This is a genomic window from Synechococcus sp. BIOS-E4-1, assembly GCF_014279995.1.
GTDB lineage: Bacteria > Cyanobacteriota > Cyanobacteriia > PCC-6307 > Cyanobiaceae > Synechococcus_C.
Genome location: NZ_CP047935.1, coordinates 286,641 through 344,311, shown reverse-complemented (window position 1 = coordinate 344,311; position 57,671 = coordinate 286,641). Strand labels below are relative to the sequence as shown.

The 57,671-nt window shown below is 51.7% G+C and carries 50 protein-coding genes and 1 pseudogene (2 of these 51 cut by a window edge); 12 read left to right on the top strand and 39 right to left on the bottom strand.

Going from position 1 to position 57,671, the window contains the following annotated elements; all coding sequences use genetic code 11:
- Positions 1 to 1,127 carry the 3' portion of a putative cobaltochelatase gene (locus tag SynBIOSE41_RS01440; protein WP_186539370.1) on the top strand. Its footprint begins 1,048 nt before the window's first position, so 1,127 of the gene's 2,175 nt are visible here — the last part of the coding sequence; its start codon lies beyond the left edge, outside the window; its stop codon occupies positions 1,125 to 1,127.
- 10 nt (positions 1,128 to 1,137) lie between these two features.
- Here the strand turns inward: SynBIOSE41_RS01440 and SynBIOSE41_RS01435 are convergent, their stop codons facing one another.
- Complete coding sequence (locus SynBIOSE41_RS01435) at positions 1,138 to 2,067, bottom strand: MlaD family protein (protein WP_186539369.1); 930 nt, start codon at positions 2,065 to 2,067, stop codon at positions 1,138 to 1,140.
- Positions 2,068 to 2,070: 3 nt separating this feature from the next.
- Positions 2,071 to 2,814, bottom strand: coding sequence for an ABC transporter ATP-binding protein (locus SynBIOSE41_RS01430; RefSeq protein ID WP_067326495.1), 744 nt, complete (start codon positions 2,812 to 2,814; stop codon positions 2,071 to 2,073).
- A 237-nt stretch (positions 2,815 to 3,051) separates the two neighbouring features.
- Here SynBIOSE41_RS01430 and yvcK point away from each other — a divergent pair, with 237 nt between their 5' ends.
- Complete coding sequence (yvcK, locus tag SynBIOSE41_RS01425) at positions 3,052 to 4,413, top strand: gluconeogenesis factor YvcK family protein (RefSeq protein WP_186540667.1); 1,362 nt, start codon at positions 3,052 to 3,054, stop codon at positions 4,411 to 4,413.
- 51 nt (positions 4,414 to 4,464) lie between these two features.
- Here yvcK and SynBIOSE41_RS01420 read toward each other — a convergent pair whose 3' ends face one another.
- The 3 genes from SynBIOSE41_RS01420 to SynBIOSE41_RS01410 are packed head-to-tail and all read right to left on the bottom strand — an operon-like array spanning position 4,465 to position 6,240.
- Positions 4,465 to 5,067 carry an NAD(P)H-quinone oxidoreductase subunit J gene (locus SynBIOSE41_RS01420; protein ID WP_186539368.1) on the bottom strand — a complete coding sequence of 201 codons (603 nt, stop codon included), beginning with the start codon at positions 5,065 to 5,067 and terminating at the stop codon, positions 4,465 to 4,467.
- Positions 5,064 to 5,873 (bottom strand): NADH-quinone oxidoreductase subunit NuoB, encoded by an 810-nt coding sequence (gene nuoB / locus SynBIOSE41_RS01415; protein WP_186539367.1) that lies wholly within the window; start codon positions 5,871 to 5,873, stop codon positions 5,064 to 5,066. The genes SynBIOSE41_RS01420 and nuoB overlap by 4 nt, the downstream gene beginning before the upstream one ends.
- Before the next feature lie 4 nt (positions 5,874 to 5,877).
- Positions 5,878 to 6,240, bottom strand: a complete 363-nt coding sequence (locus SynBIOSE41_RS01410) for an NAD(P)H-quinone oxidoreductase subunit 3 (protein WP_066905075.1) — start codon at positions 6,238 to 6,240, stop codon at positions 5,878 to 5,880.
- 194 nt (positions 6,241 to 6,434) lie between these two features.
- On the opposite strand from SynBIOSE41_RS01410, the gene SynBIOSE41_RS01405 reads away from it, so the two are divergent.
- The 6 genes from SynBIOSE41_RS01405 (at position 6,435) to SynBIOSE41_RS01380 (ending at position 8,758) form a co-directional block, all read left to right on the top strand.
- Positions 6,435 to 6,809, top strand: a complete 375-nt coding sequence (locus SynBIOSE41_RS01405; protein ID WP_255476016.1) for a rubredoxin — start codon at positions 6,435 to 6,437, stop codon at positions 6,807 to 6,809.
- Between the two features lie 78 nt (positions 6,810 to 6,887).
- Complete coding sequence (locus tag SynBIOSE41_RS01400; protein WP_186539366.1) at positions 6,888 to 7,898, top strand: photosynthesis system II assembly factor Ycf48; 1,011 nt, start codon at positions 6,888 to 6,890, stop codon at positions 7,896 to 7,898.
- A gap of 106 nt (positions 7,899 to 8,004) precedes the next feature.
- Positions 8,005 to 8,256: a cytochrome b559 subunit alpha gene (gene psbE / locus SynBIOSE41_RS01395; protein WP_066904822.1), complete on the top strand. Its 252-nt coding sequence runs from the start codon at positions 8,005 to 8,007 to the stop codon at positions 8,254 to 8,256.
- Between the two features lie 9 nt (positions 8,257 to 8,265).
- Positions 8,266 to 8,403, top strand: coding sequence for a cytochrome b559 subunit beta (gene psbF, locus SynBIOSE41_RS01390; protein WP_067326446.1), 138 nt, complete (start codon positions 8,266 to 8,268; stop codon positions 8,401 to 8,403).
- Between the two features lie 20 nt (positions 8,404 to 8,423).
- Positions 8,424 to 8,543 carry a photosystem II reaction center protein L gene (locus tag SynBIOSE41_RS01385; RefSeq protein WP_066904825.1) on the top strand — a complete coding sequence of 40 codons (120 nt, stop codon included), beginning with the start codon at positions 8,424 to 8,426 and terminating at the stop codon, positions 8,541 to 8,543.
- Positions 8,544 to 8,554: 11 nt separating this feature from the next.
- Positions 8,555 to 8,758: a photosystem II reaction center protein J gene (locus tag SynBIOSE41_RS01380; protein ID WP_066904826.1), complete on the top strand. Its 204-nt coding sequence runs from the start codon at positions 8,555 to 8,557 to the stop codon at positions 8,756 to 8,758.
- A 123-nt stretch (positions 8,759 to 8,881) separates the two neighbouring features.
- Here SynBIOSE41_RS01380 and SynBIOSE41_RS01375 read toward each other — a convergent pair whose 3' ends face one another.
- The 30 genes and pseudogenes from SynBIOSE41_RS01375 to hisS all read right to left on the bottom strand — a co-directional run bounded on the left by SynBIOSE41_RS01375 (position 8,882) and on the right by hisS (position 45,686).
- Positions 8,882 to 9,649: a YdcF family protein gene (locus SynBIOSE41_RS01375; protein ID WP_186539365.1), complete on the bottom strand. Its 768-nt coding sequence runs from the start codon at positions 9,647 to 9,649 to the stop codon at positions 8,882 to 8,884.
- 30 nt (positions 9,650 to 9,679) lie between these two features.
- Positions 9,680 to 10,454 (bottom strand): annotated as a pseudogene (locus SynBIOSE41_RS01370) (NAD-dependent epimerase/dehydratase family protein).
- A complete protein-coding gene (locus SynBIOSE41_RS01365) occupies positions 10,451 to 11,893 on the bottom strand; it encodes a nucleotide sugar dehydrogenase (RefSeq protein ID WP_186539364.1) in 1,443 nt (480 codons plus the stop codon). Before SynBIOSE41_RS01365 ends, SynBIOSE41_RS01370 begins: the two are co-directional and overlap by 4 nt.
- A 267-nt stretch (positions 11,894 to 12,160) precedes the next feature.
- Positions 12,161 to 14,002: a nucleoside-diphosphate sugar epimerase/dehydratase gene (locus tag SynBIOSE41_RS01360; protein ID WP_186540663.1), complete on the bottom strand. Its 1,842-nt coding sequence runs from the start codon at positions 14,000 to 14,002 to the stop codon at positions 12,161 to 12,163.
- A gap of 39 nt (positions 14,003 to 14,041) precedes the next feature.
- Entirely contained in the window at positions 14,042 to 15,208 is a 1,167-nt protein-coding gene (locus SynBIOSE41_RS01355; RefSeq protein WP_186539363.1) for a DegT/DnrJ/EryC1/StrS aminotransferase family protein, read from the bottom strand.
- A 120-nt stretch (positions 15,209 to 15,328) separates the two neighbouring features.
- Positions 15,329 to 16,159: a formyltransferase family protein gene (locus SynBIOSE41_RS01350; protein ID WP_222930567.1), complete on the bottom strand. Its 831-nt coding sequence runs from the start codon at positions 16,157 to 16,159 to the stop codon at positions 15,329 to 15,331.
- The gene (locus SynBIOSE41_RS01345) at positions 16,110 to 16,748 is read right to left on the bottom strand and encodes a sugar transferase (RefSeq protein ID WP_304623147.1); all 639 of its coding nucleotides are present in this window, start codon (positions 16,746 to 16,748) and stop codon (positions 16,110 to 16,112) included. Before SynBIOSE41_RS01345 ends, SynBIOSE41_RS01350 begins: the two co-directional genes overlap by 50 nt.
- A gap of 494 nt (positions 16,749 to 17,242) precedes the next feature.
- Positions 17,243 to 18,430 carry a hypothetical protein gene (locus SynBIOSE41_RS01340; RefSeq protein ID WP_186539362.1) on the bottom strand — a complete coding sequence of 396 codons (1,188 nt, stop codon included), beginning with the start codon at positions 18,428 to 18,430 and terminating at the stop codon, positions 17,243 to 17,245.
- 365 nt (positions 18,431 to 18,795) lie between these two features.
- The gene (locus tag SynBIOSE41_RS01335) at positions 18,796 to 19,917 is read right to left on the bottom strand and encodes a glycosyltransferase family 4 protein (protein ID WP_186539361.1); all 1,122 of its coding nucleotides are present in this window, start codon (positions 19,915 to 19,917) and stop codon (positions 18,796 to 18,798) included.
- A 17-nt stretch (positions 19,918 to 19,934) separates the two neighbouring features.
- The gene (gene asnB / locus SynBIOSE41_RS01330; RefSeq protein ID WP_186539360.1) at positions 19,935 to 21,890 is read right to left on the bottom strand and encodes an asparagine synthase (glutamine-hydrolyzing); all 1,956 of its coding nucleotides are present in this window, start codon (positions 21,888 to 21,890) and stop codon (positions 19,935 to 19,937) included.
- Positions 21,875 to 23,023 (bottom strand): glycosyltransferase, encoded by a 1,149-nt coding sequence (locus SynBIOSE41_RS01325; protein ID WP_186539359.1) that lies wholly within the window; start codon positions 23,021 to 23,023, stop codon positions 21,875 to 21,877. Before SynBIOSE41_RS01325 ends, asnB (SynBIOSE41_RS01330) begins: the two co-directional genes overlap by 16 nt.
- A gap of 206 nt (positions 23,024 to 23,229) precedes the next feature.
- Positions 23,230 to 24,369, bottom strand: coding sequence for a glycosyltransferase (locus tag SynBIOSE41_RS01320; RefSeq protein ID WP_186539358.1), 1,140 nt, complete (start codon positions 24,367 to 24,369; stop codon positions 23,230 to 23,232).
- 360 nt (positions 24,370 to 24,729) lie between these two features.
- Positions 24,730 to 25,938 (bottom strand): glycosyltransferase, encoded by a 1,209-nt coding sequence (locus SynBIOSE41_RS01315; RefSeq protein ID WP_186539357.1) that lies wholly within the window; start codon positions 25,936 to 25,938, stop codon positions 24,730 to 24,732.
- Between the two features lie 11 nt (positions 25,939 to 25,949).
- Positions 25,950 to 26,750 carry a class I SAM-dependent methyltransferase gene (locus SynBIOSE41_RS01310; RefSeq protein WP_186539356.1) on the bottom strand — a complete coding sequence of 267 codons (801 nt, stop codon included), beginning with the start codon at positions 26,748 to 26,750 and terminating at the stop codon, positions 25,950 to 25,952.
- Between the two features lie 501 nt (positions 26,751 to 27,251).
- Positions 27,252 to 27,974 (bottom strand): hypothetical protein, encoded by a 723-nt coding sequence (locus SynBIOSE41_RS01305; RefSeq protein ID WP_186539355.1) that lies wholly within the window; start codon positions 27,972 to 27,974, stop codon positions 27,252 to 27,254.
- Positions 27,967 to 28,869, bottom strand: coding sequence for a hypothetical protein (locus SynBIOSE41_RS01300; RefSeq protein WP_222930566.1), 903 nt, complete (start codon positions 28,867 to 28,869; stop codon positions 27,967 to 27,969). The genes SynBIOSE41_RS01305 and SynBIOSE41_RS01300 overlap by 8 nt, the downstream gene beginning before the upstream one ends.
- A gap of 195 nt (positions 28,870 to 29,064) precedes the next feature.
- Positions 29,065 to 29,697 (bottom strand): class I SAM-dependent methyltransferase, encoded by a 633-nt coding sequence (locus SynBIOSE41_RS01295; protein WP_186539353.1) that lies wholly within the window; start codon positions 29,695 to 29,697, stop codon positions 29,065 to 29,067.
- Positions 29,697 to 30,359: an acetyltransferase gene (locus SynBIOSE41_RS01290; protein WP_186539352.1), complete on the bottom strand. Its 663-nt coding sequence runs from the start codon at positions 30,357 to 30,359 to the stop codon at positions 29,697 to 29,699. The genes SynBIOSE41_RS01295 and SynBIOSE41_RS01290 overlap by 1 nt, the downstream gene beginning before the upstream one ends.
- A 1-nt stretch (position 30,360) precedes the next feature.
- Positions 30,361 to 31,401 carry a GNAT family N-acetyltransferase gene (locus SynBIOSE41_RS01285; RefSeq protein WP_186539351.1) on the bottom strand — a complete coding sequence of 347 codons (1,041 nt, stop codon included), beginning with the start codon at positions 31,399 to 31,401 and terminating at the stop codon, positions 30,361 to 30,363.
- A complete protein-coding gene (asnB, locus tag SynBIOSE41_RS01280; protein ID WP_186539350.1) occupies positions 31,401 to 33,269 on the bottom strand; it encodes an asparagine synthase (glutamine-hydrolyzing) in 1,869 nt (622 codons plus the stop codon). The genes SynBIOSE41_RS01285 and asnB (SynBIOSE41_RS01280) overlap by 1 nt, the downstream gene beginning before the upstream one ends.
- On the bottom strand, positions 33,269 to 34,456 hold the full coding sequence (locus SynBIOSE41_RS01275) for a DegT/DnrJ/EryC1/StrS aminotransferase family protein (RefSeq protein WP_186539349.1): 1,188 nt from the start codon (positions 34,454 to 34,456) through the stop codon (positions 33,269 to 33,271). The genes asnB (SynBIOSE41_RS01280) and SynBIOSE41_RS01275 overlap by 1 nt, the downstream gene beginning before the upstream one ends.
- A 14-nt stretch (positions 34,457 to 34,470) precedes the next feature.
- Complete coding sequence (locus SynBIOSE41_RS01270) at positions 34,471 to 35,472, bottom strand: NAD-dependent epimerase/dehydratase family protein (protein ID WP_186539348.1); 1,002 nt, start codon at positions 35,470 to 35,472, stop codon at positions 34,471 to 34,473.
- Positions 35,473 to 35,476: 4 nt separating this feature from the next.
- Positions 35,477 to 36,703: an L-2-hydroxyglutarate oxidase gene (lhgO, locus tag SynBIOSE41_RS01265; protein ID WP_186539347.1), complete on the bottom strand. Its 1,227-nt coding sequence runs from the start codon at positions 36,701 to 36,703 to the stop codon at positions 35,477 to 35,479.
- On the bottom strand, positions 36,696 to 38,495 hold the full coding sequence (locus SynBIOSE41_RS01260; RefSeq protein WP_186539346.1) for an ABC transporter ATP-binding protein: 1,800 nt from the start codon (positions 38,493 to 38,495) through the stop codon (positions 36,696 to 36,698). Before SynBIOSE41_RS01260 ends, lhgO begins: the two co-directional genes overlap by 8 nt.
- 30 nt (positions 38,496 to 38,525) lie before the next feature.
- The gene (locus SynBIOSE41_RS01255) at positions 38,526 to 39,638 is read right to left on the bottom strand and encodes a Gfo/Idh/MocA family protein (protein ID WP_186539345.1); all 1,113 of its coding nucleotides are present in this window, start codon (positions 39,636 to 39,638) and stop codon (positions 38,526 to 38,528) included.
- A gap of 5 nt (positions 39,639 to 39,643) precedes the next feature.
- Positions 39,644 to 40,792, bottom strand: a complete 1,149-nt coding sequence (locus tag SynBIOSE41_RS01250; protein WP_186539344.1) for a DegT/DnrJ/EryC1/StrS aminotransferase family protein — start codon at positions 40,790 to 40,792, stop codon at positions 39,644 to 39,646.
- Positions 40,792 to 41,400: an acyltransferase gene (locus SynBIOSE41_RS01245; protein WP_186539343.1), complete on the bottom strand. Its 609-nt coding sequence runs from the start codon at positions 41,398 to 41,400 to the stop codon at positions 40,792 to 40,794. The genes SynBIOSE41_RS01250 and SynBIOSE41_RS01245 overlap by 1 nt, the downstream gene beginning before the upstream one ends.
- A 63-nt stretch (positions 41,401 to 41,463) precedes the next feature.
- Complete coding sequence (locus SynBIOSE41_RS01240) at positions 41,464 to 42,801, bottom strand: nucleotide sugar dehydrogenase (protein ID WP_186539342.1); 1,338 nt, start codon at positions 42,799 to 42,801, stop codon at positions 41,464 to 41,466.
- 53 nt (positions 42,802 to 42,854) lie between these two features.
- Entirely contained in the window at positions 42,855 to 43,877 is a 1,023-nt protein-coding gene (locus SynBIOSE41_RS01235; protein ID WP_186539341.1) for an NAD-dependent epimerase, read from the bottom strand.
- A gap of 513 nt (positions 43,878 to 44,390) precedes the next feature.
- Positions 44,391 to 45,686 carry a histidine--tRNA ligase gene (gene hisS, locus SynBIOSE41_RS01230; protein ID WP_186539340.1) on the bottom strand — a complete coding sequence of 432 codons (1,296 nt, stop codon included), beginning with the start codon at positions 45,684 to 45,686 and terminating at the stop codon, positions 44,391 to 44,393.
- A 136-nt stretch (positions 45,687 to 45,822) separates the two neighbouring features.
- On the opposite strand from hisS, the gene SynBIOSE41_RS01225 reads away from it, so the two are divergent.
- The 3 genes from SynBIOSE41_RS01225 to SynBIOSE41_RS01215 all read left to right on the top strand — a co-directional run bounded on the left by SynBIOSE41_RS01225 (position 45,823) and on the right by SynBIOSE41_RS01215 (position 50,716).
- Positions 45,823 to 47,031, top strand: coding sequence for a polysaccharide biosynthesis/export family protein (locus SynBIOSE41_RS01225; protein ID WP_255475893.1), 1,209 nt, complete (start codon positions 45,823 to 45,825; stop codon positions 47,029 to 47,031).
- Positions 47,028 to 48,752: a Wzz/FepE/Etk N-terminal domain-containing protein gene (locus SynBIOSE41_RS01220; RefSeq protein WP_186539339.1), complete on the top strand. Its 1,725-nt coding sequence runs from the start codon at positions 47,028 to 47,030 to the stop codon at positions 48,750 to 48,752. Before SynBIOSE41_RS01225 ends, SynBIOSE41_RS01220 begins: the two co-directional genes overlap by 4 nt.
- Before the next feature lie 257 nt (positions 48,753 to 49,009).
- Positions 49,010 to 50,716 carry a hypothetical protein gene (locus tag SynBIOSE41_RS01215; protein ID WP_186539338.1) on the top strand — a complete coding sequence of 569 codons (1,707 nt, stop codon included), beginning with the start codon at positions 49,010 to 49,012 and terminating at the stop codon, positions 50,714 to 50,716.
- On the opposite strand, the gene SynBIOSE41_RS01210 is transcribed toward SynBIOSE41_RS01215, so the two are convergent.
- Positions 50,703 to 52,145, bottom strand: coding sequence for a cytochrome P450 (locus SynBIOSE41_RS01210; protein WP_186539337.1), 1,443 nt, complete (start codon positions 52,143 to 52,145; stop codon positions 50,703 to 50,705). The genes SynBIOSE41_RS01215 and SynBIOSE41_RS01210 overlap by 14 nt on opposite strands.
- The gene (locus SynBIOSE41_RS01205; RefSeq protein WP_186539336.1) at positions 52,145 to 53,257 is read right to left on the bottom strand and encodes a hypothetical protein; all 1,113 of its coding nucleotides are present in this window, start codon (positions 53,255 to 53,257) and stop codon (positions 52,145 to 52,147) included. The genes SynBIOSE41_RS01210 and SynBIOSE41_RS01205 overlap by 1 nt, the downstream gene beginning before the upstream one ends.
- Between SynBIOSE41_RS01205 and SynBIOSE41_RS01200 the strand changes: the two genes are divergently transcribed.
- Positions 53,256 to 53,813 (top strand): SRPBCC family protein, encoded by a 558-nt coding sequence (locus SynBIOSE41_RS01200; protein ID WP_186539335.1) that lies wholly within the window; start codon positions 53,256 to 53,258, stop codon positions 53,811 to 53,813. The two genes, SynBIOSE41_RS01205 and SynBIOSE41_RS01200, sit on opposite strands and share 2 nt — an antisense overlap.
- On the opposite strand, the gene SynBIOSE41_RS01195 is transcribed toward SynBIOSE41_RS01200, so the two are convergent.
- Both SynBIOSE41_RS01195 and SynBIOSE41_RS01190 read right to left on the bottom strand, forming a co-directional pair.
- Entirely contained in the window at positions 53,810 to 54,988 is a 1,179-nt protein-coding gene (locus SynBIOSE41_RS01195; RefSeq protein ID WP_186539334.1) for a glycosyltransferase family 2 protein, read from the bottom strand. The genes SynBIOSE41_RS01200 and SynBIOSE41_RS01195 overlap by 4 nt on opposite strands.
- Positions 54,988 to 57,671 carry the final stretch of a thioester reductase domain-containing protein gene (locus SynBIOSE41_RS01190; protein ID WP_186539333.1) on the bottom strand. 3,844 nt of this gene lie beyond the right edge of the window, so 2,684 of the gene's 6,528 nt are visible here — the last part of the coding sequence; its start codon lies beyond the right edge, outside the window; the stop codon is at positions 54,988 to 54,990. Before SynBIOSE41_RS01190 ends, SynBIOSE41_RS01195 begins: the two co-directional genes overlap by 1 nt.

The following is a 57,671-nucleotide window of genomic DNA, read 5'->3' as shown; positions in this document are numbered from 1 at the left end:
ATCAGCAGATGGAGCCACCACCGCCGCCGGAACCCCCTCAAGACCAGAACCCACCACCACCGGAGGCAGGCGAGCAGAACCCGGAGAACCAACCACCGCCGCCGGAAGGCTCTGATCAAGATCAGAACGACCCGCCCGAGCAGGACTCCAACGACAACGAAGAAGACGACAGCCGCGAAGACGACAACAGCGACGATGACGAGTCGGACCAGGACGAGGCACCGCCCTCGGTCCCCGAGGAATTCATGCTCGATCCGGAGGCGGTGTCCATCGATCCCGACCTGCTGCTGTTCAATGCTGCCAAGAGCAAGAGCGGCAGCAGCGGCAGTCGTTCGGTCGTGCTCAGCGACAGCCGCGGCCGCTACGTGAAACCGATGCTGCCCAGAGGACCCGTGCGACGCATCGCCGTGGATGCCACGCTGCGGGCAGCGGCGCCGTACCAGAAAGCAAGGCGCGAACGCCAGCCCGAGCGCAGTGTGATTGTTGAGGAAGCCGATCTGCGCGCAAAGCTGCTGCAGCGCCAGGCCGGAGCCCTGGTGATCTTCCTGGTGGATGCCAGCGGCTCCATGGCCCTCAACCGCATGCAGAGCGCCAAAGGTGCCGTGATCCGGCTACTCACCGAGGCCTACGAAAACCGCGACGAAGTGGCGTTGATCCCCTTCCGCGGCGATCAGGCCGAGGTGCTGCTGCCTCCCACGCGCTCGATCACCGCTGCGCGCCGGCGCCTGGAATCCATGCCCTGCGGCGGAGGGTCACCACTGGCCCATGGACTGACCCAGGCAGCCAGGGTTGGCGCCAATGCCCTGGCCACAGGCGATCTGGGCCAGGTTGTGGTCGTGGCCATTACCGATGGACGAGGCAACGTGCCCCTGAGCACATCCCTGGGCCAGCCGGAATTGGAAGGCGAACAAAAGCCTGACCTCAAACAGGAAGTGCTGGATGTGGCGACGCGCTACCGCATGCTGGGCATCAAGCTGCTGGTGATCGACACCGAGCGCAAATTCATCGGCAGTGGCATGGGCAAAGACCTGGCCGAAGCCGCAGGGGGCAAATATGTTCAGCTGCCGAAAGCCAGCGATCAGGCCATCGCGGCCATAGCCATGGATGCCATCAGTGCAGTGACCTGACTTTGCAGCACTACTTCGATGTACCGGTCTGCGCGGGATAAACCTCCTCAAACAAGGTCCCGAGTCCGATCATCACGCTGCGCAGGCTCTTCATGAAACGGGGATCATCGGTGAGCTGTTCGATATCACCACCGACCTGATCGATGCGAGCCGTGAGATCACGGGCATTGGTCACCGTTTGCTTGAGATCACTCACCGTTTCAGGGTTGTCGATCGCGCCTGCCAGATTATTGATATGGGCTGCAGCATCGGCAGCCTCAGCGGTAGCCCTGTTCAGATTTTCAATGGTGGGATTGGCTCTGGCCACTTCAGCGCGTAGCTGGTGGACCAGCTCGTCGACATTTTCAGCCGCCACATCTGCCGTGTTCAGGAACTTTGAAGCGTCCTGACTGGTGATCCCGAACTGCTTGGTGGACTCCACCAGTTCGGGGATCAGGTTCGACTTCTTTGCCTCATTGAGCAGCTGCTCGAGGGTGGCTGTCACGGTGGAAAGACTCGCGGCCGACTCGCCAGGAACGGTTGCACCATTGCAAAGGATTCCGCTGTTGCGACAACGGCCTGATTTCGGCGTGGGCGCATTTTTTGGTAGCGGCGAGCCTGTTGTGACCAGTTCAACCTGTGAATCGCCCCCCAGAAGTGATGACGAAGAGACGGAAGCCTTCACAGGCAACGGCAGCTTGAGATCGTCGGCATGGATCTCCAACATGGCCTTCACCGCCATCGGAGTCACTTTGACGGATCGGACCGTTCCCACCATGATTCCGCGAAACGTGACGGGTGAGCGGGCCGCCAGTCCTCCGGCATTGGCGAAGTCTGCAGTCACAGTCCAGGTCTCCGACCCGAGACGCACTCCTCTGAGCCACAGCATGGTGCCGGCAAATCCTGCGATCGCTCCGACGATCGAAAAGCCAACCAAGGCTTCGCGGACACTACGGCGCATGGCTCATTGGTCGGAGGGCTGCATCGGTCCGCGCAGGTTACCCGTCCTGAACTGAACGACGTAGGGGTTGTCGGTGGAGCGATACTCATCGACACTGCCGTCCCACTGAAAACGGCCTCCGTAGAGCATCACGATGCGTTCCGCAGAACGCTCGATTGTGCTCTGCACATGACTCACCACAACTGAGCAGCCACGGGCCACGGTGGTGGTCTTCACGATCAGATCCTCGATGCGGGTTGAGGCAACCGGATCAAGCCCTGCCGTCGGCTCGTCATAAAGCAACAGTGGCATCGCACCCTCTTCGCGGTCGGGATCGTCAATCAGAGCCCTGGCGAAGCTCACCCGTTTCTGCATGCCGCCACTGAGCTGGCCGGGATATTTATCAGCCACATCATTCAGACCAACGGCCTCAAGACACTGCTGAACCCGCTCACGAATCTGGGGAGCTTTCAGTCGCCCGAGGCGCATCAACAGAAAGCCGACGTTTTCTTCAACAGTGAGTGAGGCCAGCAATGCAGGGTTCTGAAACACCAGTCGCACGTCCGGCGGACGGCGCTGATCAAGGCGGAGGTAATCCTGCGGTTCACCAAACAGGCGCAGTTCACCGGCAGTGGGCAACTGCAGACCAGCCAATAACCGCAGGACCGTGGACTTCCCCGCCCCTGAAGGCCCAACCACGGCAATACGCTCACCCGGCTGCATGGACAGCTTCACATTGTCCAGCACCGGCTTGGCCCCCCACTGCATGGTGAGGTCACGCATCTCCACCACAGGCGTCTGGGTTGCTGGAGATGTCGGGTCCAGCCTGGTCGGCACGGGGCTTTTGCGCGTCAGAGGCCCATCTTGCCTTGTTTGCAGCGAAGGGGATGGCCATCAAGAACAACTTCCGTACAGTTCTCTCATCGCAAGGGAAGCGACGACCCCGGCCCCGGATTGCACTTGACCAGCCCCAGCCACCGCGGACGCCGTCAACGCATCCGGGCCATGCAGGCCGCACGGCAGCGTGATCTGATGATGCGCTCCCGCCGAGCGGTGCGCTGGCTTCAGCCAGGTCTGGTGGTGAAGCGCTGGCTGCTCACCTCAGGGATTGGACTGATGCTGGCGCTGCTCGGCGCTGCCGTCTGGGCCGATTTACAGCCGATCTACTGGATGCTCTGGGCCATCCAGGAATCATTGAGCTGGATCACCCGAGTCCTGCCCAGGGGGATTACCGGTCCGTTGGTGCTGCTCGTGGGCATCGGTCTGCTGCTCTGGGGGCAGAGCCGCAGCTTCGGCTCCATCCAGCAGGCCCTGGCTCCTGAAAAAGACACCGTTCTGGTGGATGCACTGCGCGCCAAAAGCCGCCTCAACCGTGGCCCGAACATCGTGGCCATCGGCGGCGGCACCGGACTTTCCACGCTCCTGAGTGGGCTCAAGCGCTACAGCAGCCACATCACGGCCATCGTCACCGTGGCTGACGACGGCGGCAGCAGCGGCGTGCTGCGGCGAGAGCTGGGCGTGCAGCCACCCGGCGACATCCGCAACTGTCTGGCCGCCTTATCCACCGAAGAACCACTGCTGACGCGTCTGTTTCAGTACCGCTTCTCCGCCGGGGGAGGCCTTGAGGGTCACAGCTTCGGCAATCTTTTCCTTTCGGCGCTCACCGCCATCACCGGCAGCCTGGAAACGGCGATCACCGCCTCAAGCCGAGTGCTGGCTGTGCAAGGCCAGGTGGTACCCGCCACCAATGTGGATGTGCGGCTGTGGGCGGAACTGGAGGACGGTCGCCGCATCGAAGGGGAATCGGCGATCGGAAAGGCACCAAGCCCGATCGTTCGCCTGGGATGCCTGCCGGAACGCCCCCCAGCACTGCCGAGAGCTTTGGAAGCCATTGCCCAGGCGGATCTGATTCTGCTGGGCCCAGGAAGCCTCTACACCTCACTGCTGCCCAATCTGCTGGTTCCTGAACTGGTGAGTGCCATTCAGCGCAGCCGTGCACCCAGGCTCTACATCTGCAATCTGATGACGCAGCCCGGTGAAACTGACGGACTGGATGTGAGCGGACATCTGAGGGCCATCGAAGCCCAACTGGCCTCACTGGGCATCAACCATCGACTCTTTGATGCCGTGCTCGCTCAAGAGCCCATCGCAGACTTACCCCTGATCAAGCATTACCGCTCACGCGGCGCTGAGCCGGTGACCTGCAATCGCCGCGAGCTGGAGACCGAGGGGTACGACGTGATGGAAGCACCACTGCAAGGCAGCAGGCCAACCGCAACCCTGCGTCATGACCCACGCAGTCTGGCGCTGGGAGTGATGCGCTTTTACAGAAAGCACAAAACCGATAAAGCGTCGTTAGCAAGTTGATTCGACGCGCCCGAATCTCAAGGACTCAAGAAGCGAAATGTTTTTTCGAAATCAATATGCGTCCTGCATCTCATAAAAGTCAGGCTGCACATAGTCCTTACGCAAAGGCCAACCGGTCCAGTCCTCAGGCATCAGCAAGCGCTTGGGATGGGGGTGACCTTCGAACGTGATTCCAAACATGTCGAATGTTTCGCGCTCTTGCCAATCAGCCCCGCGAAACAGCCCGTAAAGACTGGGAATACTCGGCTCTCCCTCTCTGGGGAGAAACACTTTCAGGCGCACTTCGCGTAACTGATCCACAAGACCGTCGGCAACCTCTGCCATGGCAATGAAGTGATAAAAGCTGACGAGTTGCTGGCCGGGCCCTTCGTCGTAGCCGCCCTGGCACTGCAGATGATCAAATCCATGGCTCTTGAGTGCCGCTGCAATCACGGGGAGGAACAATCCCTCAACACCGATCTGCTCAACCCCGACATGGTCAGGATCCAGAACCACATGTTCAAAGCCTTGCTCACTCAGCCATTGACTGACGGGACCTGGCTCGGGGCCTGTTGCCACTGGAGCATCCTTCTTGGCCTCCTTCTGAGGTTTTGGGTTGTTCTCAGCTTCGGTGAGCTTTTCGGGCTTGGTGTCCTTCTCAGGGGTGGCGCTCATGACTCTTCGGGGATCGTGACGGTCTCGGCTTCGACCATTTCGGCTTCGCCCCTCTCGTGTTGGGCAGTCTCCAGGGCGGGCATCGGCAAACCGGCACCAGGCTTGAGAGCGGCGACCTGTGTTTCAGCACGCAGGTAAGCGCCGGTGACGATCGGCTCAACAGGAGTCATCGCATGCTCCACCGTGCAGTAGCGATGGGTTTGCATCAACAGACGGCGATCGGCCACGGATTCATTGGCTACTTTTTTGCGCAGCTTGATCACAGCATCAAAGATCGCCTCAGGCCTTGGCGGACAGCCGGGAAGATAAAGGTCAACCGGAATCAGCTTGTCCACACCACGAACCGCAGTGGTCGAGTCTGCACTGAACATGCCACCGGTGATGGTGCAAGCACCCATGGCAATCACATATTTGGGTTCGGGCATCTGCTCATACAGACGCACCAATGCAGGCGCCATTTTCATGGTGACTGTGCCAGCAACCAGCAAAAGGTCTGCCTGGCGAGGTGAACTTCGTGGCACAAGACCAAAGCGGTCGAAATCGAAACGGGAGCCCAGCAAGGCAGCGAATTCGATGAAACAGCACGCTGTTCCGTAGAGAAGTGGCCAGAGACTGCTCAATCGGGCCCAGTTGTGCAGATCATCAAGACTGGTGAGAATGATGTTTTCACTGAGGTCCTGAGTAACCGTCGGCACCCCATCAGCAGCACCAGCCACTGGCCCACAACTGGATTCCCTCAGGTCGCGAACGGCCTGGATTGAGGGGGCATCCCCGGTTGTTGCAGCTCGTTCAATGGATGAGGTCATGGGATCAGCTCCACTCCAGGGCGCCCTTACGCCAGGCATAGGCCAAAGCCACCACGAGGATGGCAATGAACACCAACGCTTCTATGAAAGCCAAAATACCTAGTCGGTGGAATGCCACGGCCCAGGGGTAGAGAAAAACCGTCTCCACATCGAAGATCACGAAGACCAGCGCAAACATGTAGTAGCGGATGTTGAACTGGATCCAAGCCCCACCGATCGGCTCCATGCCCGATTCATAGGTGAGCTCGCGCTCACCGACCTGACTGCGCGGGGAAACAAGCTTGTTGGTCACCAAAGCCAGCACAGGCACAGCTCCGGCGATCAACAGAAAGCCCAGGAAGGCGTCATAGCCCGGGAGCACAAACATCTGGGCAGCACCAATGTGCGATTCAGTCTGGCATTTACAGCCTCTGGCTGACGTTTGGCCGGGTAACGCAGATAGAGTGTCATCCCTTCGGTCAGTCAGCGGTGAGCGACGAAATACAGGCACCGCAGGACCCTGCGAGTGAGAGCATCACTGACGACGAGCAGACAGGCTCAGAAGCGGATCCCTCTGAGCAGATCTCAACTGAGGCCAAGGTTCGCGCCCCTGAGAAAACTCTGGCGGAACAAGCCAGTGATCCACTCACGCACCGCTTCGAGTGCAGAAGCTGCGGATTCGTTTACGACCCTGAAGAAGGCGTCAAAAAATTGCGTATCGAAACAGGCACTCCATTTCAACAGTTGGATGCTTTCACGTTTCGCTGTCCCGTCTGCCGCAGCAAAGTTGGCGCCTTCCGCGACATCGGCCCGCGCTCCAAGGCCAGCGGTTTTGAAGAAAATCTCGATTTCGGACTGGGTGTCAACCGCTTGACTCCAGGCCAGAAGAATGTGCTGATCTTTGGCAGTTTGGCTCTTGGATTTGCGTTCTTCCTCTCGTTGTATTCCCTGCGTTAAGCGCTGATTCATCTGCGCAGATGGTTTCGCGCTGAATCACCCGCATTGCTCCAAGCCTGCCTTCATTCTCAATCCGGCATGAATTCCCTGATCAAATCCCTGGCCCAGTTAGCACTTGTGGTCTGCATCGGCTTCGGTCTTGGTGGTTGTGTGACCACCAAAGTTCCAACAGCGACCGCCAGCCCCTGGCAGGTGATTGATCTCAACACCCAGGCCAATCCGCTGGACATTGCTTTCACCAGCGCCGACCATGGCTTCCTGGTGGGCAGCAATCGCCTGATTCTGGAGAGCAACGATGGTGGCGCGAGCTGGAACGAACGCAGTCTGGATCTGCCGGAGGAAGAGAATTTCCGCCTGATCAGCATCGCTTTTGATGGTGATGACGGCTGGATCGCCGGTCAGCCCGGCCTGCTGATGCACACCACCGACGCTGGACAGAACTGGACGCGACTGTTCCTGGACACCAAGCTGCCAGGAGAGCCTTATCTGATCACTGCCCTTGGCCCCAACAGCGCCGAACTGGCCACCAACGTGGGGGCTGTCTACCGAACCAGCGACGGTGGTGGCAGCTGGGACGCTGAGGTGAGCGATGCGGCAGGTGCAACACGTGACCTGCGCCGAAGCCCTGATGGTGCCTACGTGAGCGTGAGCAGCCTTGGCAACTTCTATGCCACCTGGGATCCCGGACAACCGGTCTGGCAGGTTCACCAACGGGTCAGCAGCCAACGTCTTCAGAGCATCGGCTACCAGCCCGATGGCCGGCTCTGGATGGTGGCTCGCGGTGCTCAGATTCGCTTCAACGAAGACGCCTCTGACAAAGAAAACTGGAGCAAGCCAATCATCCCCATCACTAATGGCTATGGGTACCTGGACATGGCCTGGTCTGATGACGGCGCGATCTGGGCCAGCGGTGGCAACGGCACCCTTCTCGTCAGCCGAGACGAAGGCAACAGTTGGGAGCGCGATCCTGAAAGCGTGCAGGCTCCAACCAATTTCACGCGCTTTGTCTTCGACGACACTGATCGCCAACAGCATGTATTCCTGCTGGGTGAAAGGGGTCTGATGCTGCGTTGGTCCGCGCTGACTTGAATCGTTTCCCCCCTTCGACCAACAACTCTTCGTAACCAACCAGAAGGGTCATGCGCGGAGATGAGCCCTATGCACTTAGGATCTCGCAAGACAGAGGATCTTTTTTATGGCTGGAGGCTCTACGGGTGAACGCCCGTTTTTCGAGATCATCACCAGCATCCGTTACTGGGTGATCCACGCCATCACGCTGCCTTCCATTTTCCTTGCAGGCTTCCTGTTTGTGTCGACAGGTCTTGCCTACGACGCCTTTGGAACTCCCCGACCGGATGCATATTTCCAGGTCAATGAAGGCAAAGCACCCGTTCTCAGCCAGCGATTCGAAGGCAAATCCGACCTCGATGTCCGCCTGAACAAGTAATTCCCATCCATGACCCAGTCTCCAACCACCTCTAAGCCTCGCGTTTATCCGATCTTCACGGTCCGTTGGCTTGCGCTCCATACCCTGGGCGTCCCAACCGTCTTTTTCTTGGGTGCTCTGGCAGCCATGCAGTTCATCCGTCGTTGATTCAACAGATCTGACTCATCATGGAGCGCAACAAAAATCCCAACACCTTGCCTGTTGAACTCAACAGAACCAGCCTCTATCTCGGATTGCTGTTCGTGTTCGTCACCGGCATTTTGTTCTCCAGCTACTTCTTCAACTGAGGTTTTAAATCATGAAGCCTAAGAATGCAGGCAATTTGCCAGACGGACGTATTCCTGACCGTCTTCCTGATGGTTCTCCAGCTGTCAAATGGCGCTCACGCTGGACTGAAGGAGCTCTTCCCCTCTGGCTGGTGGCAACAGCTGGTGGCATGGCTGCCATTTTTGTTGTTGGACTGTTCTTTTACGGGTCTTACACGGGAGTTGGTTCGGCCTGACTTTTTTGACACTTTCATTCGAAACAAAAATTCCGGGTCTAATCCTGGTTTTTTTATGGGCTTATTTGCGATCAATCAACGTCATAAGAAATTAAATTACTTGATCAAAAAATATTGGAACACCTACCAAGTCCGATAAACCAGTCGCCCAAGCAATTCACGTAAAGCGCGGGAACTGCCATCAAGAGCACCAGCGGTCGGAATCCACTGAATGGGATCGCGCCAAAGAGGCCCTGCCCAATTGCCACGGGCCTGGAAATCCACCGGGAATGGCACCACCCTCAAACCCTGACGTTCAAACAAGCGTTGGGCTCGGCGCATATGAAATGCACTGGTAACTAGAAGAATGCTTGGGCTGCTGTCCAAGCGATCAGAACCCTGCAACAGCTTGTAAATTGCATTGGCTTCTTGCGCAGTATTGACCACCGGCAGCGTGGTCTCCATCGCCGAAGCAGGGATGCCGAGCTGTTGAGCTTCCACCAAATAACGCTGCCCTTCCGGTTGTTCACCGGGTCGAAAAGGACTGACACCCCCGGTAAATAACAAGAGAGGTGCTTTGCCATAGCGATAAAGCTCAAGCCCAGCGAAGAAGCGATCAGGGTCATGCCACTCGCTAACGCGCGCTGCTCCTGGCACGGGGTGACGTCCGCCACTGAGCACAACGATCGCATCAGCCGACGCCGCTTTGGCTGCGGATTGGCGCTGCCAAGGTGACTCCAACCAGCGCCAAAGGATCTGGCTCACCAATCCCAGAGAAAACAGCCAAAGCAGCACCGCTGCAGTGATCACCGGCCAGCGCAAGCGACCGATCAAGCCGACCAGCAGCAGGATCAGACTGAGGCCAAGAGGCAACAGAGCCAGGGGCAGGATTTTGCTAAGCCAGTAGGCCATAGGAAAGGTTCAGCCCAGTGGCAATAACACTCAGACGCCGTAAAAATTGCGATACCAACTGGCAAAACAACCCACTCCAAACTCGATCGACGTGCTGGGGCGGAACCCAACCCAATCCTCCAAGGCCTGAGTGTCTGCAGCAGTGGCCACCACATCACCAGGCTGCATCGGCTGAAAATCCTTGATCGCTGCTTTCCCTAACGCCTGTTCCATCACTTCAATGAAGCGCAGAAGTTCAGTGGGCTGGCTGTTGCCATTGTTGAACACCCGGTGAGGAGCTGCGGCAGTAGCTGGATCGGGCTGCAGAGGATCAAATTCTGTATTAGCCGTCGCAGGTTTATCGCAGCAGCGCAGCACCCCTTCAACGATGTCGTCGATATAAGTGAAATCACGCTGCATCTTTCCGTGGTTAAACACCTTGATCGGATCGCCCGCGAGGATCGCCTTGGCGAAGAGCATCGGCGCCATATCCGGCCGCCCCCAGGTGCCATACACGGTGAAAAAACGCAGTCCAGTTGCAGGCAGGCCATACAAATGGCTGTAAGTATGAGCCATTAGCTCATTGGCTTTCTTGCTTGCGGCATACAGGCTTACAGGGTGGTTCACAGGCTGCTGCTCATAGAACGGCAGGAATCAGTTGGAGCTACTGAATCCATGCGAGCGAGGCGTGCGGCTTGAGTTGGGGATCGTAGTAACTGTTGAGATTGTCGATACCGACGACTAGTTCGCCGCGTTCCGATAAACGCAGACAGAGGTCAGCACCGATGAAACCAGCAGCACCCGTAACCAAAACAGGGCGTTTCATGACTGACCCTCACCCACACGCCAGAGATAAAGACCGGCGGCCTGAACCTCTGCCGGTGTGACCATCGAGCGGGCATCAAACACCCAGGCGGGATGACGCATCAATGGAGCCAGTACTGCCCAATCGAGTTCTCTGTACTGGCTCCACTCCGTGAGGATGAGCACAGCATCAGCTCCCTTCAAGGCCGAGTCAATTTCGTTACTGGGCCACCAAGTGCCCTCACCGCTGAGTGCGGCACGCGTAGGGCCCGACTCAGCATCCGGTGCAGTGCTGGCTGCCAAATTCAGATCACGAGCAATTTGATCCGAATCAACCTTGGGATCATGGATTGCGAGCTGAGCGCCCTCTTCCAATAAATCCTTAGCAATGCGGATCGCCGGAGCTTCGCGGGTGTCGTTGGTGTCGGCCTTGAAGGCAAAACCAAGGATGGCCAGGCGTTTGCCGGTGACGGTACCGAACAGTTTCTGCACCACCAAGCGAGCAATGCGGTGCTGTTGCCAGCTATTCAGCTGCACCACTGACTCCCAGTAGTTGGCTACATCAGGGAGCCCGAAATGCCTGCAGAGATAAACCAGGTTGAGGATGTCTTTCTGGAAGCAACTGCCACCAAAGCCCGGCCCAGCATGCAAAAATTTGGAACCAATTCGGCTGTCGCTGCCAACCGCGCGGGCCACCTCGCGCACATCAGCACCAGTGGCTTCACAGAGAGCTGCAACAGAGTTGATCGAGCTAATCCGTTGAGCCAAAAAGGCATTCGCGGTGAGCTTGGAGAGTTCGCTGCTCCAAAGGTTGGTGCGCAGAATGCGCTCCTGCGGCACCCACTGTGCATACACCGATGCCAGAGCGTCAATGGCCTCAGGGCTTTCGCCGCCGATCAGCACCCGGTCCGGCGACTCAAGATCAGGGATCGCGGTGCCTTCGGCGAGAAATTCAGGGTTGGACAGCACCGCGAAACTGCATTCGGTACCCGCGGAGGATTGCTGCGCAGCAGAGAGAATGGCCTTGACCGCTTCTGCGGTACGCACCGGCAGGGTGCTTTTCTCCACCACAATCGTGTGACCCACTGCCGACTTAGCAACCTGACGGGCGCAGGCTTCCACCCAACGCAGATCACTGGCCTGACCAGCTCCCAAACCCTTGGTTTTGGTGGGAGTGTTGACGGAAATAAAAACCATATCTGCTGCGCCGATCGCCTCGTCCACAGCCGTTGAGAAATGCAGGTTTCGGCCTCGCGCACGCCCAACAACGGCATCCAAGCCTGGCTCGTACACCGGCAGCATGTTCAGATCACTGTTATTCCAGGCATCGATGCGGGTTTGGTTGATATCTACGACTGTGACCTGTACTTCAGGGCAGCGGTCGGCAATGACTGCCATGGTCGGTCCGCCAACGTAACCAGCACCGATGCAACAAATAGAGCGAATTGAAGCAACTGGCATTAAAAGATGGGGCTAAGCCGTCAAACGCTGGAAGGTTATCGCTGATTCCTAGAGGCGAAACGTCCCTTAGCGGTGGTCTGCAGAAGAGGCACCACTTCGTCGGGACGCTAGACGACAAGCTCGCTCATTTTTCATCGAAAAAGGCTGAAGACGCAATTCCCCAGCTTCGGCTTGCATGACAGGGATTACTACATGAGCATACGGAGCGACAGAGGTCTCGGAGCACTCAACACTTGCTCAATGAGGGGTAGATAGGCACAGCTCTTGTCAAGGCTTGGCCCTTCGCCATTCAGGCACCAGCTCCGCCGAAACCTTGAGCGCTGCTTCCACATCCTGCGCTGCAAACGCTCTATTCAAAGCATCTAATTTGGGCCAGAGTTCATGAGGAGGTAAGGATCGTTCCATTGCCCGGTAGATCAACGGATGGGCGGTGGGCTGGGATTCAGCATCGATCAGCAGCTCCTCATAGAGTTTCTCGCCAGGGCGTAAACCAGTGCAAACGATCTCTATGTCACCATCGGGATAGGCTGCATCACGCAGGGATAAACCACTCAGCCGCACCATTTGCTCAGCCAGGGCTTTGATCCGTACCGGTTCGCCCATGTCGAGGAGGAACACATCTCCACCTTGGGCGAGCACGGAGGCCTGAATCACCAACGTGGTCGCCTCAGGGATGGTCATGAAATAGCGGATGATCTCCGGATGGGTGAGGGTGATCGGACCACCGGCAGCGATCTGGCGGCGAAACAAGGGCACCACCGAGCCTGAGGAGCCGAGCACATTGCCAAAGCGCACCATGGACAAACAGGTGCTGGTGGACTCAGCAGAGTGGGCTTGAACCACCAATTCGGCCAGACGCTTGGATGCTCCCATCACGTTGGTGGGGCGCACGGCTTTGTCAGTGGAGATCAGCACTACCTTCCTCACCCCGCTGGCGACTGCGGCGCGGCACACCTGATCCGTAGAACCCACGTTGTTGGCCAGGCCTGCCAACGGATTGGCCTCCACGAGGGGGACATGCTTGTAAGCAGCGGCATGGAACACAAGCTCCACCGCCTGCTCATCAAACAAGCGCTGCAACAACTGCGGGTTAGTGGCACTGCCAAGAACTGCTTGAAGCGCCACTCCATCAGGCAACGACAAACAGAGTTCCTGCTCGATGGCATAGAGCGCCGGCTCGCTGCTTTCCAGAAGAATCAACCGCGCTGGAAACAACCCCAGGATCTGGCGGCAGAGCTCCGAACCAATCGAGCCGCCAGCACCGGTGACGAAGACCACGGCATCACGAATGCCTGGGCCAAGCAGCTGTGGATCGGCTGGCACCTCATCGCGACCAAGCAGATCTTCAATCGCGATTGGACGCAGAGCATCGATACGGGCGCGACCGGAGGTGAGGTCATCCACCGACGGCACCTGCAATACGGGGATGCCAAGACTCTGAAGGCCCTCGACAATGCGACGCCGTTCACTACGGGGAAGAGAAGGAATCGCCAGGAGCGCCTGATCAATGGAATCCTCCATTTCCATCAATTTCTGGGGCGGTTGGATTGCAACACCGTTGATCGAACGACTCCAATAGGCCGGGTTGTCGTCGAGGAAGGCGACGATCCTGTGGTTGCCGGCAAGCCGCAAGGCGGCCGCCAACTGGGCACCGGCTTGACCGGCGCCGTAGATGGCGACACGCAACTGCTGCTTGTGCTGAGTAGAACGCAAATTGAGCAACATATCTCGCAAGGCAAAGCGCACCGCCCCTGTGAAGCCTGTCAGCAGCAACCACAACAGGATCCAGCTGCTGCGGGGCGGCATCGGCAGCCGCAGCATCACGCCGATGCCAGCCAACAAGAGCACGAGCAGTCCGTTGCGCCCGGCGAGGGGATAGAAGGCAGCACTGCCCACGTAGCGGGTGAGGCCTTTGTATTGCCCGGTGTATGCATAGAGAGGCAATCCAATGAAGAGGCTACTGATCAAAATCCAACTACCAGCAGAGATGAAGTTGGGATGAAGGGGATGCGCCAAACGGAACCAGAAACTCAGCCATACCGCCAAAGGCAGTAGGAGCGCATCAATGCCGATGAGCAGGAGTCTGCGAATGAGGGGGGGGGGTGCCAGTCAGTGGCTGCGCAGCCCAAACAGAGGCGAAACGCACGTTCATCGGCAGGCTCGTTGAACAACTGATCGGACAGCGTCGGCGTAGCCTTCCATCTGATGAGGGGTAATGGTCGGGTGCACCAAGAACATCAGACTGGTTTCACCGAGCATCCGAGCCACAGGCAGACGCTCGGCTGGAGCCAGCCCAGCATCCTGAAAGCATTTCTCCAGATAGACCTCGCTACAGCTACCCGAGAGAGCGGGATACCCGAGTGAAGCAATCTCCGAAAGAACGCGATCACGGCTCCAGCCATCGGCCATGGCCTCGAGCTCTACGAAAGCATAAAATTTATACCAAGCGTGGGTGAGATGCTCTGGCGGTCGGGGCACACGCACTGAGGGAAAATCACCCAGTGCTTCCGCGAGCAAGAGAGCATTACGAGTGCGAGTAAAGGTCCATTCTTGAAGGCGCTGAAGCTGAACACGACCGATGGCGCTTTGCAGCTCAGTGAGGCGGAAATTAGAACCGAAGCGTTCATGCAGCCAGCGAAAGCCTGATTGGTGATCTCGTCCGAAGACAGCATCATGGGTTTTGCCATGGTCCTTGACAGACCACATCGCATCCCAGAGTTCAGGGCGCGAGGTGTTCACCATTCCACCTTCACCCGCGGTGGACATGATCTTGTCCTGACAGAAGCTCCAAGCCGCCACATCGCCGAAGCTGCCCACTGACTGATCGTTAATGCGAGCCCCATGTGCCTGCGCACAGTCCTCAATAAGGGCGATGCCATGAGCTCGGGCAAGATCGCAGATCGCTGGCATATCAGCAGGCCAGCCGCCTAAATGCACCACAGCAATAGCCTTGGTACGAGGGGTGATCAGCGGAGCAATGGTGGAGGCTGTGATCGCTCCGGAATTCGGATCGACATCCGCGAAGATCGGCTTTGCACCAAGAAGTACGGCGCTTGAGGCAGTAGCGATAAAAGTGCGTGGCGTAGTAATCAGCTCATCGCCCTGGCCGAGACCAACAGCCAAATAGGCAGCGGAAAGGGCCAAAGAGCCATTGGCTAAGGCAATAGCATGACTAGTGCCGGACCATAGAGCAAACTCGTCCTCAAAAGCCCTTGTCTCATTGCCGGTCCAGGTGTTTACTTTTCCTGAGGCGAGAACCTGGCTGGCGACTGCAATTTGTTCAGCATCAAACGAAGGCCAGAGAGGTAGAATCACTTGAGGAAGCAAACAAAAAAGGACTTAAACTAACGTCCATCAAACAGACAATCAGCAAAAATAGCTCCGCCACGACACTGCACGCAAGTAAACGCTAACATCGATTAACAATTACTTTCGTCAAATTTTCCCGACACAAGGGTCTGCAAACAAACTTGTAGCTGTGGGATCACCCATTGCGCGAAGAACACAATCCGGGATGACATTTACTCTTTGACCATTCACTTCAACCCACGCACCACAATAAGGAGGAAACCAAAAAGCTCTGGACTTTCTATCAGGATCCTCGCCAGGCAAAATTTGCTTTAACTCTTCCATTTGAAAACGTGAGACATACTTACCACCAATATTTGGAGAAACAGAAAGACGACCATTTGGCGAAGCAAGGATTGCCTGAATCACCCTCCTGAACTGCTGCTCCATAACATTGAGAGTTTTAGCCTCGAGAGAGAGAGCCGTTTCAAAATCGGAATCGACGTTAAATTTCTGGACATCCAAAATTCCGCCAGTATCGATTTCCTCGTCGACGTAATGGCACGTCGAGCCCCACTGAGACAAACCATCCATGATGGCGAGGTTATATCCCGCACAACCCTTGTATTGAGGTAAAAGTGCTGGATGAAAATTTACACAACCATGCTTACTTTGGGGGAAAAGCAGCGCCCCTTTTAGTTTACGCCAATAAAGGACAGAAATACCAAGATCAATGTCCAGTTCAAACGCGCGCTCCATTGCAGAGTCGTAATCCAATAAAGGGATCCCAAGCTCGGCAGACAAAACAGCAGTCACTGAACCCTCAAGATGACTGTCAGTAACGGTGGCGACTATCTCCACCTCAGGCAAAGAATGAAGCCACCTTAAGCACTTCGCGGCAACTTTCTTACGACCCATAAAAAGAATTTTAGTCATTTGAAGGAGAACCTTTGAAATACTGAACTGTTGCTTCGCCACGTGCACTGATGCCTTCGCGACGGATCACCTTCCAGATCGTTAGCAAAAAGATGAGTAGATCCAACCTAAAACTTTGGTGATCGACGTACCAGACATCTAGGCGGAACTTCTCATCCCAGGAGATAGAATTACGTCCATTGATCTGGGCCCAACCACTGAAGCCGGGTTTCACGTCGTGTCGGCGAGCCTGCTGGGGAGAATATAACGGGAGATATTGCATCAGCAAGGGCCTGGGGCCAATGAAGCTCATTTCGCCGCGCAAGATATTGATCAGCTCTGGAAGCTCATCAATCGAAGTAGCGCGAAGCCAGCGACCGAAAGGTGTAAGCCGCTGAGCATCAGGAAGTAAAGCGCCGCCAGCATCACAGGCATTCCTCATGGTTCGGAACTTCAAAAGCCAGAAAGGCTTTCCGCGGTAGCCAGGGCGCTGTTGCCTGAACAGAACAGGAGTTCCGAGTCGCCAACGCACCAATAAGGCCGTAACAATAAACAGAGGCGAAAGAATAAAAAGACTAAGCAGAGCAAACAATCGATCAAAAAAGGATTTCATCGGTCGATTAGAAGGTCTCAAGCTGCGGGAGGGATTCATCAAACAACAGCAATTAACAACACAAAGAAGCAACAATATATACGCTAGAGATGCTATAATGGCAGGAGTGATTGATAACATACACCTGCCAGATCACAAGCAAGCATTGCAATAGGCGAAAGACAGACAAAGCTGATCGGCCCTTTACTCACTTCAACAACAGCAAAATAGTGCAATGGGCTCCCAAAGAATGGTCTTGCCATAGTTGAATATCATGCAAAAGGCCAGAAAAGAAAAAAGATACAAGACAGGCTTTAAACTACCACGAAAGAGGTGAGATGAGAACTTAAGTAAAACAACACCCACAAAGAATATACGCAAAAACTAAAATCACAAAATGCGCTAGAAACAAAAAAAGAACCCGAGACATAAACACGCTTATTTTGGCAACTGTGAATGTAGAAATTAAGAAGCATACTAAATTAAACTAACGACTAGAAAAAGATAAAACCAAGACAGCAAACCATGCAAAGTAATTAATGGACAGAAAAACGTCAATGCTTAAAAATTAGAAATGAATTGGTATTATCATTCTCAATAGCTTTGCTGGTGCGTCCATAGAATCCATATACACAGCAAACATATAGAATCATTTCAGCAAAGAACCTGTACCTAGGACCAACCTGAGTGTCATAAATACAGTAGGGCAATGCAATGACTATCATAAATAACAGGGCTAATGCACACAACCTTATTCGAAAAGGATCAGAAGATTTGAGAATCAAAAGATAACCAAATCCAACCCACAAAACAATATTTAGTACAGTTGACACATACAACAGCGGGTAAGATGGTGAAACACTCCATAAAAGAGGACCCCAAAGAAATTTAACTAAATTTAAAAATATAGTCGCAATATTGACAAAAGAGAAGTTCGAAAATGCAATAAACCTAGAGTAAAATAGGTCAGAGGTTAAAATAAGAATCACCATGGAGGCAAGCATAACACCAGTAAATGCAAATAATTGGGACTTTTGAAATACAAATCTGATAACAGGTGACGCTGAAAACTTATTAGTTAATAGGTAGAAAAACAAGAGGCTAAAAACAGTCACCGAAAAGGCAAAGTACGAACGCAATGTAAAATTATACGAAAATGCAAAAACAAAAAGAAAGGCCGTCCAAAAGACTTTCCAAGAAAAAACATTTCCGGAAAAAATAGATTCAAAAACAAAACATATAGAGTAAATCATAATACTAGAAAGCGCCACAACCTGACAATCCTTTAGATTGTATGGTATCCAAGCGATGAAAGGGCTTAAAGGCGAAAGCAAAAACAAAAAAGATCTAGTTCTATTTGGAACAAAGAAATCAGAAAGAATGATATTAGCATTAAGCCTAAAAAGAAGAAGATCTAGAAATCGAACGAGAAAATACACTGAGACATAGGAACAAGCTACATTTGTGATTACAATCAATGAAGATGCGCTTAAGCCAACGAAATCAGATAGAGAGACAATTAGTATATTGAAAAGATAGTAGCCGAAGTGATAAGAACCAGCAGAGAATTCAGCAAAGTTTTTAGTAGCCCCAACCAGGCTATAGCTAACTGCATCGGGGGGAGGAACTAGGAAATTGCTAATCGAGCAGAAAATAAAAGAGAAAAATATGGCAAAAAGAATGGTTAAAGGCAGAAGCGAGGTAGGCCTGCCAGGCCATTTTGAATGACTAATCGAAATCATTGAGGACTTTGACTATCTACACCGGATGCAGCTTTCATGAAAACAGAATACAAAAGACAACGTGGGCGTCGAATTGACTTACAAGAATAAGAGGCCATCTCAAAAGTTTAATATGCTTGTAAAGATTAGCAGTGACATTGTACATCAATTTGGACACACGAGGCTGTGAAACCAAACATTCACAACACTTGAACGAAACTCAACAAAACCAATATGCGGAATCAATGTAACCGTTGCAAACAACAGCATGACTGGATAGACCTAAAAAACATTATTGAGAGAATGAAGAGAAAAATCAACAAGTCAATAACTGGTAATTTTTAAACCAAGAAGTCAACGTGACAAATCGCAGCCAGATTGATTAATCAAAGTCCCATATTGGTAAGCATAACATCATTAATCTTATTGACATCAAAACGTTCTTCGGCAAGTTCTCTGCCGCGCCGCCCCATCCTATGAGCTAATTGCGGTTCATAAATGAATCGTTCCATGGCAGAAACCAACACGTCTATTGACTTAATTGGCACCAAAAAACCATTTTCACCCTCAACAACTGTTTCGCGACAACCGGGAGCATGGGTAGTAATGACAGCACGACCCATAGCCATGGCCTCGAGCACAGTACGTGGCATACCTTCTCGGTAGCTAGGCAAAACATAAACACTGCATTGACGCATAGCAGGACGAATATCCTGTAGACGACCTAAATAATTGAGGCTAGAAGATTGTATCCAAGAATCCAACTCAGATTGAGATATAGAATCTGGATTTTGATCCAACCACCCTACAAGAGAAAATTCAATGTCTGGCCACTTCGCTTTGAGCTGCTGAGCAGCTTGCGCATATTCACGTACACCCTTGTCCCCCAAAAGTCGTGCAATCATCAAAAAATGTGGAGGTCCCAAGGGTAGTGGCGCTACTGAAAAGAATTCCAAATCAACACCAGAGCCATTAACAACTACAGTTGAAGTTCGATTAGTGATCAATCCCAGTGTACGAAACAAATCATAATCGTCATTATTTTGAAAAAAGACCTTATGTGAACGGAATAAAGCCAGCTTATATAAGCTCTGTACAACTATTTTGACTAAACCACGAACACCTCCAGCATTCCCAGTGAATGCGTAACCTAAACCAGTTATTAGAGTACAACGGCGGGGAACACCAACAAGCCAAGAAGCAATAGTCCCATAAATAACAGGCTTGATGGTATAACTTAGAACAAAATCGGGCTGAATTTTTCGGATAAGCAGAGTTAAAGAGCAAAGCAATTTCAAATCGGTGAGAGGATTTGTACTGGCTCTGTACAAGCAAATATCATGCAAGTTTAAAGAAAGTAATTCAAGCTTCTTACGAATACAAAAGTCTTCAAACAGATTGGGAGCTGCCACATGCACTTCAAGCCCACGAGCAATCATGGCGGATAACAAAGGCCCTCTGAAATTAAGCAGAGACTCCGCAAATCCTGCAATAACAAGAACCCTCATAGCTCCAAATTGTTCATCTAGGAACTATGGCATCTAAGCCAGGACTGAAACATCAACACATCCCATAAGTGGTAATGCCAATTACGGGTACCACTCACATGCTCAGCCCATTTCCTTTGGATAGGTTCAGGGTTTAAGTAACCCTCTTGGCGCATGCGCGATTCACACAAAAGATCTTCAGCCCAATCACGTAATGGACCTCGTAGCCAGTCATCAAGAGGTACTCCAAAACCCATTTTTGGGCGGTCAATTAGTTCACTTGGTACATAACGATTGAGAACCTGACGAAGCGCCCACTTTCCAGCACCACCGCGCATCTTGAGATCTTGCGGAAGTTGCCAGGCAAACTCCACAACACGTTGGTCTAAAAAGGGCAAACGGGTTTCAAGCGAAACACCCATAGCTGCACGATCGACTTTAACTAAAATATCGTCAGGTAAATATGAAAGAGTATCAAGCGCCATCATGCGCTGCATGGAATCAAGACCCGATAATGCCAGGTTGTTACCACTCAGATAAGTTAAGGGTTCATTAGCCCCTAGGACTAAATCATTGGGAACCCAATGAGTAACTAAGTCAAGATATAATGAGTTTAAACTGGGCGAGGCTAAAAGGCCAGCTGCTTTGTGCAATCTATCGCCTAAATTTCCTTTACGGAGAGAATATGATTTGAATAACTTCAGTGGAGCCAAAAGAATATTCAAATGAGCAGGTGACAAGCCAGTAATTCCAGCCTCAAGGATCTTGCGGAAAGGCAATGGCAAAATACGGATACGATCCCAAAGACTGCGAGTGAACATGTAACGGCCATAACCGCAAAATAGTTCATCTCCAGCATCACCGGAAAGAGAAACGGTCACATATTGGCTAGCCAATTGGCTAACTAAGAAAGTTGGAATTTGAGAAGAGTCAGCAAATGGCTCATTGTAAAGATTTGGCAATTTAGGGATAACGTCAAGTGCCTGCTGGGGCGTGACATAAAGTTCAGTATGCTCCGTGCCGAGATGCTTAGCCACGGCTTTGGCGTAGATAGCCTCGTTGTAGGCATCTTCACTGAATCCAATTGTGAAGGTTTTTACTGGTCGATTAGACTGTGCTTGCATCAACGCAACAACCGTAGAGGAATCAATACCGCCAGACAGGAATGCACCGAGATCAACATCGGCGACCATTTGCTGCCGCACGGAATCTTTAAGTAAAGATTCCAGAGTATCTATGGCTGAATCATCAGAACCTGTAAACGGTTGTGTAACTCCATGCTGCGCAACCAAAGGAAGAGACCAATAAGATATCTCGTCGGGCTCTTGCAAAGAAAGAGAAATAGTAAGGAAACAACCCGGCGTTAGCTTATGAATACCTTGGTAAATGGAGTGGGGAGATGCGATATAGTTATGACGCATGTACAAAGACAATGCATCACGGTTAATAACAGTAGAGAATGATGGATGAGCCTTGAGAGCATTTAACTCAGAGCCGAATAAAAAACAGCTGTTCGCACCTTGACCCTGCCATCCATAATAAAGTGGTTTCTCACCAATACGATCCCGAGCCAAGGTAAGTGTTCGTTCTTTTTTATCCCATAATGCAATGGCATACATACCATTACAACGTTGTAAAGTACTTATAATGCCCCAAGAACTGAAAGCCTCTAAAACAGTCTCAGTATCAGAATGTCCCCGCCACAGTGAGTTGCCCAGTAATTCGCGTAGCTCAAGATGGTTATAGATCTCACCGTTGAAGGCCATGACATAACGCCCGCATGCGGAGTGCATAGGCTGAGCTCCCGCAGGCGATAAATCAACTACAGAAAGACGACGATGCCCAAGAGCAATACCAGCATCCGAATCATGCCAATAACCAGCACTGTCGGGGCCACGGTTGACAATTCGATTGGTCATTCTGTGAAGCAAAGGAACGGTTTCCTCTTCAGATGACCAAATACCTTGGGTAAGGAAACCTACGAGACCGCACATGGATTTACAAATACCTGCTCATAAAAAGATTCGTAAAGGCCTGCTACATGGCATATCTCATAATGGGCCTTAACACGACTACGCGCTTGTAGACCCAAAGCAGATTTTTCCGCTGAGGGCAGGGACAAGAGCTCTACCAACGCAAGGCCAAGACTTACCATATCCCCTGCGGGCACCACACGCCCTGTATTGCCAACAATCTCAGCGCTATCACCTACATCTGTAACGACACAGGGAACTCCACAGGACATGGCCTCACCCAAAACATTCGAAAAAGCCTCACCGTGGGAACTAGACGCGAGCACATCAAGGGAAGCCATCAGAAATGGGACATCCTTGCGTCTGCCTAACAAATGCATATGATCCTGCAGGTCATAAGCAGCAATAGCGGTCATAAGCTCGTTATTAAAGGGATCTACACGATGGCCTGCCAAAACAAAATGAATATCTGGAAGTTTAGAGTTAACCAAAGCTGCGGCCTTTATAAAACCCAAATGATTTTTTTGAGGATCAAAACGCGCAATCAAGCCAACCAATATAGTCTGAGGAGATAAACCTAATTCGGCACGCAGACCTAAGGAGGAAGAAGGATCCGGGAAAAACTGATCTAATTCAAATCCATTTGGTATAACGTGAAACTTGTTCGCAACATACCCAGTAGAAATATGTATGTCCTTGGCAAATTCGGAGCAAGAGAGAATACGACAAGGAATCTGGTGAGAAAGAAATGAACAGAGTTTTACAACTAATAGTGTCGAGAACTTATTTTTGGACAGGGACAGATTGCTGTGACGTATACCCCATACAATACGTTGACAACCGGCCAATCTTGCCGTCAAACCTCCCAAAAAATCAGCATGATACATCCACGTATGAACTATATCAGGATTAAGACTTCGTATTAAATAGTACAGTCTAAATATAATAATGGGGTTAGGGATTTTTGGATTTGCCCCTAGCACAAAGACAGGAAGATCAAGTGCTCGAATGAGCGGACCAATTTCGCCGAACCCAACAAGCGAAATCACCGTAGGATTGAAACGAGTCCGATCAATATGCTTAAGCAGCTTGTAAAGCATAGTTTCAGCACCACCAGTGCTGAGGTTGGTAATAACAAAAACTATATTCAACATAAAAACAATGACTAAAAATTATCAAATTAATCCAGTTACCGAAAATCCATACAAGTAAATTCTTCTCGCAATGCTTATAAAAACAATGGGCAAGAATTTACTCACAAAACAATATGATTAAAGGGACATTATAAGTATACCAGAAAGAAGGCAGCTCATAACAGGGGCAATAAGTCAAATCCAAACAGGATTAGCAGGAGGCATTTTCACAATAATAAGAATCGGTACAACGAAGTATAAGCTTCGAACATTGAGTCAGCAGAGAATTTTTCTAATGAATTTAAATAAGCTTGATGGGAAAGCTGGTCAGCAAGGCGAAGATTACGTTGTAGAAGAAGTATATTTTCGGCAAGCATAGAGTGATCTTGTGGGGGAAAAATCAAACCACTCTTCATATGAATAATAGCCTCCGTGTTGCCACCTACACTTGAAGTGATGATAGCAAGCTTCGCTGCCATATATTCTAGCAAAGAATTAGAAAATCCTTCTTGACGAGAAGGAAGAATGCCAATGCGTGAAGAAAGCAGGTAAGACGAAGGCTCTGAACAATCAGTTATAAACGAAATCTGCTTTTCCAAAAGAAGTTCGGAGGTCAGAGAACGCAAGAAATCGTAGTAGGCAGAATCGGAAGGGCGACCTACAAGTAAAAGCTTTAAATCGTTAGACTCAAGTCTACTAAAGGCCGATGAAAATGCCCTAATAAGCTCAATATGACCTTTATAAGGAATTAAATTAGCAACACACACTATATTATTCGGCCGTGAGGAACACAGTGTGACTTTTTCGGAATCATATGCTTTAACACCATTATAAATCAAACGAATTTTGTTTGAATCAAAACCTTCAGAACGTAGATCCTTGGCTATGGCAGCAGAATTGGCGAGTGCAAGATGCGGTATAGAATGAAGAATACTTTCGTACTTAAATATCGAGCCAGAAGATTGATAATGGTTAAGGCTCCGCCTACTCATTAACAATTTCGAAAAAGGAAGAATTGGCCGAAGCAAGAGATAGGCAATAGCACCATATATATACGAAAGAGGGAGATAGGAATGTATTACTTTTGGCCGAGCTTTAAAGCAAATAGAAGCAAGATTAATAAATCTTAAGAAATGAAAACCAATTTTGCGAAGCTTAGAGGAATTAACAGGATAAGAAATACAAGGCAGGAAGGTAGTAATTGAGGCGTGCAACTTGGATTGCAATTCACCGGAATCACATATAACAAAAATTCCTACATTAAGATCAGCATTAGACGCAAGATAATTAGCAACAGAGACAATGTGCTTCTCACAACCACCCACCCTCAGAGAGCCAATAATATAAATAAGGTCAAATTTAGGCATTTACGAGAACGGTATATAAATAGAGTTCAAGATCATAGCAGCAAGCATATTCAGCGAAGAATCATTTCTAAAGTCTGTACAGTGATGCCACAAAAGGGACTAGTGACGAAGTGAGTAATATAAGAATACTCTGCGAATTCATTAAGAATAGCATTCATAAAAATCAAGAGGCTCCAAATGACTCCAATATGATTGCAATTAAGCTAAAAATTAACTGAAGCAGTCAGAGTTTTGCAGACGATAAACTAGAAATAAAGGCTGCAAGCACAACTTTGAACAATTCATAGAGCGAAGGGAAATAAGAACAAATGACAGCGCTACTGAAACATTGAATATCAAGAATCATATTTCAGAGAGCTATTAACGGGGAACTTTACCAAGCTCAGCCGCACGCTCTTCAAAGTATTGAGAATATCGAGTCAAGGCTTTATCAACAACATATTTTTTGTACCAATACTGGCCTTGCAGACCAATTTCCTTACCGCGCTCTTTATTTTCAACATATTCTTGCAAGCGGGCTGCAATCTGTACAGGCGTTTTTGCATTATAAATTGGGTAAAGGTTGTCCATTGTTGTCGATTTTTCGTGCTCAATACTGTGCATGAGTAATGGCTTACCTGCAACAAGAGCCTCAAAGATAACCCCCCCTCCGATCCATGAGTGCACAAACTCTGCGGCGACAATATCTGCCATTAGCAGGGCTGGCATGATATCTTTTCGGAACATTTGCGGGAACCATTTAACTGACGCATTAAGACCTAGATCAGTAACATACTGTTTCGACTCTGTTACATTTTGGCCATACTCGATAAAGACCAACTTTGCTTTTATAGAAGGATTTCGCTGGCAAAAAAGATGCCAAGCTTTGATAAGTAGATTATTACCCTTAACATTAGGATCACTGGCATTTCCCCATACATGACGGCCGTGGGCAACAACCATCAGGTCAGCATTATTTCTGACTGCTTCAAATTCACTAATCCAATGAGATCCTCCGTTAACGACTGGATCTGCATATTGCCTATGGTAAACCATCGGAATATCAAATTTCCAGAACAGAGAGTTTGAGCATAGTTTTCGAATCCGACTTCCATATATTCCTGCTCCAAGCGCACAATTAACTATCTTAGATTGGGACAAACCCTTTCGCTGAAAATAAGTGGAAGAAATCGACTTTGCAATATAATGGGGCAACGCAAAACGGTACATTGTTTCAGACCAAATATCATTTCCATATGGGATCATGATATCTAGTAAAAGCCCTGCCTTGCATAAAAAGGCAGGTGCCAAACCACAACCAATGAAAACATCATATTTATCGAGATCAGCTTGTATGACTTTGGGGTTAATTGTTAGCAACTGTCGCTCAGACCCCCAAGAGATCCTTTTAATCCATGTCATAAATTCCAAAGTAAAGGTATCACATTTTGGATGAAAATGATCCTGCTCATCTGTGAATAAAAGCAACTCACAATCAAAACCTTCGTCTCGTAAATACCTCGCTAGTGCAAAATGATTATTATTCATATTGCTAAGAAAAGCAATACGAAGGCCATTGGTTTTGTACATAAGATCCAAGGTCAGCGTTTGGTTCCAGTCGCTTCAAAGATGCCAGGCTGCCCGTAGTACTCACCCTTGAAAAAAGGTCTCGGTGACGTTACAGCCTTATTCAAATGCAGAGCACCCTCCGCCGCTAGTTTGATATCCTGAAATCCCAAGCGCTGTAATTCAGTCTCTATAGACTTCGGCTCGATTATTAAATTCATCCCCTGTTTATAAACCCCATCCCTGTCGTAGCGAAGTGTGTCAAGAAATGTTTGTGCAGCAATTGCTTTTGGGTCGTAATCATCGGCTTTATTATGCTCCTCTTGCCAAAGAAACATATACCAACCCAAGCCGTTCGCATTGACATATAGCTTTCCACCAGGCTTCAATACGCGTGCGAGCTCTGCCAAAGATTGGCGCCACGGTGTCAAGAAAATAACGCCATAACAAAACACAGCATCAAAGTGCTGATCAGGGTAGGTCATAATATCAATTCCGCTGACCTCTGACGCTATATTAGTGAAGCCAATTTGTGTGGCTAGTTTTTGTAAAACGCTAACCCGCAGTGGCGATATATCGCAACTCAAAACCATTTCATTCAACTGAGCTAACGCGAGCGACCACTGACCATATCCGCAACCAGCATCTAAAATACGCTGATTACCGCAAAAACCAATAGACTTCAAGCGGTCTAAATATTTGTGAAGACCGTCTCTATATATTCTCTCGAGAAACTGATAATCATTGTCGCCAATATTGGATCCGTAATGCAATCGTATCTGATGCAATAGCGAACACCATGCTTGTGAATTGAGGCTTTCTTGAGAGAAGGGCATTGTGAGGTGGGTGGCTTTACTTGGACAGTTCTGACCCCTAATATCGTTAAATACTGTCGGAAAGAACAAAGTTTGACTTTATATTAAACCACACATGAGCTTTATTTCCGAGGGAGCCATTGTGTGACATTATATGGCAGTACCTCCAGAGGAAGCGGAACAAGTTAACTGCAGCCTCCAAGCCAGCATTAGATATATGCGAATACATACAATAATATTTGAGGATCGCAACAACTTATCCACCATGAAAATTTCTTAGCAATGTTTTCTGCCTGGCAAGCTGATTTTAATCTTCTGAGCCTGCAGTATGACCACAAAGTCAAAAGAGGTAAATAGCTGGAATGGAAAATTTCTGTTTTATGACCTTCCTCTAGATCCATCTCTAGAGCATCAAGACAGAAGTCAGTGTCAAGGCTGCTGAAGGGGTTCAAGCGGGGCAAGCAAGGGGTACTTAAGTAAAAACAAGTTGCACGCACTACTAACCAAAACATTAAGACAGGTTCAGATTAAACGGAGAAGAGAGGACAGCCAAGTGCGCGAACCATTGCCTTCGAAACGCATTCGCTTTAGAGCTACCGGGTCATTAAGGAAATTACGAACACGACTGTAGCGCTCAAGGTTCTCTGAGTTCAAAAAAAGATGAATAGGGTGGTAGTTGAAAACACGCAGACCCTCACTACTCGCGAGGAGCTCGACATCGAGATCAAAGCTCACAGCAGAATTAGTGCGCTGGAACAGAAGACCATCGTCTGCAAAAAACACTGGCGCTTCTACCAATCCATTAAGCTGGTAAAATGGGTGAATGTTCACATCACCGAACATTAGGTAATTGCTTACGTGAGTGATGCCAGCTTCTCGGTAAAGCTCCAGCCAACGCCCGGAGGTGGTCATTGCGTGGCTACGTAGCACCTGGGCCTCAGGCACTACGCGTGCGAGGTCATTCACGATGTCACGAGCCGAACGAGCTGCTTCGCCTCTAAGCAAGGGATCAAAATTAGGATGCAGCCCTAGCTCAAACAGTGGATTAGACCGCAGACGTTCCAGCAAAGGCGTTTCGTGAGTGACGAAAAAGCATGCCTTGACAGCCGCCTGCTCGATCAAGTTAATAGTGTCTTCGAGCACTACGTCGTGCGCCCAGTCGATATCGATAGACAGAACGCGCTTTCCGACCCAACTGCTTGCACGCACAGGATCAATGTCACGGAAGTGAATGAACTCAACCATCGGAGTACGCGAGGCCAATACCGTCGAAACCGAATCGGTTGCCGTTGTAAAGCATGTAAATTCGATCGTCCTGGCGAATCACTTCCATCTTGTCAATCGCTTCGCTATCCCATCCGCTCTCGCTCACGGACAGGCAGTGCTCTGATTTGCGTGTCCAGGTCACCCCATCCATGCTTTCAGCGTAGCCGCATCGATAACCTATGTTTCGCCGCTTTACGGGGAACCAGGCACGGTAAAGGCCGTTGTGCTCGTCAATGGTCATGCGAGAAATATTCGTTTCATCAGCCAACAGCGGCAAAGCGACTTCGCCTGAGCGAGTCCATTCGATACCGTCTTGAGAGCGTGCGATTTTGATGTCGTACCAAGAGAGGCCCCCATCAGCGGTGAACTCGAACTTGTAACCAGAGAGGTAGTACATCAACCACTCGTCGCCTTGGCGAATAACAGTGCCACCTGACACCATCCAGGGATCAAAGCGGCTGCGTTGCAGGATGGGGGCCGGGGAGTATTTAATAAAGGTCTCTCCACCATCTCGACTAATGGCCAAGCCAATAGCGGCGTAAAATAAAGGACTCTGCTTGGCTGTGTTCCAGCCAAGGTAGTAAAGATAAAGGTCGCCATTGTCGGATTTCGCGATACTGCAGGCCTGAACACCATGGCAATCAAAGTAACCCCAATTGCCAGGTACTAGAACCGGTTCGCGCGAGGTATTCGAGGTAACGCCAGTCGCCAAGTCGAAATCGAAGCTGCCCACATGTGCACGGTTGTTCACATCGCGCGAACTGAAAAAAACGCGATACCGACTGCCACCGAGAGGTAGACGCGTTGGCAATGCTGCATGACTAGCCTGCCAAGGCAGCAAAACATCAGGTTGATAAATCAACCCTTTCTTCAACCATTGCATAAGGAAGGAACTATGTGAGCTTGTCTGGCCTGATGAGGCCTATAAAACATTGAGGACTGTGCATTGTTTTTTGACTTGCAATACGAGTCTACATCTCCGAATGAGTCTAGACTGTAGTTAATTCATGATTTCCATTCCATGGGGTAACTCAGGAACGTCTTCGCAAAGGAAGAGTGAGACGAAAGCTCACTTTCGAACAAAAATTGTCCACTCGTAAAGAGGATAGTCGTGCAAAAGCGAAACACGGGTTGAATATTTACGCTTGCACAAATCAAACCAATAACAAGGATCACCGTAGAATAAATGCTCTTCCTTCCAGTCGACATAGGTTGATAGGAGATTGAAGGAAAAACCGCAACGAGAATGTGCATCTATTTCATCCAACTTCTTCTCGATAAACTCTTTCCATACAGAGTCGTCTGCTTCAAACCTCACATTGAATGTTCCAGAGACAAAAGTGTAATCGGATATAGTCGAAATCTCGGGTGAACAGATAAGAGAAAGATCGCCAGAGAACCAAGAAAGTTCTGCCCGCGCTGCTGCAAGCATCTCCTCACTCAGATCATAGCCGGCATAGCCAGCCACCTTAATACCGCGGGCTTTTACCAGGTGATCTAAGTGGGCTCCGTAACCACAACCATAATCATTGACTGAGACTGGAGCTGAGTAGTCCTCAATGACAGAAGTCAACTTGTCAAACCGCAATGCTTGCGACTCAGTGCTATTCCATCCAACAGCCGTAGACTTAACCCCATTATGACTGAGATTACTTGAGTAAAGACCTTTAATTTGATCTAGAGGGAGATTTGATTTAGCCATTAGAACCTGAGCTGGTCGCTTGTTTTTGGAAAGACTTTAGTCTGCTGAGCTACGTATACGCTTTTGGGTGATGTGTTTTTGGAAATGGTTGCTCCGGCACCGATCAGGCATTCGTCACCGATCACAATACTGTCATGAAGTGTTGAATTAACACCAATAAATACATTATCACCAACAGCACATGACCCAGATATCACAACATGTGAAGAAATAAAGCAATGATTTCCAATTCGAGAGTGATGACCTATGTGATTGCCACTCCAGAAAATAGTGTTGCTACCAATTTGCGTAAATGGTTGAATTGTATTATCTTCAAAAATAAAAACGTTTTCCCCAAAAGTTGTTGAATCCCAAATCTTTACACCTGGATAAACAAATGATGCACAAGCATATCCTTTATCCTTCATTTCAAAGTAGACACGCTGGCGAATTTTATTCATTTGGCCATAACCAATCGCAACAAAAACATCCGCATCTTCCGTAGAAAACTCACGCGTTAAATCTTCAATCGCGAGCCAGGGGCGTCCATAAATCTCACCACTAGTTATGTAATTTTTATGAGAGGAAAAAGCAACAACTTTGTAACCAGTAAACTCTTCAAAGTATGCACAAGCAACTTCAGCGAAAAGGCCGCTTCCAATCATGACAAGATTTTTTTTCATGCTATGTAATGGGTGGGTTAATTAATTGATTAAATGGAACCAGGAAAAAACCTGGATAATGTTCTAAAATGTATTCAGAGCGGCAAGTTTTCAAGTCTGAATTATATATGCAAGTGTAATAATAGTATCTATATTCAGACGTGCCCCAACGCTTTTTGAAATCATAAACTCCTCCTTGACTAGTCCACGTCCCACCCCAGTTCCAATTAACAAAGCCTAGGTTTATTGCATCACGCATGGCTTCATATATCACTAGTGCTAGTGCCTGAGTGTTTCGATGAGTCTCCACAATAACCGGAGTGAAATACTCTACCGTCTCGTTAAAGTAAAACAAAAGTAGAGCAGCGATTGGCTTACCATCAAGCGTAGCGGTAAAAACTGCCCAGTCGTCTTTGTGCATCGTACTTGGAATAGCATCAAAGAACGAACGTTTTTTGGCCAGACCCCCAATTGCTCTCATATTGTCAGAATGAATGTCATAAAGGAATGGAAGTGCATCGGTTGAACCTTTTGCAACCGTGACGCCCTCTTTAATTGCGCGCCTTATATTACGAGGTCTGGGATTATCGAATCTGGAAATTAGTAAATCTTCTGATGAAGGAAGGTGAGTAATCAGCCCGATTCTTTCGTCACGATAGTCATATGTTATCTTCCGATCATAAAAGTCGGAATCAAGTTCAAGCGGGTTCGTAATAATCGTCGCAGATGATGCTTGTTCCTCTGCAGCAAGAGTATAAAAAGAATCAACAAGTAACGACTTAGATTCATCATCTTGAATAACCTGAATAACCCCTCCATTACTTCCGTAGTAGGCAAGCGAGTTAAAAACCGGTCCAAGTGGTCCATCCTTTTTGAGGAAAGGGAGTAGTCCGACTATCTCGCCATTTCGACGTGCTACAAGCCACGAAGAACTTGCGCCAAGGTGTTCCGCGAGCAATTTTAAAAAGCGTGGTTCAGAATATATGAAAGTACAAGAATTCTGCAGAATATAATCTCGAAATTCATTACAACCAAAACCTTCGATGATCGTGACTTGAATCATTACAACTGTCCCATGAATTCTTCAACACTGAGCAGCGACCATATCAAAAGACGTCTATTCTCCTCACCTGTTAAGTGCTGCTCAATCAATGGGCTTAACGAAGCCTTGTCAAGGACGTCATAAATCCGAGCGTTACTATCAAGAAGTTGACGGCGAACAAACTCAATACTCTCGCCCTTAAACCAACTTGCATCTGGAGATGAGAAACCTTGCTTTTTGGCTTGAGTGATCTCATCAGGAATACAGGCTTTCATCATATCGCGCAAAATTTGCTTACCATCACTAGTTTTTTGGAAATGAATATTCTTTTTGCTACGAGGATCATTTTCATTAATCTGCAGAACCTCAGCCAGATTATTGAGCTTGAGGCCTACCGGACACTGCATTGCGAAGTCGACTAAGTCGTTGTCCATAAACGGCACACGATTTTCGAGGCTGTGGGCCATAGATAGTTTATCTTCCACCACAAAGAGACCATGCAAGAAAGTCTTTGCCTCAAAATAGAGCGAATGGTTGATGTAATCTTCCGGGCAATTAAGCTCATTATCGTGCGTTGCGAAAACGTCACGAAAAATATTGCGCGTCCAGACTTGTTCGACCTCACTTCGTATGGGAGCAAAAATTTGCTTAAGCTGGGTGTTGTTAGCGAGTCGCTGCCAGTAGAAGTAATAGTGGTCAATATACTCTTCAAAAGTCTGGGCGTTTACAGCTCGGTAGTAGCGCCAGGGATAACCACCGAAGAGTTCATCACCACCGCTGCCAGCCAGCACGACTTTAACGAATTTACTAGCAATCTTTGCGGCATAATAATTGGGATAGCTCTGACCTACTCTTGGCTCCTCAAGGTGCCAGGCAAGATTGGGCAGGCAGCGTTCCATATCGCCGGCCTTGAGCACCATTTCGTAATGTTCAGTTTTAAAGCGGGCTGACATCGACTCAGCAGTGGCTCGTTCATCAAAGGCCAACTCCAAGCCGGAGGCAGAGCTAAGGTCAAAACCAACAGTAAAACTTTTTAGGTTCGGGAATTGTTGGGCGGCGATGGCGGTGATGGAACCGGAATCCATTCCACCGCTAAGGTAAGAACCTATCTCAACATCGCAAACCAGTTGGCGGTTGACAGCCTGCTTGAATAATCGATCCAGCTCTTCAAGGTATTCTCGCTTATCAGCAGGACGCTCAGGTTCGCGGAAGCGATAGTCCCAATATTGATGGCTGGTGAGCTGTGAGTTATGAGCATTAAATGTTACATAGTGGCCTGCCGGCAGAAGCTGGATATCTTCCAGAAGGGTTTGATCAGTAAAAATATTCTGGAAGGTGAAGTATTCCAGTAACGCTGGCTTATTAAGCTTTTTCCGGAATTCTGGCTGGGCAATGATGGACTTTTGTTCCGAACCAAAAGCAAAACGATTACCTTGCTGCGAGTAATAAAGCGGCTTAATTCCGTAACGATCGCGGGCAATCAGTAAGATTTTTTCTTTGCGATCCCAAAGAGATAACGCAAACATGCCATTGAATTTCAACAGCGCATTTCTGCCCCAATGGGCCAGGGCATAAAGCACAACCTCGCTATCTGTTTGGCTGCGGAACCAGACCCCTTCTGCTTCTAATTCTGCACGTAGTTCTCGATAGTTATAGATTTCGCCATTATAACTAAGCACATAACGATGATCTGAACTGATCATCGGCTGATGACCGGCAGGGCTCAAGTCAATAATGGCAAGGCGTCGGTGACCGAGCCCAACACTCTCTTCAATCCAATGGCCTTCTCCATCAGGTCCGCGATGAGCAATGGCGTCAGTCATCTTTTTCAAGATGACCGGAGAAACAGAATCACCATCGAGGTTAATTAAGCCGGTGATGCCACACATCAGGCTTTTCTGCCTCGTACAACATCAATTACATACTGTTGCTCTTCGCCGCTCATGCCATGAAATAGTGGCAAAGAAATACTGCAATCGTTAGCAGCCTGAGCTGCAAAGAAGTGTTCAGGCTTTAATTGGTACCGATTGCGGTAATAACTCAGCATGTGAACGGCATGGGTTGCCGGACGTGTGGAGACTCCCTGTTTCTGTAATTCTTCCATCCACACATTACGTCGCTCAGATACCTCTTTGAGTAGTTGCTGGTCTCTGCTCTTAACAGCTCGAACAACTGTCCCAGGTTCGAAGAGACATGGATAACTTTGATATCCGTGTCCGTAACCAGTTGGCGCTTTAGGTGTCCGCAGCCAATCCAGATCAGCAAATGCCTTGTCATAAAAACCTGCCAACTCTCGGCGCTCATTCACGATCGCCTTGGCACGCTGCATCTGGGCGGCGCCCAGCGCAGCCTGCAAGTCAGTCATTCGTTGGTTGTACCCAGCGTCAGGGTGGTCAGCCAACAGATAAGGCCTTGGCCCAAGGTGACGCTGCAGATCATTCATAGCCGCACCATGATCACGAAGACGTCGAATTTTTTCTGCCAATTGGGAGTCATGTGTGGTGATCATGCCACCCTCGCCAGTGGTAATTGCCTTACGAGGATGAAAACTAAAGCAACCAGTGTTGCCAAAGGTACCCACATGCCTATTCTGAAAAGTTGCGCCAAAACCGCAGGCAGCATCTTCAACCACCCAAAGATTATGTTTTTGAGCGATTTCGTTGATTACCTTCATATCGGCTGACAATCCAAAGAGATGAACAGGCAATATTGCTTTCGTACGCGGTGTGATTAAGGATTCAATATCTGCAGGATTAATATTAAAAGTAGACAGGTCAATATCCGCAAACACCACTCTACCCCCTAGATGTTCCACCACATTCGCAGTAGAGATCCATGTAAAGGCGGGAACAATCGCCTCATCACCAGGCCCAAAACCCAAAGCGGCCAGAGACAAATGCAAAGCTGTTGTGCAGCTCGTCACAGCAATACTGTGATCAGCCCCCGTGAATGAACTCCAAGCTTGTTCGAACTCACGTACTTTGGGGCCCTGAACCAGCCAACCGCTGCGCAGTGGCTCCAGCACACTCTGAACTTCATCCTCTGTGAGCCCCGTTCGGGCTATAGGCACTTTCATTGATGGATGGGTAGTCATACCGCCACCCGCTGCGCGTCACGTCGCGCCTCAACTTCTGCTTTGTGAGAAGATCGCCAATCAATTAATCGCTGCAAACCGTCTCGCAGCTCAATCGCCGCGGTGTAGTTGATTTCCTTTGAGGCTTTCTGAGGGCAGCCAATACGATTTCGCACTAAAGTCGCTTGACTGCGCGGTGCGTAGTTAATAGGATTATTCGAGCCTGTAAGTTCGATGAGCATTTCGGCTAATTCCTTAAGCGAAGTTCGAATACCAGTTCCCACATTATAAAAATTATCTGTTGCATTTGCTTTCATGGCACATACATTGGCTTGAGCACAATCTTCAACAGCAACAAAATCAAATGCTTCAGAACCATCTCCAAGAATGGTTGGACTTTCGCCACGATCAATAGCATCCAACATCTTCATAATCACAGCGATATAAGCCCCCTGATAATCTTGCCTTGGACCATACACATTCATGTAGCGTAGGCCTACATAATCCAATCCATAACGATGATGAAAAGATCGCAACATCGCTTCGCCGCAGATCTTGGTAGCACCATAAAAGTTCTTATTGTTGAATGGATGATCTTCTGTCATTGGCTCGCTAAGAGCATCGCCATAAACCGATGCCGATGACGAGTAGACCAGCCGATTCACTCCAGCCTTGACACAAGCTTCCATCACATTGAACGTACCACGCACATTCACATCGAAAGCCGAACGTGGATAGTCGTGGCACTGCAATAGCCAGAGAGCTGCAAAATGGAAAACACCATCGACACCCTTCATTACAGCTTCCAGAATATCGGTCTGCAAAATGTCACCCCCAATGTCATATACCTTGAAGCGAGGATCCTGACGGACTAAAGCCAGATTCTCCATGCGCCCACGCACAAAATTGTCGTAGACGATCACTTCACCCACGTCTTCGCGCAACAGAGAATCAACAGTGTGCGATCCAATTAGACCGGATCCACCGATCACGAGAAGTTTCTTGCCGCGAATGTCCATTTAGTTAAGAGGCGAGGGTGGATTCGTTAATGATCAGATCGACCAGAGAAAAGCTGGCTGTAAACGCCGGAGAAATAGCGTTGAGCACATGGGTGCTTGAGGGGCCATGCTCCAAACGGAAATCTTGCACCAATGTGCCAGACCTCCGATCGTAGAGCTGGGCACGAATGCCCACCTTCTGACTTGGAATCAGATGCTCACTACGTAGGTCTGGCACCAATGCCTGAGCTGCCTTGAGGAACAATGGCTTGAGCCCATGCAAGGCCTGTTCTTTGGCATATTGTCGAAATCCGCCCGCGTTGCGCCACCACTGGCTTGCCAAGTCACCCAAGAACTCAAGCGCCATCAATGGTTCAAGTCCATCAAGCCCTCTGTAGTTCTCGCGCCCCAAGGCCGGGATGGCCGTTGGCCCAAGGCTGATGCTGCCGTCGGGGCTTGGGGTCACATGCACCCCAAGAAACGGAACATTGAGATCGGGTACTGGGTACAAGTTCGTGGAGAAGTTGAAAGGAGCTCTTGGATCTAATTGCCAGTAAAGACCTTTGAACGGCAACAAGGTGCAGTCATAACCAAGTCCAAACAGCTTGGCGATCCGATCGGCCTGCAGTCCCGTGGAATTGAACAGATGGCCGTAGGACACTGTGCTGCTTTCGCCAGAGTGGTTCAGGTTAAGTTGCCGTATGTCAGGAGATACATCAGAAACGGCGGCACCCAAGACGAAGCTCACACCGCGCTCCCGCAAGCGTTGCTCAAGGCGTTGCAACACAATTTTAGGCTTCACCACACAGGTGCCGGGGCTCCAAAGTGCTCGGCCACTGGCGGTACGGCCATTGGGAACACGCTCTTGAAACTCCTCATAATCAATAAGACGTACCTCTGCCCCATTTGCACGGCCCCGCTCCAGCAGCAGCTCCAACTGACTATCTAGCTCTACAGCCTGCGGGGCAATTACTTTGCCGCAGTCCAGTACTGGCAATCCTTCCGCTTCGCACCAGGCCCGCAGACGCTTGGCCCCTTGGACGCAGACTTTGGCCTTAAGCGAACCCGGGGGGTAATAGATACCTGCGTGTAGTACGCCACTATTGCGTCCAGAGCTGTGCCTGCCGATCTCAGGTTCTTTGTCGACCAAAGTAATCGAAAGATCTGAATAACGCTCATTGAGTTGGTGTGCTAACGCCATACCAACCATCCCGCCACCAAGGATGGCTACATCGGTGGATATTTCACTCATAAAAACTACCTAATTTAGCACCTGTTGTTTGCCGAGCGATACATCCTTGCTCCATCTCGATTACACGATCGCAGCTGGAAAGTGTACTTAAACGATGAGCAACAATCACCACTGTCAGGGATCGACTCAAATCTTCAAAAGAATGCATTACTGCAGCCTCCGTATTGTTGTCCAGAGCACTCGTAGCTTCGTCAAGCACAAGCAAACGTGCCTTCTTGTAAAGAGCCCGGGCTATACCAATCCGCTGGCGCTGACCGCCACTGAGACGAATGCCTCGCTCTCCCACAAAAGACCAATATCCCTCCAAACTGTTTTCAATAAAGTTAGAGATCTGAGCCTGTTGAGCCGCCTGCTTCACACGAGCCAGATCAATTTGATCACGCGGGACTCCAAAGGCGATATTTTCGGCAATCGAGCTATCAGCCAGATAAATGCTTTGTGGGACATGAGCAATCGCAGCCCGCCAAGCCATCAACCTCTCAGGATGCTCCAAATCATGCACATCTTCTCCATCCACAAAGATGTTACCAGCTGTGGGTTCTAGTAGACCCATTAGAAGGTCCAAAATAGTACTTTTACCGCTGCCTGTACTTCCGATTAAACCGATGCGCTCACCACAGCGAATCTCTAGATCGAGTCCCTTAAGTACGTATGGTTGAGCAGGCCCATAACGGTAATACACCCCCTTAATATGAACGGTACTGCGGAACAATAGAGGCTCAACCGCTATCACCGAAGAAGGCATTGACTGATTAAGCATATTTATTACGGCTTGGATATCTGCGTTGTAGCTCTTCAAAGCTGCCCAACCACTGAAGATCTGCTGCAGGGCAGGCAGCAAGCGCTGGGCACCTAAGGCCAGGGCACCTAGGAGGGGAATCACAGTAGTGCCGCTGCCCCGCTGGGTCACCAACAGCCCCCCGACCAGAGCGATTGACACCATGCCCAATGCTTCTAGCGCGTAGCGGGGAAAGGTACCAAGAAAGGCATTTTTAGCCTGAAGCTGTCGTTGTGGTCGATCAGCTCGGCGATAGATCTGCAGATAAGTGGCCTGACTGCCGTCGAGCAAAACATCACGAATCGCTCCTAATCCTTCCTGGAGGGTCTTAAGCTGTAGAGTTATGGCTAAGGCAATCTTATGGCCATTAGTTCTCAACTCGCGACGCACTGTAATCGCCAGAGCGAAATAAGCACTCCCAAATAAAACCGCCGTAGCCAAAGCAACTTGGGCATCAATCACAAGCAAGCCTGTGATCAAAGCGGCTGCAACCACAGAGGAGGTGATGATCTGCAGTAAAGCATTTAAAGCTCCAACTGTTTGATTGATCTGACTGGTGGTGCAAGTAATCACCTCCGCAGTGTTGCGGTGAAGATGCACCTCATAAGGTTGATAAAGAGTGCGTCGATACGCCTCAGAACTCAAATCGGCTCCAATCGCAGCCGCCAGCCGGCCATTAAGCCAAACATTTACAAGCCGAACAAACGCCGCAAGCACCGCCGCCATCGCAAAAGCAATGATGGCAGGCACCAACAATTGGCTTGATTCGGTCAAGCCAACCCGAGGTGCAAATTCCTGGACCTGCGTATTTTGCCAAAGCCGCTGAGGATCACTTATTACAGCCAAAAATGGCAGAACAGCTCCAAGTGAAACAAGCTCCGCAACACCGCTAGCAAGCATCACAACGAGCAACAGTGTCAGCTGAATGCGACGGCGAGAACTCAAGTGGCCCCATATGCTCAGCAGCAAGAAGCGGGTGGAGTGGGGAACCTGCAGTGATTCAGCCTGAGTCATCCGTTCTGTGTCTGGTGGAGCAAGAAAAATTCAGTACTCCAAAGGCAAATGCACGGCACGCCCGTCGCGGGCCGAGCGGTAAGCGCCTATTAACAACTCCAGGCTACGCAAGCCCTCGCGGCCATCACACAGGGCTTCTGCTTTGCCCTGCAACGCATCAAACACGTTGGTGTAATAGGGCTGGTGGCCGAAGCCGTACACGCTGGTGGTGGCATAACTGGCCTCCTCAACATCAGCGTCATCCGGGCACTCATCAGCAAAGGCCCAGTGCTCAATCTTGTTAACAGCTGGTCCACCAATCTTCACGGTGCCGGTTTCACCTAGCAATGTGATGGAGCCCTCCAAGTTTTGGGGATAAGTAAGCATCGTGACCGCCATTGTCCCCAGAGCTCCATTGCGCCAGCGCAGCTGCAAAGCAGCGGTATCTTCCACCTCAATCGCACGACCCAACGTGGCGATCGAGGCGCTCACACTCTCCACCGGCCCCACAAGCCAATCCAACAAATCCACATAGTGACTGGCCTGATTCATCAATGCACCGCCATCAAATTCCCATGTACCGCGCCAGCTGTCATGGTTGTAGTAGCTCTGTGGCCGCTGCCAGAACACATTCACCGACACCATCGCGAGCTTCCCGAAGCGTCCTGACTGCAGCTGCCGCTTTACCAGCTGCAAGGTGGGGTTGAACCGGTTCTGCTTCACAACAAAAAGATGAACCCCTGACTGATCACAGGCCTTCACCATCGCTACGCCATCTTCCCAGCGGGTAGCCATCGGCTTTTCAGTACACACATGAAGGCCCGCTTCAGCTGCCGCTATCACCTGAATCGGATGTAGGCCGCTGGGGGTTGCTAAAACCACAAGATCCACCAGTGTGTTTTTAGCGTGGGCTGCTGTTATGAGGTCGCTGAAGCAGCGGAACTTGACCGGATTTGCGGAGGCACCAGAGTATTCTGCCGCGGCTTCGGTGATCAACGCTTGAGCCTGTTCCAAGCGATAGGCCTGGGTATCGCAGATTGCCACCAGCTCGGCCCGCTCGTGGTGGACAGCAATTGCCTTGATATGGTTTCGACTGATACGCCCACAGCCCACCAAGGCGACGCGTATGCGGCGATCGGTAATCGGGGCAATAGGGTGGAGCATGAAAATTAGATGACTGCTGACTGAGGAGTGCTAGAAGATACGGCAACGGCAACAGCGATGCGCTCCTGTTCAGCCTCAGTGAGATAGGGATGGAACGGCAGGCTCAGCACCCTCTCGCTGGCAGATAGTGCCAACGGGCAGCCGCAAGATTGCTGGCTGCAACGGCCCAAGCCAACCAACCCAGGTTGCTGATACAGCAGGGTTGGGTAATGGACCGATGAAGGAATCCCTTGCTCCTTGAGAGAAGCCTGCACTGCCGGACGATTCTCCACCTCAATAGTGAATTGGGCATAAACACTCGTGTTGCCAGGCACCAATTGGGGGGTGCTTTTGATGCCGGCAGCTTGGAGCCTGGAACTCAACGACGCACCGATTCGGCCACGGGCTTCCACCTCCGTTTCAAACACCTCAAACTTGGCCAGAACTATCGCCGCCTGCAAGGTGTCGATTCGTCCATTGACGCCCAGATCGGTATGGAAATAACGGCGGCTCTGGCCGTGGCGCGAAATCCGCCGAATACGCTCAGCCAACACACGATCGCTCGTAAAGCAGGCTCCGCCATCGCCGTAGCCGCCAAGGGGCTTGGAAGGGAAAAAGCTCGTGGTTCCTATCGTGCTCAGGCTGCAGCTGTACCGCCCGTGCTGAGTTGACCCAAAACTCTGGGCACCGTCTTCGATCACAGGGATACCGTGCCGAGCAGCAATGGGGTTGATTGCCGCAAAGTCCGCTGGCTGGCCGTAAAGACTTACTGGAACGATGGCTTTGGTGCGCGCTGTGATCGCCCTCTCCAAAAGGCTGGGATCGAGGTTATAGGTGACTGGATCGATGTCCACGTACACCGGGACCGCCCCAAGCAGGGCAATGGTCTCGGCGGTGGAGATAAATGAGAAGGGCGTAGTAATCACCTCATCGCCTAACTGCACCCCAAGTGCCATCAGGGAGATCAGCAGAGCATCAGTACCGCTTGCCAAAGCTATGCAGTAATTGACTCCCACATATGCAGCCAGCCGCTTCTCCAGTTCCACTACCTCCGGACCCAGAATGTACTGACCGTGGTCGAGCACTGCAGCGATACGCCCATCGATCGCGTTCCGCAAGCTGCGGCCATCGGGCAGCAACTGCTTTTGCTGAGCTGTGAGATCAATGAACTGCATCAATCAGACCCTCCCGTGAAGTGATCAAGCTGATCATCTCTAAGCAGGTAGCGATCACCCGTATGAGGACAGGTCCATTCCCCATTTCCGCTTAAGGGCAGATCTACCCGCTCGCCGTAAGTACTCATCCAGCCAACCTGTCGAGCTGGCACCCCCACCATCAAGGCAAAAGGTTTCACATGACGATTCACCACCGCCCCCGCGCCGATGAAGGCATGGCGGCCGATGCGGGTGCCGCAAACAATCGTGCAGTTGGCCCCCAGCGTCGCTCCCTGTTCGACCACAGTGTCGCGATACTCTTTTTTACGACTCACAGCAGAGCGAGGATTATATACGTTGGTGAAAACCATGCTTGGCCCGCAGAAGACATCATCGTTCAAAGTCACGTTGTCATAAACAGATATATTGTTCTGGATCTTGACATTATTGCCAATACGCACCCGGTTACCCACAAATACATTTTGACCGAACGAACATTGTTCACCAATCACAGCGCCCGAAGAAATGTGAACCCAGTGCCAAATGCGACTGCCTGCGCCAATTCTGGCTCCTTCATCTACGATTGCCGTTGGATGAATTGTGGCTTTAGGATGAATACCAGAAGTCATTTTTATTGAAAAATATGGGAATGGGGGCCAGCGTCAAAAACACTATGTTTTAAAAAAGACTTTTTAAATTCGCAGCGGTTGAAGCTCTCGCGGAATGATGCCTTTGAGATCAAGCAGCACGCCATTTGCCACCAGCAGCTGATTCCACTGCTCTGGCTTTATCGCAACAAACTGTTGGTGGGCCACAGCAGCAACCACAGCCGCATATTTGCCCTCAATCTGCATAGAGGGATTCACCTTCAGGCCATATTCCGACTGAGCCTCTGCAGGATCCACCCAGGGATCCACCAGCTCCACATCCATGCCATATCTCTCCAAGCTCTGGATCAGATCTACCACCTTGGTATTACGCAAGTCCGGGCAATTTTCCTTGAACGTGAGCCCAAGCACCAGCACGCGCGCACCTACCACCGACAAACGCCGCTGGGCCAGACCCAGCACTAACTGCTCGGCCATCCAGCGACCCATACCATCGTTGATGCGCCTACCCGCCAGTACCACCTGCGGGTGATAACCCAGCTCCTCAGCTTTGTGAGTGAGGTAATAGGGGTCCACCCCAATGCAATGGCCACCTACCAGCCCAGGCCTGAATGGCAGGAAGTTCCATTTGGTGCCAGCTGCCTCGAGTACATCCAGTGTGTCGATTTCCATCTGACGAAAAATGATCGCCAGCTCGTTCACCAGAGCGATATTGAGATCCCGCTGTGTGTTCTCAATCACTTTGGCAGCTTCTGCTACTTTGAGACTTGGTGCAAGGTGGGTGCCGACTTTGACGATCGAACCGTAAAAAGCATCCACCCAAGCCGCCGCTGAGCATGTGCTGCCGCTCGTAATTTTTATAATTGTGGTGAGCTTGTGTTTGTTATCGCCGGGGTTAATGCGTTCGGGGCTATAGCCACAACAAAAGCCCTCGTTGAATGCAAGTCCAGATTCGCGCTCAAGAATCGGCACACAGACATCTTCAGTAGCCCCCGGATACACCGTACTCTCGTAAATCACCACCGAAGTACTGGCTGAGCGGCGCTGCTTCAGAGCAAGGCCTACCATGACACTGGCCTTTTTTAAGGGCGTCAGATCAGGTCGCTTTGCGCTATCAATAGGGGTAGGGACCGTAACCACAAATACATCGGCTTCCGCCAGCTGAGCTGGATCATCGGTGAACTCCAGCAGCCCCGCCGCCTGCAACTCTTCGGCACTGGTTTCATTGGTGCGATCATTCCCAAGACGCAGCTCCTCCAGCCGCTGGCTGTTGATGTCAAAGCCGATCACGCACCGAGTCAGCGCAGTGCCTGTTCGGCAACATCTTTGGTGCTTAGCGAATTCCACTGCTAGTGGCAAGCCAACATATCCCAGGCCGACCACGGCCACGGTGCAGGTGTTAATAGGGGGAAAAGTAGTCATTACCATGATCCCGGTGCATGCCGGAGAGCTGAAGTTGGCGGTAGCAGAAAGTTTCAGACGCTGTAAAACTCGCGGTACCACTTCACGAACTCAGCAACTCCTACTATCACAGGAGTGTTGGGCTTGAAGCCCGTCCAGGCTTCCAGGGCTGATGTGTCGGCCGCAGTAGCCGGCACATCACCGGGCTGCATCGGCAGCAGCTCTTTAGTGGCTGTAATACCCAATGCATTCTCAACCGCCTCGATGTAGTCCATCAGCGGGGTGGGGTTGGAATTGCCGATATTAAAAACTCTGTGCGGTGCCCAGCTGGTGGCCGGATCAGGCTGGACAGTGTCAAAAGCCGGATAGGGAGCAGCTGGCTTATCAAGCACACGGATCAGGCTCTCAATGATGTCGTCTACATAAGTGAAATCCCGCACCATCTCTCCGTTGTTGAAGACCTTGATAGGGTCGCCAGCCAGAATTGCCTTGGTGAAAAGGAATAAGGCCATGTCTGGCCGGCCCCAAGGGCCATACACTGTAAAAAAGCGTAAGCCTGTGGCAGGCAATCCGTAGAGATGGCTATACGTGTGTGCCATCAGCTCGTTAGCCTTTTTGCTGGCTGCATAAAGGCTTACCGGGTGATCCACCCCTTGGTGCTCGGAAAAAGGCAAATTGGTATTTCCTCCATATACCGAGCTGCTGGAGGCATAAACCAAATGCTCAATACCATGATGGCGGCAGCCTTCCAGAATATGACCAAAACCCACCAAGTTACTCTGGATGTAGGCCGCTGGGTTCTCGATTGAGTAGCGCACCCCCGCCTGGGCCGCTAAGTTCACGACTTTTTGGGGCTTGTGTGTACCGAAAGCCGCTTCCACCGCCTGACGGTTATCCAAGTCTGCCTCAATGAGCTTGAAGCTGATGCCCGTTCGACTAGCACAGGCATGAAGCTTTTCGATCCTCGCTTGCTTCAAGGAAGGGTCGTAATAAGGATTCATATTGTCGAACCCAACGACCGGTGTACCCCGCTCCAGAAGTCGCGTGCTCAGGTGAAAGCCAATGAAGCCGGCTGCGCCGGTTACCAAGACAGTCATGCAGGCAAAGAGAGGGATTAGAGAAGGTGGGAGTTCACTTGGCTGTGACGCACTTTGCAAGGTTGCGCTTCTGATCCATGTTCAACCCAAAGTTGGCTGCAATTTTTAGCACGGCACCTCTCTTGGGAACAACCGCAAAGATTCGGCCGAGCAGCTCATCCATCATGGATATGGATAATGTATTGAGGGACTCCACATGGTAGTAATCAGGTGCCTCTCCAATAAGTTAAGCATTGAAAAGCTTGGCTTCCTTGGCGTTTACAAGTTTGTCGGAAAGTTGAGACAAGGTCTTTTGACCCCTTAGGCACACTGACATCAATAAGCCCATACATCTTACTAAAAGCAATTCTGAATTAAATGAAGCTTGACTAATGCAAGGCAGCCAGCACGCACTAAAACAGATTTCAGACTATCGCTGTCAGCTTAATGTTGAAGCATCCATTCACCGCAACAAAAGAAATACTTAATAAGTGTTTTAGTCTAATCTCACTTAGGTGAAATATCACGAAACCACTAAATACGGTTACGCAAGACATCTACAATTTGAGAAGGTGCATCAATCTCAACTAGACGGTCTTCGCCTTTCACGCGCAATGGCTTAAGTCGCAGTTGACCTGAATCAACCTCATCATTACCAATCACCACAGCCCAAGCAGCACCACAGCGATCTGCACGCTTGAACTGCTTTCCAAAAGCAGCACTTGAGCCATCAAGTTCAACCGATACTCCAGCAGCACGTAACTGCCTTGCCAGTCCCAAAGCGAAAGCTTCAGCTTGCTCGCCGCGGTTCACTAGATAAAGATCTGGTGCTTTTACAGACATGAGGCTTGATGCAACCCCATCAGCGTCAGCAGATGCTGCCGCTTCCAGCACCAGCATCAGCCTTTCCATTCCAAGCGCCCAACCCACTGCAGGCGTGGGAGGACCTCCCAGCTGTTGCACCAAACCGTTATATCGACCACCGCCGCACACAGTTGCTTGAGCACCGAGCTGATCGCTGGTGATCTCAAAAGCCGTGTGGCCGTAATAGTCAAGGCCACGAACAAGCCGAGTATTGAGCTGGAAAGGAATCGCCAACTGATTCAGCAAACCCTGCACAGACTGAAAACGCAGTGAACTTTCTTCACCTAGAGCATCCAGCAAGGTGGGTGCATCTGCGAGCAGTGCCTGAGTCGTTGAGTTCTTGCTATCGAGGACGCGTAAAGGATTGGTCGTCAAACGCTGCTGAGAATCAGCATCCAATTGAGACTTACGAACTTCAAGCCAGTCCACCAGCTGTTGTCGGTACCTAAGACGATCCTCCAAAGTGCCAAGGCTGTTGATCTGCAGTTGCAGACCAGACACACCGAGCGCACAAAGCAGATCCCAGGCCAACGTAATCACCTCAACATCACTGCGAGGGGTACTCACTCCAAGAAATTCAACACCAATCTGATGAAACTGACGCTGACGGCCGGCCTGAGGACGCTCATAGCGGAACATAGGCCCTGAATACCAAAACCTCTGAGCCCCCTGACCCAGCAGGCCGTGTTGCACTGCAGCTCGAACAACCGAGGCGGTGCCCTCAGGGCGCAGCGTGCAGGAACGATTACCACGATCAAGGAAGGAATACATCTCCTTACCCACCACGTCAGTGGCTTCACCAATCCCCCGAGCAAAAAGATCAGTCACCTCAAGTAAAGGCGTCCGAATCTCCTCGACACCAGAGCGCAAGAAATGGGCACGAGCCTCAGCCTCCACCGCTTGCCAAAGGCGGGTCTGATCAGGCAGAAGGTCAACCATGCCTCGAAGGCTCTGCAGATGACTCAAACCTTTGCCTCTTCGGTGGGGCCATTTTGCCGGGCCGCATCACCATCCTCACTCAACCCAATTCCATCCCTGGCTACTAACCGCTTTCATCTAGGAGCGGGATGCCATAAGTTCTCGTCCACTGATCGGTTCAGCATTGCTGAAAATCCGTTTCCTATCGGCAATCGCCGCTGGCGTCTTAGTAACTCTTCCACCAGTCGCGGTGAATGCGCAGCAAATCATTGAAATCGAAGAGACAACGAATAGGCAACAACCTCTCCCACTAGAACAGCGCGCTCAGATCTCCTACGACGCCTACATTCTTGGTCCAGGTGATGGTCTTCAGATCGAGTTGCTTGATCTGCCAGAACTCAGCCAAACGACTTCGATCGGTCCCGACGGAACCCTTTACTTGCCTCGACTGCGTGCCCTTTACGTCGAGGGGCTCACAGTCGAGGAACTTCGCTACTTCCTCACGCAGCAGTTTCGTACTTATGTGAGAGACCCTCAGGTGTATGTGCGCCCAGTCAAGTACCGACCGATCCGCGTTTACGTAGGCGGAGAGGTCAGGCGACCTGGTTACTACACCCTCAGTGGGAGCAACGATCTCACTCGCATATCCGAATCAGCAGAAACCAACATTCTGACGAGAGGTAGTGCAACCGAGATCGCCCGCAGGGTCATGCGGCAGTTGCCTGGTAGTGCTTCCCAGAGCCCAGGAGCAAATGGTTTAGGGACGTTTGCAGCAGTGTTCCCCACCGTCTTTGATGCAATTCGAGCGGCGCAAGGCATCACCCCCTATTCAAAGCTCGCTGAAGTGCAGGTCACACGCAAACGGGCTGCAGGCTTAGGTGGCGGTCGCATCCGCACCAATCTTGACTTCCTTTCTCTGATCACCGAAGGGAACGAGTCGCAAAACATCCGTCTCTTTGATGGTGATGTGCTGAGCGTCGGCAGGAGTTCTGTAGTGCTGAAAGATCAACTTTTAAAAGCTGGGCAATCGAATCTCAGCCCACAATTCCTTGAAGTTTTTGTCACCGGACGCGTCAACATTCCTGGTGGCGTGCAAGTTCCTCAAGGGAGCTCTCTCAACCAGGCTATATCCTTGGCAGGGGGGATGAAAATCATTAAGGGCAAGGTGGAATTTGTGCGTTTCAACCAAGAAGGCACGATCGACAGGAGAATATTCGCTTATCAACCCGGCGCAGCTGCTGACGCACCCACCAATCCAGTTTTGGCAGCTGGTGATTTAATTCGCGTCCAGGATTCTATCTTGAGTGGAGCAGTCGGTGTATTGAATGAATTGACCGGACCATTTGTTGGGCTCTACTCCGTTTATTCACTTTTCAATGAGTTGGGCCAATGACAAAGAATCCTTCCTCAAGCCAAACAGTGAATGTTGCAAGCGCTCAAGCTGACGACGAAATTGATCTAAGGCAAGTTGCCGGAGCATTGTTGCGCCACAAATTTTTAATTGCAAAAATTGCTGCGGCCACTCTTGTGCTGTCAGGCCTTTACGCATTTACTCGAAATCCCGTTTGGGAAGGTCAGTTTCAGATCGTGCTCCAAAATGAAACAGAGACATCTAGTCGGGCAATGTCTCTGCTGCAGTCTAACCCAGGATTAGCCAATCTGATTGGCGTAGGAGCTGGTTCCAGCGACTTGGAGACTGAAGTGCAGATTCTTGAAAGCCCTTCAGTTTTGAAACCCATTTTTGATTTCGTCAAAATCCAAAAAGCCAAATCAGGCGAAGATGTCAGTAAGTGGCGATATAAAAACTGGGTTGAAGACAACTTATCAATCGAACTGGAAAAAGGCACATCAGTTCTCAATCTTGAATATCGCGATACTGACAAAGAACTTGTTCTGCCCGTAATCAATCGTATTTCCAAGGCTTACCAGAGCTACTCGGGCCGAGATAGAGCAAAGGGGATTAGCCAGGCCATCAGTTACCTCGACGAGCAGATCGGCATATATCAAAATAAAAGTGTTACATCTTTAAAAACAGCTCAAAACTTCGCTATCGAACAAGACCTCACCGCCCTCCAAGGGGATGGCGAGAGCGACAATGAAATCAAAAATGCAATCAACATTGAAGCGATCCGAGTTCAGGCGGCCAATGAAATCCGTAATATTAACGAGCAGCTCAAGCAACTGAACCAACTCAATGACAACCCCGAAACTTTGATGTACCTCGGGCGTAATATCCCCGAGCTCGCCTCCCAGGGCCTTCCTCAAACTCTCGATCAACTCGATACTCAATTAGCTCTTCTCAGGGCCAAATACACCGACAAGGATGATTCGATTCGACGGCTCTTAGAACGACGACGACTGCTCATTGAAGTGTTCAAACGTCAGACCTACGGCTACCTCTACGCCCAGCGCACAGCAGCCGAAGCTCGACTTGCTGCGGCTGAAAGACCCAAAGGAGTGTTAATCAAATATCGAGAACTCCTGCGTACTGCAGCCCGAGATGAGGCAACTCTGACTCGGTTAGAAGCCGAACGTCAGGTTTTTGCTCTTGAGCAAGCACGCAACGAGGAACCCTGGGAGCTGATCTCAACACCAACCCTTCTCGACAACCCTGTAGCCCCTCGCAAAAAAAGAATGATGGCTCTGGGATTGCTCGCTGGAATTGTTCTCGGCAGCGGCGTATCCCTTGTTGTGGATCGCCGCACAGGACTGGTATTCAGCACTGATGAACTGCAGAGCCTGCTGCCATGTCCGCTTCTGAAGCACCTGTCTGCCATGGCACAGGACACCTGGACCGATGCAGCGGACCTGCTCGCCTCGGGCCCCCTGGCGGAAACCGGTGGAAACACTGCCATCGCCCTCATCCCCTTGGGCAACATTCCAAGTGACCAACTACAAGCTTTTAGCGAAGAGCTAAGCCGCGCTCTCAAAGGCCGCGATCTGGTCGTGAGTGCCGACTTGCGAAAAACAAGCGAATGCGCCACCCAACTTCTCCTCGCAGCACCAGGAGTTGTGACTCGCACCCAGCTGTCGCAATTCAGCCAAAAACTTGCTCTTCAGGGAGCTCCACTTGCCGGTTGGGTGCTGCTGGATCCTGAACTTGATCTGGGGTGAAGTACGCGCCACCTTTCCACAGCAGAATGCGCAGGCTTCTGATTTCCAGCTCCTTTTTAACCATCGGAGTGGGAGGCGGACTGCCTCAAGCAACACACGCGCAGATCCTGTGGGAGGTCATCGACTCGCCTATCATCACCCCCCCTCCTGTTGTCTGGGAACCTGTACATAACACAGACGAGAAAAATCCGTCGCTAAAGACTGTTTCTTGGCAGGTTGTTCCTGAATCGGAGGAACAAGATCAACCATCGACGATTGTGGCTTGGGAATTGCTGGACGCTGAGGATGTGACCAATCTTCCAACTGCGGAAGCTGCATCGACAACTGAAGTAAAACCACCCGCCAGCGTGGAAGAAGTCGAAGCGCTGCTCAGCACCATTCCTCTGAAACCCAGCGACTATCAACCGCTACTGCGACTTTCACCTTCCGTTCCCACGGCAGAAACCCTGCCCGCTGATCAGTGGCGCATCTCGTTTGGGACTATTTCGCCCTTCAAAAGTGCTGCAGGCACTGGCAATCAGAATTATTCGATCAATCTTGACGTTGGCTTTAACGACAGCCTGATGCTGTCATTTTTTATTAGTCAGGCCGACGACCCGCTCAACGCCCCACTCACCGGTTTCGCCATCCAACCGGCCAATTTTTGGCAGAGCTACGGGGCCGCGGCCCAGTGGCAACTTCTCAACCAGAACAACTGGAAGCTGGCCATCAGTGGCTCACTTGAAGCCTGGGAAGTGGGGAGTGGCGGAGACGACTCGTTCTCTGACTCGGGAAATAACGCCAGCCCCAACATTTTCAATGACTCCGGCAGCCGAGTCTTCACCCGCAACTTCGTTGGATCCCTCAGCCTTCCTGCGAGTTGGCAAGCAAGCAAACAGTGGCAATTCAGCTTTGCTCCGGGTGTGAGCTTTCTGCCTTCAACCCAAGGTGCTGGACAGGGTGGAGCTGGCACGTTTTATGGAACCAACCCCTACGTCAGTGGTGGAATTCTGTTCCAACCGTTCCCGGAGCTGGGATTCACCGCCAGCATCGCCCAACCGATCGGTAGCGGCACCAACAGCTTCGATGCAGATCTGGTTTTTTCTCGCGTTCCCATTCTGTCCGCAGGGATCAACTGGGATCTCAATCCGCGAATCGGGCTCAAAGGCTTGATCACCAATGGCTTCGGAGCAACACCAGCGACTGCATTGCTCGCTTTGCCCTCCGATAACAAGATTGGCTATTCCGCCAGCTTCGTGTTCACGCCGGGTACTGCAGACACCCCCCAGGTACCGCTGGCGCCCAGACAGCAATCCTTGGCCAAAGGAGGACTCACGGTCAACACCGCCCTGGTGCCACCGGACACCAACACAGAGGCTTGGATCAATGCTGATAGCGGAGGAAACCTCAACGGGTTCGTTGGCTATTCCCTCTCCAACATCTTCCAGCTGACTCTGTTCAGCGGAGGGCTTTACAACAACGTGCCCCAGACCACGCCCCAGGCCCGCCTCTACGCCAACGATGGAGCTTGGAACTGGCGCATCGGCGGCAAAGCGGTGGCCTTTAGTCCTCTCCGTGGTGCTCCCTTCTGGGGAGGGGGGCGTATCACCCTGGGAAGAAGCAATCAAGAGAGCAGCAGCGGCCAGGGCTATGTGTTCGCAGAAACCATGGCGACCTGGGAAGCAACCGAGGGATTGGCGATCAACTTCAACCCCAAAGTGGCCTTGAGCGGAGCAGGCAACCTTTGGGGCTTAGGGATCAGTTCCAATCTCCAACTCTTCCCTGGTTGGGAGCTCGTACCCGAAGGCAATGTCGTGATCAATCAACTGTCCCAAAGCAACGGCACCCTGGGGCTTCGTTGGCATGCCACAGACAGCGTGGCGCTTGAGGCCTACGGAAGTACCGCTGCCTCGCTGCTTGATATTGGTCAGTTAATCAACGCCGAACAGGTGCGCTGGGGCGGACGATTACTCATCGGTTTTTAACCGGTGATCTCGGAACAAGCCTCAACACAACACCCGATGCACTGCGCAACGTAAGCCTTCCAGTCCATTGAGGGCCTGAGTTCTCACTTCCAGGGAAGAGCTGAAAGTGCTTGATGAGTTCAGCCAGCACCAACAAGGCTTCCTGTTGGGCAAACGCGGCTCCGGGGCATTTGCGCGGACCTAGGCCATAGGGGAGCCAAGCTTCTTTGCGGCAAAGAATCTCCTGATTCGTCGCGCTGCCATCCAGAAAACGTTCGGGACGGAATTGGTGAGGTTCCGGCCAGTAGTCGTCATGGCGATGAATCACCCAAGGCGAAAACGTCAACAACGATCCAACCGGACAACGACTGATCGCGGGAGCTTGCTGCGGGCATTCCATCGATGGAACCGAGAAGTCGGTGTCTTCATTGACGCGTTCACGAATAAAGAAACTCACCGGCGGATAGAGGCGCAAGGTTTCCTGAAACACCGCAGCTCCATAGCGCAACTGCCTCAAGCTTTGGTGCGTCACAGTCTCAGGGAGAGATGCCACCTCTGCATGCAACTGGCCTTGAGCCTCTTGATCCAGAGCCAACAGCCAACAGGCACTGCTCAAGGCACTGGCTGAGGTTTCATGACCGGCCAGAAACAGGAAGCAAATCTGATCCACCAATTCCTCGGCCGTGAAGGAAGTACCGGTTTGAGGATCCACGGCGGCAAGCAGGGCACCCAGCAGATCCTTCACAACAGTCTCAGGCTGCGCGAGTCGCTCCTCGATCACGCCTTGGATCCAATGGCGAATCACCAGCGCATCGCGTGTCAGCGAGCGCTGCACCCAACGCCGTGGCAAGCGCGCAAAACGCAAGATCAGTGCCCGGGCGGCCTTGCGTTGATAGCGCCCAAAGGCCTCAAACACCACACGCGCTTCTCCCTCCTGCACCGGTCTGCTGAGGATTGTGCGCACGATCACATCAGCGGTGACCCAGGTCATCGCTGCTTCGATATCGATTCCAGCTCCTTGCTGGCCGCAATCGCCTTGCTCGGAGAGCTGCTGCACAAGCCGCTGCAACATGGCGTCTTTTGCAGCCTCCATCGCAGGAAACACCTGCTCCAACTGGGCCACCTGAAACGCCTGATCAACCAAGCGCCTCTGGCGTGCCCATTCGTCTCCATTGACAGAAAAAATCGCTCGGCCAATCAGAGGTTCAAGAATCCACAGCGTGTAGGGGTGCTTCGGGAAGGCCTCCACCTCCTGCACAAGCACGCGCCTGAGCAGTGTTCGATCATTCACCAAAAACACTCTCAGGCCCAGAAGATTGAGCTCACCGAGAGCGATGCGGAAATCCCATTCATTGAGCAAACCAAACCAACTGCTCCATCCCCGCTTCAGGCGCCGCAACACATTGGCGGTGTAGGGCAAGGGTTTTGGCCAAGGGGGTGTAATGGCCATCAGATCGTGACCTCACCAGTCATCAGTCCGCAGAGATCCAGGCCCGCGGCTGGATTGGTCAAATAGTCGAAATGGAGATCAAACAACTGGGCCAGCCATTGCCGCTTGCGCTGTAAACCGTTGACTTGACGCAGATTCAGCAGCTGCATCCGCGGGTAGTCACTGCCCTCACTCGTTGGCACAGGCAAACCACAGGCTTGGTAGGGATTCACTCCCGCAAAACACAACAGATCATCGAAGGAGGTGACATCCAGCCAGGGCAAACAGGGTTTAATCGCCAGCGTCTGAAGATCATCGCGAAAAGCCTCCGCACCCGGATACAAGCCCAGATTGGCCAGGTTCTGGCCCAGACTCAGCAAACGCAACCTGGATGTGACTGCCATGGAATTGGGATGGCGTCGCAGTTCAGCTGCCACCATCGCCAACACAAACGATCCGGAACTATGACCCACTAACAGAATTTCATCAGCGGGATTGATCTGTTCCAAAGCCAGCAATGCCTCCACCAACTCCTGCACCCGCTGGCGCAACATCGTGTCTCTCAGGCTGCCCAGGCGATGGGTGAACAAGATGGAGCGACAGAGCCACACCACACCCAAGCGATCCGCCAGTCTCCATCCTTGCCATAGCACCACAGCCACCACCAACGGTGCCAATGGAAGCCAGAGCAAGGCAGCCAAGACTCCAGCGGCAATCGCTGCAAGCGTGACCAAAATCAAAACCATGACGGGGTAAAGCCCGCAAAGAGCCACACCAGGGCACAACCGCGCCGTACGCACGACTCCCCCCTGCAGCAGATAGGCCCGCGCAAATCCCAGCAACTGGGTCAGCAACGGCCGGGGGTGCTTTGGCCAGTTGGCACGGGCAATGTCATCCCAATGCAAAAAAGCAAGCTCATAGTGTTGATCAACCTCAGGATCCAACAAGGGCCAGCGGGTGATCCTTTCACCCTCCTGGCGAGACCCCAAACGCCAACCACGCTGTTTCATCAGCCGCGCAAATAAACGCTGATAATGCGCCACACCACGGGGGTCAAACCCGCTGAGGAAGTACGTGCGTCGCCTGCACGATGATCCAGTCTTCTTCAACTCGTCTGCTCGATTCACTGCCATGACCATCCAGCCTCACCTGCGATCAACATTGCTCGGGCTGGGGATCGTGCTGACACATCTACCAACAACGCCAGCGGATGCTGCGCAAGCAACGTCGATCCAGATCCAACAGTCAGGCAACACCCGTACGGCTGTCATGACACTGCCGGTGTCACCAGCGCGTGCCTGGACAGTGCTCACGAACTATGTCGCCACGGGAGAGGCGATGCCTGACATCAGCAAGGTCCAGATTCTGAGTCGTCAAGGCAATCTGATTCGCATGCGCCAGACCTATCAAGCGCCGTACACCTTTGGCTTGACGATCAGCGCAACCCTGGCCGTGAAAGAAAGCCCAAAAACGGCGATCAACTTTCACATGCTCAATGGCGATCGCATTCGCAAGCTCAATGGCAGCTGGACGATCACGCCAACACCAACGGGAACGCGTCTGCGTCACAGCATCACCCTGGTTCCTGAGCTGCCAGGCATGCTGCAACCGGTCTTCGCTGAACTCACTCGCAACAGCTTGCGTGAATCGATGCAACGCCTCAGTGGGCTGATGCAGGCCAACAACTAAACCTCAACACCCCGGTCTCTGCGAAGCACCACGCGAGATGGCCTGAGATGCAAGGCATAGTCGACACCACGCCATGAAACATGGCGCGTGAACACGGCCGCCAAGGTGGCCAGTCCATCCACCAATTGTCCGGAGAGCAGTCCCACGATCCAACCCCAAATCCGAACAGGGTCCTGAGGGCGCAGCAGAACTTGGATCCAGCAGAGCAGGCACACACATCCCAGCTCATAGATCAGCACTGCTAACCAGGCTCCTTGAAACAAAGCAAACGCCAACAACAGCACGCTGCTCAGGCCATGGAAGGCCACCAGTGGCCAAGCGGGGTGATGCAGGCGAGCTGTGAGCAATTGACGGGTGATCCAACGGCCCAACGGCAGCATGGGCTGGGCTGGATCGGGATCCAGCATCAGCAGGCTTGGTTCAAAGCGGTAGCCCAACCCCAACTGCCGCAATGGACCAAGCAAACCCGTGTCTTCACACAACCCACGCTTTAAAAGCTCGCTCCAATCACCGGCCTCCACCAGCTCACGACGAACGCAAAGGGTGCCGCCCCAGGGAATCTGCAGGAGCGTCATCAGCACCACAGCACCTGCATTCCAAACGGCTCGCGTCCAGCTGCTCCAATGAAGAGCGCCCAAGCTGGGTGCAGGGGGACTAAACCAACGATTCCCAGAGATGGCACCCACTCCTGGTTGGAGGCAAGAGAGCGCACAACGTTCCAGGCCGTTGGCTGGGAAACGAATATCGGCATCCAGAAGCACAACCAAAGCGCTGCTGGGGTGAATCTGAGAAAAGGCCTGGCTTAGTGCTGCGCATTTCAACGACCCCTGGCCTGGGCGCTGAAGAAGGGTGCAGCAGCGCAACTCAGCCCAGGCTGCATCTTCATGAGCTCGCCATGGACTAATCATGGCCCAGGCAGGATCCTGATCGCTATCTACCACCACCTGCAAGCGCCAGGGAGCTGGATAGGTCTGAGCAGCCAACGCCTCCAGCAACCGCGGCAGGCAGGCATCAGCACCGCGCAAACACAACACCACTTCCAAGGGAGGCCAAGCACCTTCAGGAAGAGATGCTGGATCGGACGAGCGACGCAAACCCCGCAAACGTTGGCTGAAGGCAAAGACAAGCAGGGCTTGCGCAAGCCATAGGGCCAACAGCAACAACGAGGATGGCATCAGCGAGCCAGTTGTTCCCGCTGAAGCAGCACTGAAGCCCAGGGCCCAATCAACTGATGCCAGGGGGGGCAGCTCACGCCATGGGTCTCCAGCACCTGAGCCGTGAAGGCACAACTGGGACGAGCCCGCTGACCCACACAGTTGCGCTCGGGATAGGTCAGCCCATCTTCACCCCAGCTCTGCTGAAGGAAGGGCAGCAAAGGCTGGAGAGGATTGCCGGAACTGCGCTCAATCTCAGCGATCCATTGCTGCATCGGCAAAACGCGCCAACCATCCAAGCCATCGGTGAGTTGCCTCAACAAAGTGGTGAGCAGGAGCGGTTCAGGATGCTGAAGATGGAAAGCACGGCCTTGTGCCTCATCACTCCAGGCCAAAGCCGACACTGAATCAGCGACGTAATCAACAGGCACCACATCCAATTCCCAGGCCAAATCAGGCGAAGCACCTAACGCCAAGCAGCCCTGAAGAAGGCGCTGAAGCAAGTCACCTTGGTGCCAGGCACTTCCGCAGGATGGACCTGCAATTAACGGGGGCCGGTAGATCGAAACAGGCAGTCCGGATGCTGAAGCGCGGCGCACCATCCGGTCCGTGACCCATTTGGTTTGGGAATAGCCGAGCTGGATTCCCTGCCAATCCTCAAGAAGATCGTCTTCCAGAATCAACTGATCCCGGCAGGCATCGGCCTCAAACACCGCCACGCTGGAGATCAAGGCGAAGCGTTTTGGTGTGTCCGCAGCGGCTAGACGCAGAAGCTCACGCGTTCCGCCCACATTGGTGGCTGCCAATTGGGCATAGCTCGCCATCTGACTTAACTGGGCACCGTTGTGGAGGATGCCGCCAATGCCCCTTCCAAGGGCAGCAAACTGATCGGCATCCAAACCCAACCGAGGCTGAGCCAGATCACCAAGAACCACCTCCAAGCGCTCTTGCCAGGACTGCTGCCAAAGCCCGTAGCGGCGCAGGTTCTGCTCCAATCGCTCCATGCCTTGCTGCTCAGAGGCCGCCCGCACCAAACAGCGAACCCGCAAATCCGGCCATTGGCAGAGTTGCCCCGCCAGGAGATAGGCGCCCAGGAAACCGCTTGCGCCAGTCAGCAGAACTTGTTCTCCAGGCGCCGCAACGGGCGAGAGCTCCGGCAATGACCAACTCTCGTCCAGCTGAGCCTCCTGATCAAGATCCAATTCCTCCGGTGCCGCTGCCGAGCCGTCTGGCAACAAGCGCTCGAGAGCCATGCTGGCCACATCATCCAGGCAGGGAGCATCGCTGAACGCAGCCAGATCAAGGCGCCAGCCCAATGCTTGCTGCACTTCGGCAGCAAACTCTGCCGCCATCAGCGAATCGAGTCCTAAATCAAACAGGCTGGCCTGAGCATCGAGCTGAGCTTCCGGTTCTTCCATCACCGCGGCCAGAAGTTGTTGAAGCGTCGACAGCAGCCAGGGTCTGCGCTGATCCGCTGCCAAGGCCTCCAATTGAGCGCGAACCTGGGCTTCTGATCGGCCTGGAAGTTCATGGATCAGGGACCGGAACCAAGCCGCCTGGCGGGGCAAGGCCTGACTGACAAGCCGCGGCCAATCGGCTGCCATCACCGTCACCACTCCGCCACGGCCTCGTTGCAGCAATGACTCCAGAGCCGACAACGCTTCGTCTTCAGCCAGGAGATGCAGGCCAACGGATTCAAAGCGCCGCTCCAACCCTGCAGCCATGCCCGAACCAGCCCAAGGCCCCCACTGAATCGCCAGCTGAACCGGCCCTACGGAGTCCGCATTGCGGCAGCTGGATTCAACAGCCCCATTGGCAGCCCCATAGACCAACTGGCCAGGCGAACCCAGTGCCGCGGCAATGGACGAGAACATCACCTGGAAGTCGAGGTGTTCAAAAGCTGCTGGCTGCAACTTTTGAAGCTTGTCCAGCTGCTGCTGGGGACACAGTTTTGCCTCAAACACGGCATTGAGACTGGAACATTCAATCTCACCGACGCGCTGATCTTTCAGCACTCCAGCAGCATGGAAGACGCCACGCAGCGGCATGTCCTGAGGTAACCGCGCGAGTGCTTGAGGGAGGTCGTCCCAGCCGAGCGCCTCAACCTGCACACCCTGAGAACGAAGGCGGTTCAACCACTCGGCAGAGACCGAGCCTGGTGCGGGCAGACGTCGGCCCACCAACAACAACGAGCGCGCCCCCCGATCCACCAACCAGGACTGCAAACGTTGCCCGATCCCTCCAAAAGCACCCACAACCAAATAGGTGCCGTTGGTGCAAATGGCACAAGGAGGGGCTTGCCTGGGCAGAGTGATCACCAACTTGCCCACATGCTTGCCCTGCGACATCCGTCGAAAAGCGTCCTTGCACTGTTTCAAAGCAAAGGCTGAGACCGGCAAAGCGGGCAGGGTTTGCTCCTGGGCCGCCGCCACCAATCGCAGCAATCGCTGCCTCAAGGGTTGTGGATCGCGAGCAGCCACTTCCAGCAGGTCAAAGCGGAAATAGCCCACATCAGGCCGTCGCTCGCGCACCTGCTGATCGCTCCAGATCTCCAGCTTGCCAAGCTCTACAAAGCGCCCGCCGGAAGCAAGCGTCTGGAAGCTGGCATCCACCCACTCACCTTTCAGGCTGTTCAGAACCACATCAACGCCGCGGCCTTCGGTGTGCTTGAGCACCTTGTCACCGAAATCAGTGGAGCGGGAAT

Bases quoted from the DNA above. Each gene is read 5' to 3' on its own strand.
- SynBIOSE41_RS01435 (WP_186539369.1), bottom strand. From the start codon at position 2,067: ATGCGCCGTAGTGTCCGCGAAGCCTTGGTTGGCTTTTCGATCGTCGGA.
- SynBIOSE41_RS01430 (WP_067326495.1), bottom strand. From the start codon at position 2,814: ATGCAGTGGGGGGCCAAGCCGGTGCTGGACAATGTGAAGCTGTCCATG.
- yvcK (WP_186540667.1), top strand. From the start codon at position 3,052: ATGCAGGCCGCACGGCAGCGTGATCTGATGATGCGCTCCCGCCGAGCG.
- SynBIOSE41_RS01420 (WP_186539368.1), bottom strand. From the start codon at position 5,067: ATGAGCGCCACCCCTGAGAAGGACACCAAGCCCGAAAAGCTCACCGAA.
- nuoB (WP_186539367.1), bottom strand. From the start codon at position 5,873: ATGACCTCATCCATTGAACGAGCTGCAACAACCGGGGATGCCCCCTCA.
- SynBIOSE41_RS01410 (WP_066905075.1), bottom strand. From the start codon at position 6,240: ATGTTTGTGCTCCCGGGCTATGACGCCTTCCTGGGCTTTCTGTTGATC.
- SynBIOSE41_RS01400 (WP_186539366.1), top strand. From the start codon at position 6,888: ATGAATTCCCTGATCAAATCCCTGGCCCAGTTAGCACTTGTGGTCTGC.
- psbE (WP_066904822.1), top strand. From the start codon at position 8,005: ATGGCTGGAGGCTCTACGGGTGAACGCCCGTTTTTCGAGATCATCACC.
- psbF (WP_067326446.1), top strand. From the start codon at position 8,266: ATGACCCAGTCTCCAACCACCTCTAAGCCTCGCGTTTATCCGATCTTC.
- SynBIOSE41_RS01385 (WP_066904825.1), top strand. From the start codon at position 8,424: ATGGAGCGCAACAAAAATCCCAACACCTTGCCTGTTGAACTCAACAGA.
- SynBIOSE41_RS01380 (WP_066904826.1), top strand. From the start codon at position 8,555: ATGAAGCCTAAGAATGCAGGCAATTTGCCAGACGGACGTATTCCTGAC.
- SynBIOSE41_RS01375 (WP_186539365.1), bottom strand. From the start codon at position 9,649: ATGGCCTACTGGCTTAGCAAAATCCTGCCCCTGGCTCTGTTGCCTCTT.
- SynBIOSE41_RS01365 (WP_186539364.1), bottom strand. From the start codon at position 11,893: ATGCCAGTTGCTTCAATTCGCTCTATTTGTTGCATCGGTGCTGGTTAC.
- SynBIOSE41_RS01345 (WP_304623147.1), bottom strand. From the start codon at position 16,748: ATGAATCCCTCCCGCAGCTTGAGACCTTCTAATCGACCGATGAAATCC.
- SynBIOSE41_RS01340 (WP_186539362.1), bottom strand. From the start codon at position 18,430: ATGATTTCGATTAGTCATTCAAAATGGCCTGGCAGGCCTACCTCGCTT.
- SynBIOSE41_RS01335 (WP_186539361.1), bottom strand. From the start codon at position 19,917: ATGAGGGTTCTTGTTATTGCAGGATTTGCGGAGTCTCTGCTTAATTTC.
- asnB (WP_186539360.1), bottom strand. From the start codon at position 21,890: ATGTGCGGTCTCGTAGGTTTCCTTACCCAAGGTATTTGGTCATCTGAA.
- SynBIOSE41_RS01325 (WP_186539359.1), bottom strand. From the start codon at position 23,023: ATGTTGAATATAGTTTTTGTTATTACCAACCTCAGCACTGGTGGTGCT.
- SynBIOSE41_RS01320 (WP_186539358.1), bottom strand. From the start codon at position 24,369: ATGCCTAAATTTGACCTTATTTATATTATTGGCTCTCTGAGGGTGGGT.
- SynBIOSE41_RS01315 (WP_186539357.1), bottom strand. From the start codon at position 25,938: ATGTACAAAACCAATGGCCTTCGTATTGCTTTTCTTAGCAATATGAAT.
- SynBIOSE41_RS01310 (WP_186539356.1), bottom strand. From the start codon at position 26,750: ATGCCCTTCTCTCAAGAAAGCCTCAATTCACAAGCATGGTGTTCGCTA.
- SynBIOSE41_RS01305 (WP_186539355.1), bottom strand. From the start codon at position 27,974: ATGGTTGAGTTCATTCACTTCCGTGACATTGATCCTGTGCGTGCAAGC.
- SynBIOSE41_RS01295 (WP_186539353.1), bottom strand. From the start codon at position 29,697: ATGGCTAAATCAAATCTCCCTCTAGATCAAATTAAAGGTCTTTACTCA.
- SynBIOSE41_RS01290 (WP_186539352.1), bottom strand. From the start codon at position 30,359: ATGAAAAAAAATCTTGTCATGATTGGAAGCGGCCTTTTCGCTGAAGTT.
- SynBIOSE41_RS01285 (WP_186539351.1), bottom strand. From the start codon at position 31,401: ATGATTCAAGTCACGATCATCGAAGGTTTTGGTTGTAATGAATTTCGA.
- asnB (WP_186539350.1), bottom strand. From the start codon at position 33,269: ATGTGTGGCATCACCGGCTTAATTAACCTCGATGGTGATTCTGTTTCT.
- SynBIOSE41_RS01275 (WP_186539349.1), bottom strand. From the start codon at position 34,456: ATGAAAGTGCCTATAGCCCGAACGGGGCTCACAGAGGATGAAGTTCAG.
- SynBIOSE41_RS01270 (WP_186539348.1), bottom strand. From the start codon at position 35,472: ATGGACATTCGCGGCAAGAAACTTCTCGTGATCGGTGGATCCGGTCTA.
- lhgO (WP_186539347.1), bottom strand. From the start codon at position 36,703: ATGAGTGAAATATCCACCGATGTAGCCATCCTTGGTGGCGGGATGGTT.
- SynBIOSE41_RS01260 (WP_186539346.1), bottom strand. From the start codon at position 38,495: ATGACTCAGGCTGAATCACTGCAGGTTCCCCACTCCACCCGCTTCTTG.
- SynBIOSE41_RS01255 (WP_186539345.1), bottom strand. From the start codon at position 39,638: ATGCTCCACCCTATTGCCCCGATTACCGATCGCCGCATACGCGTCGCC.
- SynBIOSE41_RS01250 (WP_186539344.1), bottom strand. From the start codon at position 40,792: ATGCAGTTCATTGATCTCACAGCTCAGCAAAAGCAGTTGCTGCCCGAT.
- SynBIOSE41_RS01245 (WP_186539343.1), bottom strand. From the start codon at position 41,400: ATGACTTCTGGTATTCATCCTAAAGCCACAATTCATCCAACGGCAATC.
- SynBIOSE41_RS01240 (WP_186539342.1), bottom strand. From the start codon at position 42,801: ATGACTACTTTTCCCCCTATTAACACCTGCACCGTGGCCGTGGTCGGC.
- SynBIOSE41_RS01235 (WP_186539341.1), bottom strand. From the start codon at position 43,877: ATGACTGTCTTGGTAACCGGCGCAGCCGGCTTCATTGGCTTTCACCTG.
- SynBIOSE41_RS01220 (WP_186539339.1), top strand. From the start codon at position 47,028: ATGACAAAGAATCCTTCCTCAAGCCAAACAGTGAATGTTGCAAGCGCT.
- SynBIOSE41_RS01210 (WP_186539337.1), bottom strand. From the start codon at position 52,145: ATGGCCATTACACCCCCTTGGCCAAAACCCTTGCCCTACACCGCCAAT.
- SynBIOSE41_RS01200 (WP_186539335.1), top strand. From the start codon at position 53,256: ATGACCATCCAGCCTCACCTGCGATCAACATTGCTCGGGCTGGGGATC.
- SynBIOSE41_RS01205 (WP_186539336.1), bottom strand. From the start codon at position 53,257: ATGGCAGTGAATCGAGCAGACGAGTTGAAGAAGACTGGATCATCGTGC.
- SynBIOSE41_RS01195 (WP_186539334.1), bottom strand. From the start codon at position 54,988: ATGCCATCCTCGTTGTTGCTGTTGGCCCTATGGCTTGCGCAAGCCCTG.